We start from the raw sequence: 57671 nt of genomic DNA on the forward strand, positions 1-57671 counted from the left end.
CGTAAATACGTACCCACCTACCCATCGAAAATCATTACCCACACTGGAGGAATACAATGCCATCCGCATATGAAAACGCAGGAGTTAGCGTAGAAGCTGGCTATGAAGTTGTCCGTCGTATCCAGCAACATGTAGCTCGCACGGCCCGCCCAGGTGCTGGCGGAATTGGCGGTTTTGGAGGTCTTTTTGATCTGTCCATGCTCGGCTATGAGGAGCCTGTGCTCGTGTCTGGCACGGATGGTGTGGGCACGAAGTTGCTGGTAGCTAAGGCCGCAAACAAGCATGACTCCATCGGCATCGACTGCGTCGCCATGTGTGTGAATGACATCTTGGCTCAGGGCGCAGAACCACTCTTCTTCTTGGACTATATCGCCTGTGGTAAGAATGATCCGGTACTCCTCGAACAAGTTGTTAAAGGCGTCACGGATGGTTGCGTACAGGCGGGAGCAGCTCTGGTGGGCGGCGAAACGGCAGAAATGCCAGATATGTATGACGCAGACGAATATGATTTGGCCGGATTTACCGTTGGCGTGGTCGAGAAGAGCAATATTATCGACGGCTCTGCCATTCGCGAAGGCGATATTATGATTGGCCTGCCATCCTCAGGTGTTCATTCGAATGGTTTCTCTTTGGTGCGTAAGGCCCTGTTTAAGGATGGCGGCCTAAATGTGGACTCCCAACTGAAAGAATTGGGCGGTCGTAGCCTTGGCAACGTGCTGCTGGAGCCTACGCGCATTTATGCTCAGGCGCTCAAGCCTTTGTTTGCGAAGGGCAAGAACAGCAAGCAGATTATCAATGGCGTTGCACATATTACGGGTGGTGCTTTCGTAGAGAAAGTTCCACGTATCATTCCGGAAGGTCTTGCCGCGTCCTTCGACATCAATTCTTGGGATGTACCGCCTATTTTCCAGGTGCTGGAGAAGTACGGTAAGGTGGATCATAAGGAAATGTATAACATTTTCAATATGGGCATTGGCATGGTGCTCATTGTTTCCCCAGAAAATGTGTCTGAAGTCGAACGCATTCTTGATGACAATAATGAAAAGCACTACACCGTGGGTCGTATCGTGGTAGACAACGGCGAGCGTGTAGAACTTCACGATTAATTACCGCTGTGGTAAGGAGATAACAATATGACACGAGTTTTAGTAATTGGCTCGGGCGGTCGTGAACACGCTATCGCACACTCCCTTCTTTTAGGCGAACGCGTCAGCGAAGTATACTGTGCTCCAGGAAATCCTGGTATGAAGGCGGATGGCATTATTCCTGTGAATTTAAGCCAGAAAAACCACAGTGCGCTTATCGATTTTGTGTGTGATAAGGGTGTGGATTGGGTTTTCGTTGGGCCGGAAAATCCGCTCATCGAAGGTATGGTGGATGATTTCCAGGCTGCAGGTATTCCTGCTTTCGGTCCTAACCGTCAAGCCGCACAAATTGAAGGTTCCAAGACCTTTGCCAAGGAGCTGATGGAACGCCTGAATATTCCTACCGCGCGTTACGCTAGCTTCGATAATTATGATGCTTCTGTCACATATGTGCGCGAGCAGGGTACGCCTATCGTTATTAAAGCGGACGGACTGGCTGCCGGCAAGGGTGTCACCGTGGCAATGGATGAAGAAACCGCGCTCAGTGCTTTGGCAGATATCTTCCTGGATAATCGTTTTGGCGATGCCGGATCGCGTGTTGTTATCGAAGAATTCTTGGAAGGTCAGGAATTCTCCTTAATGAGCTTTGTGCGTGGCGAAGAGTTTTGGCCTATGCCTATTTCGCAGGATCACAAGCGTGCTTTTGACAACGATGAGGGTCCAAATACCGGTGGTATGGGGGCTTATTGTCCTGTTCCGCAGATTTCTCAAGAGGTGGTGGATGAGGCCATTGAAACGATCATCACGCCTATTACAGCCGGTATGGTTGCCGATGGCACACCGTTCCAAGGTATTTTGTACGCCGGTTTGATTGCAACGGCCGATGGCCCAAAGGTAATCGAATTTAATGCACGCTTTGGCGATCCGGAAACCCAGGTTGTTTTGCCTCAACTGACCAGCGATTTGGGAGCAGGTATTGAAGCCCTGCTCAAGGGCGAACAGCCAGAATTTACATGGGATACGCATCGCACAACCTTGGGCGTCGTGCTGGCCAGCGACGGCTACCCTACCGACACACAGACAGGTGCCCCAATCCACGAGCTGGACTGCAGCGCCACCGAGGAAACGAACGGCACGCATGTGTACTATGCAGGCGTGGCCACAGCCGAGGATAGCGATGAGATGGTGGCATCTTCGGGCCGCGTATTGCTGGTTCAGACCACCGCCGACAGTGTGCCTGATGCGCAGAAGATTATCTACGATATTTTAGATAATGCGGATACCACCGGGATGTTCTACCGCCACGACATTGGTAGCAAGGCCGTTATGTAATTCACTCATGACACTCTTGACATAGCTGTGGGGGCGAGGATGTACACATCATCCTCGCCCCCACAGCTATAAGACATTAATTATCCCAGCAATGGCTGGCTTCTAGGCTTTTCAGTAATTCCTCTGTATTCGAACCCAGCACCGTCACGTGGCCCATTTTGCGGTTGTGCTTCGATACGGCTTTTCCATAATCATGCACATGCCATTCAGGATGGTTTTTTGCCGCTTCAAACACGGAGTCGAGATGCTGCCCGAGCACATTTACCATGACTGCTGGGCTGAGCAGTCGAGGCTGAGGCAGTGCCCATCCGGCAATACCGAGTACGTGCAGGTCAAATTGATCGAAGTCGCACGCCTCAATGGTGTAATGTCCGGAATTATGTGGGCGTGGTGCTAGCTCGTTGACGATAACCGTACCATCCGCGCCGATAAACAGCTCAATGGCCAGCGTTCCAGCCAAATGGAAACCAGCAGCCAGCGTTTTGGCGAGTTCATGTGCCTGCTGATCTACGGTGCGATCAATGTCGCTCGGCTGCGCACCATAGGCGGGCGCTACGGTGGTATGCAAAATATTGTTCACATGCACATTTTTCACCACGGGGAAAGTGACGAAATCGCTACCATTTCCCGATACCAAGATCGAGGCCTCGTAGGCGAAGTCTACGAATGCTTCCACAATGCTCTGCTCGAAGTTTTCGCCCCACTCTTCGCGCACAGAGGCGACGTCCTGTGCCGAACGCAGTACCTTCTGACCGTGGCCATCATAGCCACCCTCTGCGGTTTTCAGCACGGCTGGAAGTCCTAGGACGTCCACGGCCTGCTCCAGCTCGGTCATGTTGGACACAGCCTGCCAGCGTGCAGTTTGAATGCCGTGCTTATTGATAAAAGTCTTCTCGGCAATGCGGTTTTGGGTCACACGCAGTAAATCCGTGCCCTGAGGGATGCGTACGAGAGAGCGGACGGAGTCCAAAGCATCCGCATCCACATTTTCAAACTCATAGGTTAGGATATCGCTTTTCTCCGCGATGCGCGCAATAGCAGCCTTATCGTCATACTCGGCCACAATCTGTTCATCACAAGCGCCGGCTGCGGGACAACCCTCGGTAGGATCGAGCACAAGGGTGTGAAAGCCCATATACCGTGCAGAAAGCGCCATCATCTGGCCAAGCTGACCGCCGCCAATAATGCCAATAGTTTGACCACGGTTCAGACGCGGTACGGCAAAAGACTGGTCTTCGGAAGTATTAGTTAAGCTTTGCATTAGACTCCTCCACCATATCCTTCAACTCATTGCGATAGTTATCCAAAACCTCTGCCAGCTGAGGATCCGAGGTAGACAGAATGCTGACGGCCAGCAGACCCGCATTTGTAGCGCCAGAATTGCCAATAGCCGTCGTGGCCACTGGAATACCACCCGGCATCTGCACGATGGAGAGCAAGGAATCCACACCGCTGAGAGCGCGAGATTTTACAGGCACGCCAATCACCGGAAGTGTGGTCTGAGCAGCCGTCATGCCCGGCAGATGAGCCGCGCCGCCAGCACCGGCGATAATGACCTTTATGCCCTTATCGCGAGCAGTGGTCGCGAACTCAGCCATAAGCTCCGGCGTGCGATGTGCTGAAATCACCTGCTTCACGTAAGCTACGCCGAATCGATCCAGTATCTCACAGGCGTGACTCATCGTATCCCAGTCACTACTCGATCCCATAATTACCGCTACTTGAGGTGAAATTTCAGCCATTATTCGTCCTTACATGGAGAGGTGTACTCCCCCTGATTTTACCGTTATGCCCAGAATTGCAAGGATTAAATCTCCGACTTACACACGGGCTCGCCGGCGTTTCCCCTATGTTGTACAATGTAATTCGCGCCCGCGTAGCTCAGTGGATAGAGCAGGTGACTTCTAATCTCCGTGTCGCAGGTTCGACTCCTGTCGTGGGCACAAAGACAAGATGCGGCTGTACCTCTACAAGCCGCATCTTTTTATTTGTACATCCTTATCGCGTTAACTGCGCAAAATCTCTCAACGTGGACTGAATCTTGAGGCGACGCTTATCTGTAAGATATCCCGCCAGCAGATTTCCGCCGATATAGAAGGCCACAGAGAAAATCAGCTGCACCACAACCGCGTAAGGTAGCACGGCGTCGAAGGCAGCGCCGGACAACCAACCGATGAGCAGTGTGACACCGCCCGGGATAAACAAAGCCACCAGCAAGAGTAGGAAAATAAAAGGAATGAGCATTTGCATCATCGTCCTACCCTGTGGGGTCTTCATCGGTTGTTCTGCGGTTGGTACTGGATACATCAGCACGGGCGAAAGCGTAGCAGAAGAGCCTATGCCGCAGAGCATCAGGCAGATTCCCACACTTTCGATAAAAGCCAAGAACATAAAATCGATATTATTTCTAAAAATAGCCAGTGTAACCACGGTGACTATCACCTGCATAACCAGTCCCAGACAGAGCTGAAAACTACTACGGGCAAACCAATCTACGCGGCCTTTAACGCCGGAGATCGTATGCAGGATAAAAGCAGGACCATCGTAGGCTAACATATTCACGCCCAAAAAACAGATGAAGTATCCGGACATCGGAATCGCCATAAGAATCATGTCCGGCTCGCCCGAAATAGCACTCTGCGCGCCAAAGATAACCACAAAGAGCAAGGGCAGGAAGAGCGAAATGCTGTAGCGAATATCACGCGTCCAACTCGTGGCAATGCGCGCAACAACCGCACTAAACCGCCCACGTACAAAGCCGGATGCAAACAGCCCTAAGCCATGCCCCTTCACGCGCGCATTCGTGATAACCGTACTGCCGAGCACAATATCGCGCTGCATGCACCAGTCGAAGCACCAGGCCATCAGCCACAGAGCACCCACATACAAGGCGCCACCCACGAGAAACATGATAGCGGTGTATGCGCCGGAAGCCGATAATGCCAGCGGCATGGCCACGAAATTCGCGAACGGCGTCCATTGCAAAAGCGTACCCAGCGCTTCTACGCCGCGGTAATCCACCTGCGCAGGATCCACACCTTCCGCACCAAAAAATGAACCCACAAGGCTCATCGATTGAGACATAATAATAATGACGATGACGAAAACGGTGCTGACGATATTGCGCGCTTTTTTACTGCGCACGATGACATTGGCAGCCGTTCCCACCGTAGAGAGCAACGTCGCCGAAAACACCACAGAAAGACCCGAGGATATCACCGCTATGGCCCAAATAAAAATCTTTGCCGGCAATCCGCCTACAAAATGCGCACCCAGCATGCCCGTAAAACCGAGGAGTGCCACGAATGTCGCCACACCACTAGGCGTCAAAATGCTAGACATGATGACCGCGTTGCGAATATCACGCCGACGCAGACCAAAGCGATACAGGTTTTTGGCGTTCACACCTTGCTGTCCAAAGGCAATCATCTGCGATATGCCCACAAAAATCACGGCGAAAGTCCACCCAATTGCGAGATACAGCGCGCTCAGCCGCGCACCCTCCTTAGTCGGTGGCACAACCAGCGTCAACGCCCACCCGGCTACCCACGCACCCGCGATGAAGCTGAGGGCAAACATACAAGAAATGACAAAACCGATGGCTTGCCAAGCCGATTTATTGACCGTTGACATCGTCAAGGCCATTCTCAGCTTAACTACCGTCCACACTGCTTTATTCATGGCTCTGCTCCCCACCTTGCAACCATTCGAGGCGAGCTGCATCGTGTCGGCCACCGACGAGTTCGATAAAGCGGTCTTCCAGTTCTTCGCCAGCAGACACTTCATCCAGTGTGCCGGCGGCTCGGACCGAGCCTTCAACGATAACCGCCACATGCGAGCACATTTTTTCTACTAAGCTCATCACGTGCGAAGAAATAATCACCGTACCACCTGTGGAGACGTATTCCTTCAAAATATCCTTCAAATTGGCAGAAGACACTGGGTCCACCGCTTCAAACGGCTCATCGAGGAAGAGGATACGCGGCGCATGTATCATAGCCACCGCCAAGCAAATCTTCTTTTTCATACCCGTCGAGTAATCGGAGACGATTTTTTTCGCCGCATCCTGCAGATCGAAAGCCGCGAGCAAATCTCCAGCTCGTTTTACGACTTCATCTTTCTCCATACCACGCAGCAACCCTGCATACACGAGGAGCTGAAAGCCGGTGAGACGGTCAAAGACCTCATCAGCCTGAGGCATAACGCCCATGCGGGCACGGCAGGTATCCAAGTTATCCCACACATCTGTGCCAAAAAGGCTAACCTTACCCGCCGTAGGCAAAAGCATGCCTGTACACATCTGCAAGGTCGTGGTTTTACCGGCGCCATTCGGTCCCACGAGTCCGTAGAAGGCACCTGCAGGAATTTCTAAATCGATAGCATTGACGGCTGTTTTTTGTCCGAAAGTTTTTGTCAGCCCTGACAAGGATAGTGCGGAAGTCATTTTTTACTCCTATTTTTCTTCTCTTAGGCACCATCTTACAGGGTGTCTCGCACCAGAGCCCCCATCTGGCAGAAGTATGAGAAAGGGGAAGCAGTGTATGCTTCCCCTCAGCGTTCAATCTTCTATGAAATTGTCATAATGAGAGCTTACAGCGACTCCACCGCCACGACTTCCACAGGAATATTACCTGCAGTAGCCTTGGAATAAGGGCAAATAGTATGAGCCAAATCGGCCAGCTCCTGGACCTGGCTCAGCTCTAATTCTGGGACGAAGACTTCGATTTTGGCGCTCAAATTCACTCCATTGTCATCGTCGACGAGGGTGACATTCGTACGTACCTTAGACTTCATAATGGTCATGCCATTGACGCGCTTCTGCTTGGCTGCCACCATCAAAGCGCTTTGGTAGCAGGCTCCCCAGCCGACTGCGAAGAGCTGCTCTGGATTGACGCCTTCGCCTGTGCCACCCATTTCTGCGGGAGCGGAAATATCGAATTCAGCTGAAGGATTTTCGGTGGTTGCGTGACCTGCTCGTCCTCCAGTAACTGTTGCTACTGCTGTATATGTAACCATTGCGCATACTCCTTTGCATTTGTGTGGTTGCCCTTTCTATTTTACGTCACAGTTCAAGCAACGAAAAGTATGAGCACTTCCCGTAAACGTGTGTAGAACCCTGTAATTTCAAGGTTTTCACGCAGATGCAATACGATGCGGAGATGAAAAATATGTAGGAAATCTCACATTCCTGCACTTGCAACGCTCACAACTAACGCAACGTACCAGCCAAACCGTCCGCACGCAGTTTTTCCAGCTCCGTGATGCGCTTCAAATAATCCAATTTCTGTGCCTCATCGGTGGCACGGTTCATATGCAGTCGTAGCTGAGCGATGCCGCGCATAATATCCGCATCCACCAGCCTACCCGCCATTTGCGTGGCAAACTCCACCTGAGCCGGGCTAGGCAGAGGAGCCCCACCCTGAGCCGCTCCTTGAGATTGGCGCGAAGAGGCGGTGGCATCGTCTTCTTGAGGAATGGGCAACTGCATGACGGCGAGATCGTCGATCACCGGCTTGAGCATCTCGCCGGCCGCCTTCGTCAGATTATGAATCCACAAACCGGCGGTGACATCGCGCCCTGGTAAACCACCGGCCACCACGATGGCGCGGAATAAATCCCGAAACACGGGAATGGAGAAGGTTGATTCGGTCATGCGCTCAAAAATTTGAGCATGCAGAGCCCACGGCATTTGGACGAGAATCGCCATCATCTGCTGCTCTGTGGCAAAGATCGCATCATCGACACGGTAGTAATTCTGATTCGACACATTGTAGCGCTCTAAAGCCTTGCGATCTTGAGCCGTTGTAAAATCTGGCTGATCGCGTCGGTTCACCTGTCCAAAGCTGTGTGGTTGAGCATAGGCATCCTCATTACGCACATGCTGGCTGCGTCTGCGCTGCTGAATGGTCGTGCGCATGGTGCGTATATCGATGCCGATGTCTCGGGCAGCATTGCGCGCATACTCGTCCAGCAAGGAGGGATCGCGTAATTGAGCGATAATCTGAGCCACGGCTTGCATAGCTCCCACACGCCCGGCCGTGTATTGCGTATCAAAACGAGAAATAATGGTGTGAATCACCCAGTCTACGAGCGGTTGCTTGGAATCCACCAGTTGGCGCACTGCTTCATCTCCGTACTGGATGCGCAAATCACAAGGGTCCAGATTATCGCGTGCAATGGCCACGAAGGTCTGCGAAAGAAAAGCATTATCCAGTTGGAAGGCACGTAAAGCCGCCTTCTGTCCTGCGGCATCGCCATCAAAGGTGAAGACCACCCCGGAGCCCTGCGTTGGGCCAACGAGACGGAAGCCATTCAAGGTGGAATCAGAAATAAGACGGCGGATAACCTTGGCATGCTCCATACCGAAAGCCGTACCACAGGTGGCCACAGCATTGGTAATGCCCGCCAAATGGCACGCCATTACATCCGTGTACCCTTCCACTACCACGACTTGATGCTTGTCTGCAATGGTATTTTTCGCTAAATCGATGCCATACAGTACACGATTTTTGTGATACAAAGCCGTATCGGGCGTATTGATATATTTGCCCGGGTTTGAGTCATCTTCGTAAAGTTTTCGCGCCCCAAAACCGATGACCTGACCCGTCGTGTCGCGAATAGGCCAGGTCACCCGTCCGCGGAAATAATCATAAGCGCCACCACGCTGATTTGCGCGCGCAAGTCCCGCCTCAATCATCTCCTGGTAGGTAAATCCCAGAGAAGACAGGTGACGCACTAGCTCATCCCAACCACGTGGCGCGTATCCGCAGCCAAAATGCTCGCAATCGGCCTGACTAAAATTGCGCCCATCCAGCAAGCGTCGAGCGGGCAAAGCCTCGGCACTCATCAATTGCGCCATAAAGAATTTTTGAGCCTGAGCTGTGGCTTCTAGCAAACGCGAGCGCGTCACCTTATGCGCGCCGTCTGAGTGCGCGGATTGTGACTGATCAAAATGCAGCTCGATATGGTAGCGGTCGGCTAAAAATTGGACCGCTTCGGGGAATTCTATGCCTTCGGAACGCTGAACGTATTCGAATACATCGCCGCCCAGCCCGCATCCGAAACATTTCCAGCGATTATTGACGGTACTGACATGGAAGCTGGGCGTTTTTTCATCATGGAAAGGACATAAGCCTTTATAAGCACTAGCTCCGGCATTTTGTAAATTGACTTTGGCGGAAACGATGTCATATAAATCTGCAGCTTCGCGAACTCTTTCGATGTCCTCCTTAATAATGCGTCCTGGCATCGCTCCCCCACACTGTCGCTCGAATATGTCCTTTAACTTTACCTCACGCGCCCGCCTGTTTGCCCACAGAATACCCGAGAAAATTTCGCACGGATATGCATACTTTTGAAATTTTTTCAAGCATATCCAGCTATGTTTCCTCAATATTTCTCATTTAATGAACACGAAACAAATTCTGTAACCTAATTAGGCTTTCATATAGACAATCTAACCGAACTTGCACAAGCATATTCGCAGAAGGTATTGCACTGGCAGCACTGGAAGGATGTCTATGACATATTTAAAAACCATCGAAGCTGATAATTCAACGTTTGAATATTACGATATTCGTGAAGCCTGCTCTGAAAAGGGCGTAGATGTTGCTCGTCTGCCCTACACCTTAAGAATTCTTCTTGAAAGTTTGCTCAGAAAAAGCGATGGAAGCTCCGATGCCCAAGCTGCTATCGATAATCTCATCCGTTACGATGCTTCGGCTCCTCAGGGAGAAATTCCCTTCAAGCCAAGCCGCATTGTTTTGCAAGACTTTACAGGCGTGCCTGTGGTAGTGGATTTGGCGTCTATGCGCGACGCCATTGTGGCACATGGTGGTAATGCCGAGGATATTAATCCGGAGATTCCTGTAGATCTCGTCATTGATCACAGCGTTCAGGTGGATGTATCCGGTTGTGCGGATGCTTTGCCGCTGAATATGCAGCGTGAATTTGAGCGCAATAATGAGCGTTATGAGTTTTTGAAGTGGGCGGAAGAGTCCTTTGATAATTATCGCGTTGTACCACCTGCTACGGGCATTATCCACCAGGTGAATATTGAGTTCTTGAGCGATGTCATCTTACATAAGGATGGCGTGGCCTATCCAGACTCCATGTTTGGTACGGATAGCCATACCACCATGATTAATGGCATCGGCGTGCTGGGCTGGGGCGTAGGTGGCATCGAGGCCGAGGCGGCTATGCTCGGCGAAGCCTCCTACTTCCCTGTGCCAGAGGTAATTGGCGTGCATTTAACGGGTGAGCTGCCGAAAACAGCCACGGCTACGGATTTGGCCTTGCGCATTACCAATCTGCTGCGTCAGGTCAATGTCGTGGGCAAATTCGTGGAGTACTTTGGTGACGGCTTGGCAAGCTTGGGTCTTGCCGACCGCGCAACGATTGCAAATATGGCGCCAGAGTATGGCGCAACCTGCGGCTACTTCCCTATCGATGATGAAACCCTACGCTACATGCAGCTGACAAACCGCAGCGAGTCCACTATTGCACTAGTGGACAGTTATGCGAAGGCCAATGCATTGTTCTACGATCCAGATCACGCGCCGGTGTACACCCACGTGGTAGAGCTGGATTTGAGCACGGTTATTCCAAGCATTTCCGGACCGAAGCGTCCGCAGGATTTGATTTCGCTCGCCGATGCCCAGCAAACCTTCCGTAAAAGCCTGACACGTGAAGCGGGCGTGCAGGGCTTTGGCTTGGGTAGCGATGAAATCAACAAAAAAGCTACGGTGCGCATCAATGACACAGATTATGAAGTAAAAACAGGTCATGTGGCCATCGCCGCTATCACCTCCTGTACCAACACCTCCAATCCGTACGTGCTGATGAGCGCAGGTTTGCTGGCGCGCAATGCCGTGAATAAGGGCTTGCAAGTAGAACCAACGGTAAAGACTTCACTCGCCCCGGGTAGCAAGGTCGTCACGGATTATTTGAGGAATTCTGGATTGCAAGCATATCTCGACCAGCTAGGCTTCCAAGTTGTGGGCTATGGCTGCACGACCTGTATCGGAAATTCCGGTCCACTCGGTCCAGAAATTTCACAGGTCATCCAGGATAACGATTTGCTCGTCAGCGCAGTGTTGTCGGGAAACAGAAACTTTGAAGGTCGCATTAATCCGCTGGTTAAGGCGAATTTCCTGGCTAGCCCCCCACTAGTTGTGGCGTATGCTTTGGCGGGCACCACGGATATCGACCTGACCCAGGACGCTTTGGGCACAGACCCAGGCGGCAATCCTGTGTATTTGCAAGATATTATGCCGGACCAGTCCGAAGTGGAGCAGTTTGTACAAAAATTTGTCACCCGTGAACTCTTCGAGGACGAGTACAGCCGCGTATTTGATGACAACCCTCAGTGGAATGCCATCGAAACAGTGTCCAGCGAAACCTACGCATGGAACGCATCCTCCACCTATATCCAAAATCCTCCATATTTCGAGCATCTCGAAGATCCAATTGGCGTGAAGCCGTTGAAGGATTTGCGCGTGCTTGCCAAGTTTGGTGATACCGTCACCACCGACCACATTTCACCGGCGGGTGCCATAGCACTCAATAGCCCAGCGGGTCAGTATTTGACCGAGCATAATGTGGCACATCGCGATTTCAATTCCTACGGCAGCCGCCGCGGAAATCACGAGGTGATGATGCGCGGAACCTTCGGAAATATTCGTATCAAGAACGAGCTCGCTCAAGGCAAGGTGGGCGGATACACCGCGTATGATTCGCAGATTATCCCTATTTACGATGCGGCTATGGCATACAAGGCTCAGGGTGTGGGCACCGTGGTTATCGCTGGTAAGGATTACGGCATGGGTTCGTCTCGCGATTGGGCGGCTAAGGGTGCCGGACTTTTAGGTGTGAAGGCGATTATTGCCGAAAGCTTCGAACGCATTCACCGTTCCAATCTGGTGATGATGGGTATTTTGCCTCTGCAATTCTTGGAGGGACAATCAGCGCAAAGCTTAGGCCTCAACGGCACGGAAAGCTTCGATATCGCACTGAGTGAGGATCCTCAGATTCACGACATCGTCGATGTCACGGCCACCCGCGACGACGCCACGATTCAATTCCAAGCACTCGTACGTTTTGATGCGAAGGCGGATATTGCTTACTACAAGAATGGCGGAATTCTGCCAATGGTTGTTCGTAAAAAGTTAGGAGCATAAATGACTAACTCGACTCCACAAACCACTCTCAAAGACAGCGGCCTCAAAGATACCGTGGCGTGTCAGACACGCATTAGTTCGATTATCGATGATCAACTGTCCTACGCCGGTTACAATATTTCCGAACTGATGGACAATAATGCCAGCTTTGAAGAGGTTATTTATCTGCTGTGGAATTTGCATTTGCCTACGCAGATTGAGCTGAATCATTTCGTCAAGGAATTGCGTGCCAACTACGAAATTTCCGATGCCGTCGAGCAATGCATTCTTATCCAGTCACGTCGTCATTTGCATCCGATGAGCGTGCTGCGTTCCACCGTCAGCCTTTTAGGCGTGTACAACGTGCAAGCCGAAGATACCTCTGTAGAGGCACGGTACGGTCAAAGCATCCAGCTGATGGCAAAAATTCCGACGATTATCGCCACCTTTACGCGGCTACGTCAGGGCTTGTCTCCTATTGCGCCGCGTCAAGATCTGGGTTTTGCAGCAAACTTCCTCTATATGCTCAACGGTAAAGAGCCTGAGCCTTTGCAGGAAGAGGCGTTAAACAAGGCTCTGATTTTGCATGCCGATCATGAGCTCAATGCTTCCACCTTTGCAGCTCGCGTCTGTGCATCCACCTTGAGCGATATCTACTCCTGTGTCACCACCGCCATCGGCACCTTGAAGGGACCTTTGCATGGTGGCGCGAACGAGCGTGTGTTTGAAATGCTCAAGGAAATTCGCGAGCAGGGCGATGTCTCCGGATATTTGCAGCGCAAGTTGAATTCTGAAGAAAAGATCATGGGCTTTGGTCATCGTGTGTACAAAACTCAAGATCCGCGCGAAAAATATCTGCGCGCTATGGCCGAGCAGCTGACCAAGGATACGGATGATGAGATTTACTATCAGCTGTCCTTGGAAATCGAAGATTATATGAAGCATACGAAGGGTTTGATCCCCAATGTGGACTTCTACTCCGCTACGGTGTATCACAGCTTGGGCATTGACCGTCATATTTTCACCTTGATTTTTGCAATGAGCCGCGTATCCGGATGGATTGCGCATATTCAAGAGCAGCAGAAAAATAATAAGCTCATTCGCCCACGCTCGCAGTATGTGGGTGCAACGGGACTAGAGTACATTCCTATTGGAAAGAGATAAGCATGACTTTAATTCGTATGGATGAGGGCAAACTGGTCGTTCCGAATGATCCAACCATTGGATACATCGAAGGTGACGGCATCGGCGCAGATATTTGGACCAGCGCTCAACGTGTGTTTGATGCCGCTGTACAAGTCGTCTCACAGGGCCAGCGCTCTGTGCAGTGGACGGAGCTATTGGCGGGCAAGAAGGCGCGTGCACAGGTGGGAACCAGCTTGCCGGAGGACACCATTACCGCTATTAAAAACAGCATGGTGGCCATTAAGGGGCCACTGGAAACGCCGGTAGGTGAAGGCATTCGCTCCTTGAATGTGGCATTGCGTCAGGAATTGGATTTGTTTGCGTGCGTACGCCCAGTACGTTATTTCCCGGGCATCGAAAGCCCTCTGAAGAATCCTGAAAAAACGGATATCACCATTTTTAGGGAAAATACGGAGGATATTTATGCGGGTATCGAATGGGAAGCGGACACGGATGAAGTGCGCACCGTTATCGGCTTTCTGCAGCACACCATGCATGTAACGAAGATTCGTTTCCCTCACAGCAGCAGCATTGGCATTAAGCCAATTTCTCGCGAAGGTAGCGAAAGATTAATTCGCAGTGCCATCGAGTATGCGCTGGATAAGGGCTTGCGTCACGTCACGTTGGTGCATAAAGGCAATATTCAGAAGTTTACGGAGGGCGGCTTCCGCAAGTGGGGTTACGAGCTGGCGGAGCGCGAATTTGCCGATGAATTAGCTAGTGGCAAGCTGGAGATAAACGATATCATCGCCGATAATTTCCTGCAGCAGATCCTGTTAAAGCCGGAACGCTTCGATGTGGTGGCTTTGACAAATCTCAATGGTGATTATGCGAGCGATGCTTTGGCGGCCCAGGTGGGTGGCATCGGCATTTCACCAGGTGCAAATATCAACTATCATACGGGTCACGCCATTTTCGAGGCGACCCACGGTACGGCCCCGGATATTGCAGGCAAGAATATAGCTAACCCCAGCTCTTTGTTGCTATCCGGGTGCATGATGTTTGACTATATCGGCTGGAAAGATGTGGCCGATGCCATCCGTACGGCCTTGGAAAAGACGTTCGCAGATGGTCAATTCACCACGGATCTCGCCGATGGCGTGCACGAGCCCTTGAGCACGACGGCTTTTGCTCAGGCGATTATTGCACATCTCTAAGCCCTTGCGTTCTATAAACTCCGTGCCCGGTGTGATGCTGAAAAACATCAGACCGGGCACCTGTTTATATATACAGCTTATTCGTTATTCGCAGGCGATAGCATGCAAACTCATGGCCGAATTATCCGTCAAGCTGGCCACCTGATCGATGGCGACACGCAGTTTTTCATCTTCTGAGCCCGCTTCCAGCCAATCTTGCACAAATTGCGGCTCTAGCAAAGCGCTTGGCTCGGTTTTCGAAGACATGAGCACCTCGACCAAATCCTCAATAATTTTGGTCTGTGTGTGGCGGAAGGACTCGTGCTCGCGCGGCTCCATGACGGAGTACACGGCGAGACCTTTTAAGAAGGTGATTTCATACGCCGTCTCTTCCGGCACCACTACGTTGGCACTATAGCGTGTCAAATTGCCAGAACCGTAGGTTTCACGTGTTTCACGCTCCACTGAGCTGGCAAAACGGCCAATCATTTTAGAGGTTATATTTTTCAGCTTTGCAAGCGAGCTGCGTGTGCCGTCAAAGGTGTGTGGCAGGAGCCGCGCCTCTTCCAGTCGATGATGCGCTTGGACCAGCTTGTCCGCATCCCATTTTTCACCATACCAATCATGGATACAAGCCACGGTAGAGTCGATCACATCTGCGGCATGCAAATCCTCTGTTTCTAAGGATTGCGCAACGATAGCATCCTCTAAATCGTGCACGGAGTAAGCGATATCATCCGATAAATCCATAATTTGCGTTTCCATAGGCTTAGCAAATTGAGGCGCATTATTGTCCTGCTTGAGCCACAAAAAAACGTCAATGTCTTCTTCATATACACAGAATTTATTACCCTTGGAACCATCGGGATGATGCAAGCCTTGCTCATGTGTCCACGGATACTTGGTGGCCGCATCCAAAGCGGCACGCGTGAGATTAATGCCGGCTGCGCGTCCATCTTCACGTATGACTTTTGGTTCCAGACGGGTCAGCAATCTAAAAGTTTGTGCGTTGCCTTCAAATCCGCCAATATTGCGAGAAATGTCCATAAGCACGGCTTCGCCGTTATGCCCAAACGGCGGATGTCCTAAATCATGCGCGAGGCAGGCGCAATCCACCACGTCGGGATTGCACCCAAAAATTTCGGCTATTTGGCGGCCAATTTGAGCCACTTCTAAAGAATGCGTCAAGCGGGTGCGTGCAAAATCATCCGTACCCGCTACGAGTACTTGGGTTTTGGATCCCAGTCGTCGCAAGGCAGAAGAATGCACTACGCGAGCACGGTCCCGTTCAAATGCTGTACGGTTTTTGGACTTCGAACTTTCTGGTGACCAACGTTCCTCATCGTAATGCGTATATCCTTCTTGCAACTGTGTCATGAAATAATTCTTTCCGGTACGACCGACTCTATCAATGCGATATCCTCAGGGCTGAAAAGCTCATACGCCCCGAAATACAAGCGTGGGATGCGATTGCGTAGGCAGGTAAAAATTTCGTAACTGATGGTATCGGCGCTCCGTGCCCAATCATCTGCCGTGGGTTCGCCGAAGACTTCACCTTTTCCAGGACCAAAAAGCTTGACGGTATCGCCCTCTTGGATGCCCATCTGTGCAGCCGAACCTTGCAAATCCAGCACGGACTGATCCATGCACACGCGGCCCGAAATATGCACCACCTTCGTGCTGCCATCTTGCAAACGAACCTGCACAGGGCCACCCCTATGCTGTGTGCGCTGAGAACCCAGAGGATTGAAGCCCGAAGCGCTGCGGTGGATACCATCGGCATATCCCACAGGCATGTCTGCGGTGCTCGTATCCTGCTCGGTAATGTAGGTGCGCCCATAGGAAATGCCATGCCCAGCAGGCAAATTCTTGATGGTGCCCAGCTGTGCTTGCATGGTCATGGCTGGCTTCAAGCCGAAATCCTCCGGCGTGCCCATGGCCTTGTCTGGCTCGTACCCATACAAACCAATGCCCGGGCGGACGAGTTCAAAATAAATTTCTGGACGTGTCAGGGTCGCGGCGGTATTCGCCAGATGCCGAATGCGCACCTTAATGCCCTCGTCGCGCAACAAATCCACCATGGTATTGAAATTGCGAATCTGCATTTCTGTAACGTCCCGCGCATCCTCGTCTTGAGGCGCATCCGCTACCGCCAGATGACTCATAGCTCCGACGACATCGATAGCTCCCTTGCGCATTTCCTGACGCAAAGCGCTAATGGCTTGAGGCAGCTCCTTAAGCGTAAAGCCATTGCGTCCAAAACCCGTTTCTAGCTGTACATGGACGCTTGCCTGCTTGCCTATTTCTGTAGCCGCCTCAGCCACGCGGTGAATATCTTGTACCGACCCGACCGCGATATCGATATCATGGTCGATTAACTGCGCAAACGGCGCAGTATGCGCAGAAAACATCCAAGCCAGCACGTGTGCTCTATCCGGCCCAATGCCAGCTTTGCGCAATGCCAAGGCCTCGCGCGCCTGTGCCGTGCCTAGCCAGGTAGCACCACCTGCTAAAGCCGCCAAAGCCGAAGGAATCAGTCCATGTCCATACGCATCGGCCTTCACTACACCCATAACAGCGGGTGTGGGCAGGTTTTTCTTCGCTGTTTCAGCCTGCGTGAACGCCACCATGTGTGCCATATTGGCAGCCAAAGCATCCAATTGCACGAGCACTTGAGCCGGATATTCCGCTAAAGCAGCGTGGTAACGGGCGCGAGCCTCGGGTGTACGAAATTCTGGAAGTTCTACAGCACTAAGAGCCATTCTTTACTAGTTTCTCTTGTCGGTATCGTTTATTGAATTCTAAGCAATCCAATAATTATCTGTGTGTCTCAATCTACTCGACAATCTTACGCTCAAACGCGTCGGAGCTAATACCCTGTTCCAAGATGAGCTTGCTCCACTCTTTCGCGGAGAACAAGGAATGATCCTTGTAATTGCCACAGGTTTCCTTCGTCGTGGCAGGCACATCTTCCCACGTAGCTTCATAGGCGATGAATTCCAAGGATTCTTTGACCGCACGCGCTACGTCCTCGGTGGAATGCTCACCCCACGCCAACAAATGGAAGCCTGTACGGCAGCCGAACGGTGAGCAATCGATATAGCCCGGAATGCGCTTGCGTAAGGTGACGGCGATGGTGTGCTCGATGGTGTGCAAACCAGCCGTTGGAATGGAATCCTCGTTTGGCTGAACCAGACGTACGTCATAGTTGGAAATCACATCGCCACGCTCACCGCTCTGTGTATCAATCAGACGCACATAGGGAGCCTTTACCGCTGTGTGATCGAGACTAAAGCTTTCTGGCATTACATCCTGAGTTGGTTCGGTCATATTCATCCTTAAGATTAAAAATTCTTCGCTCAATGTGCGCAATGCGGCTATTTTCTCGCATTACCGCACAGCTTTATTATATGTGAATGAACTAACCTCCTTGAGAAATTTTCTCATGGTTGTAAGCGCGTTCCATACACACTATGACGTGCAAAAGGGTGCTTCACACAACTGCTTGTATGAAGCACCCTTGGGAGGAGATGAAATCTGAGAAGTTATATTAATTACTCGTTGACAGTATAGCCTTGCTGCTTTGCATAGCTGATGAGATCATCCTGCCATGCCTTCACACCATCAGAGAGCTTTTGGTTACCCGTATAGGATGCGCCTACAAAGTCGCCGAACTTACCGCGAGCATAGACCTCGAATGGCAGGAAGGTGTAGCCGGAGCGTACGTTCTTAGCAGCTTTAGCCAACTCTTCGTTGAACTTCTGTCCGCCGAAGTACTCATGCGCATTGCCATCCGCATCCGTCAAAGACGTCTGGTTGAGGAAGCTCTCAGAAGCCAAAGTGTCATTATCAGCTGGGAATGCGCCACCCTCTACGCGAGTAGCAATACCATCCTTGTTGTGGCAAGCATACTCGATGTACTTGTATGCTGCTGCAACCTTGGCAGAGTCATCGCTCTTGATGATGGCGAAGGAGGAGCCACCGGACTCGGAGTTCACTGCAGAGCCGTCGGAGGTTGGCATCTGGGTTACACGCCACTTGCCGTCACCATCTGGAGCACCAGACAAGAGGTTGTATGGCATCCACGCACCAATGAGCAAAGAAGCAATAGAGCCATTGTTCAAGCCCTTATTCCAGTCATCAGTCCAGCCAGCCGTCTTCGTATCGATCAAATCTTCATCGATGAGCTTCTGCCAGAAGTCTTCAAACTCCTGGACCTTTTCATCCGAAGTCAGCTTGATGGAAACGCTCTTGCCATCAGCGGAGGTGGTAAATGGCTTTGCACCGTTCTGCCAAGTCATGGAATCGAAGAAGCCTGCATCGCCAGAATCGGAGGTGATATAAGAACCGGTTTCGCGAATCTTCTTCGCTGCCTCATAGAACTGATCCCAGGTTGTCACCTGCGTTGGATCGACGCCAGCCTTATCGAAGACTTCCTTGTTGTAGAACCACGCCATTGGGCCGGAATCCATAGGCAGACCATAAACACCGCCACTGATATTCACGGAAGACCAAGTACCTGGCGTGTAGAAGTCACTGTAATCCTTAGCACCCAAATCCGAAAGATCCTGCACATAACCACGGATGACGTACTCTGGCAGAGCATAATACTCAATCTGAGCAATATCTGGAGCACCAGAGCCTGCCTGCATGGCATTGCTCAAACCCGTGTACTCATCCTTTGAGGTGCCGGCATTGACGACATTTACGGTAATATCTGGATTTTCTTTCTCAAAACCTGCGACGGTGCGAGCCACGGTGGAATCCCAAGCCCAGACCGTCAGGGTGGTCTTCCCATCAGAGCTTGTACTGTTTGCGCTACCAGAGCTTGAACCGCATGCAGCTAAAGATCCTAGCATTGCTACTGAACCAAGGACAGCAAGTGCCTTTTGACCAATCTTCATATTGAGTCCTTTCTCAATCAAATCTTACGACAACGCTGATTTCTCCGCGATTTTTCACAACCAATCTTTATCGCGAATCAAACAGAGACGTCAGTGTCTGTTTTGCCGTATGTTTAAAACGATAGCACTTCTGCAATGTTTGCGCAAACATTGCAGGGTATTTTGTGCAAAAAATATTTTCTGTTATACGCAAGCGGCCGAGCATAAAGCCCGGCCACATACGAAGATATGTTGAGTTCTTTACTCCTTGACAGCACCCGCAGCCAAGCCAGACTGCCAGTACCTTTGCAAGCACAGGAAGGCAATAACCAAAGGAATAATCGTGATCAAAGAACCTGTAATGACCAAATTCTGAATAGGAATACCGCCGGAGGTCGCGGCCTGGCTCTTCCACTGATTCAAACCAATGGTCAGTGGATACCAGTTTGGATCTTTGATCATAATCATAGGCAGGAAGTAGTTATTCCACGTCGCCACAATGGTAAACAGTGAAGTAGTTACGATGCCTGGAGATAGCAGCGGCAAGGAAATCTTCCAGAAGGTGTACAGCTCGCTCGCACCATCCACACGCGCCGCTTCCAGTAATTCCGTAGGTACGGACTGCTCGGAGAAAATCCACATCAGATACAAGCCAAACGGCGAAATTAAGGATGGGATAATCATAGCCCAAGGCGTATTGGTCATGCCCAACTTTGCAAACAGCAAGAACTGTGGCACAGCCAGCGCGATGCCCGGTACGGAAATGGAACCAATAATCACCGCAAACACAGCCTTACGTCCCGGGAAGCGGAACTTAGCCAAGGCATATCCACCCATAATGGCCAGCAATGTGGCGCCACCCGCACCGACAACCACATAGAGCAAAGTATTGAGCAACCAGCGCGTAAAGATGCCATCGTTGTAAGTAAAGACTTTGGCAATATTGTCAAAGAAGGCGAAACTATGACCGAAGCCCAAACCAAAGGTGGAGCTGAAGTCTGCTTGTGTCTTCGTAGAATTAATCAGCAAATAGGCGAAAGGAAAAAGGCAGTAAATCGCAAAAATAGCGCTGAGCACAGTCAAAGTAATGCTTCTGCGTGGATTGCTCACATTGGCAAATCCTGCCTTCGCACTCCTCTTGCGCTCCGCTTTCTCGTCCGCCGCAATGCGCTTTTGACGCAGTTTTTCTGCTTTTCGTGCTGCTCGTTCTTGCTCACGAATACTCATCGTTGAATGTGTCATGATCTTCACCGCCCTACTTCATCTGGTCTTTCATACTACGTAGCTGCACCGCATAAGCGATAGCCATGGTGATAACCGCCATCACGATGGCCATAGCAGCCGCGTAATTACTTTGATTTCCAGAGAAGCTCAAATTGTAGGCATACATATTTGGTGTGTAATTGGTGGAAATGGCGTTGCCCGGCACCATATTCTGCAAAATCGATGGCTCATTAAACAGCTGGAAGCTACCGATAATGGAGAAGATAACCGTAATTGCCAGCGAGCCGCGCAGTTCCGGCAACTTAATAGCCTTCACAATGCCCCATTCGCTCGCTCCATCGATGGATGCTGCTTCATACAAGCTGTGAGGAATGGTGGAGAGCGAAGAATAGAAAATCAGCATGTTATAGCCGGTGTATTCCCAGGTCACAATATTTCCAATGGATGCAAGCAACATATTGGGCGCAAAGGCATCAAAACTCGTGCCAAATGCTTGGTTGAAGCTTCCCACCAGACCGTACTTAGCACCGTATGCAAAGCCCCAAATCAAGGTGGACACCACCGCAGGGACGGCATATGGCAAGAAGGTGCTGATGCGGAAAAACTTTGTGCCATGCAATTTCATGGAGTCCAAAGCCAAGGCCAGAGCCGCAGCCAAGAACAACATAATAGGCACCTGAACGACGGTAAACAAAGCTACGCGCATCACAGCGGTCCAAAATTGCTGATCTTGGAATAGTCGTGCGTAGTTGTCGAGTCCTACGAAAACATTGCCGCCAATGAGTCGCTGCTGGAAAAAGCTAATGTAAATCGCATAAAAAATAGGGATAATGAATACGAATGCGAAAACTACCGCAAAAGGCCACATAAATTTCCAGCCACGCCAATCCGCCTTGTGTTTATTCACACGTGGCTGCGCAGCTGCGGTGCTCGATGTCTGTGCACTCATCTAGCGCTCCTCTTCCTTGAGATTATTCCTAACATTGAAACCCACACAGTTTCCATAAAAACAACAACGTTCCCATTTTTTTTTGACCCTATTTCTAGGGAAACTCTGTAACTACGTGCATTTCTCTAATGTTTGCGTTATCATAATAACACCAGCTAGTACGTGATGCAACACGCGCTACGGAAATTGAATACAATATTGCACAAACCCTCGTGCAATAAAACGAGCACTAAGGAATTATTTCTTGGGGAAAGCAGGCAATGATGGCACGCAAATCCCCTGTTTCGTTACAGGATGTAGCTAAAGAGGCGGGTGTGTCTCCACAAACCGTGTCTCGCGTGGCCAATGGCAGCGACGCCGTTCGCCCCGATACGCGTATGCGTGTAGAGGCAGCCATGGAAAAATTGGGATATCGCCCAAATTATGCGGCACGCGCCTTGAAATATCGCCAGTTTAACAATATCGGCGTGGTGCTTTTTGACACCTCCACCTTTGGAAATTCTCGGATCCTCGATGGCATTTTTGCTACGGCTAATGAATTTAACTTTGCCACGACCATTGTCACCATGGTCAATCAGCGCGAGCAGACCCTGCAAGCCGCCATTGAGCATATGAAAAAATTGCCTGTCGATGGTGTCATTGTGGTTTTGGAGCGCAATATTATCGATTTCGATGAATTCGTGCCGCCTGCAGAATTGCCCGTCGTGCTCATTACAGACCAGATTTCACACAGCTGCCCTACCGTGGATGGCGATCAGTACGGCTGCTCCGTGCAGATTGTGGATTATCTCCTGTCTAAGGGACATAAGACCGTCTACCATATGGCAGGTCCGACCTATTCGCGTGCAGCGCACAGCCGTGAAGTTGGCTGGGCCGAAACGCTTAAAAAACATGGCGTAACGACATTGCCGCCACTGTATCGAGGCGATTGGCTGGCGGATAGCGGATATCAAGCAGGTCTGGCTTTGGCACATGAAAAGGATTGCACCGCCGTATACGCCGCCAACGATCAGATGGCGTATGGCATTGTACTTGGTCTCCAAGCCGCAGGAAAGCGCGTGCCAGAAGATGTCAGCGTGGTGGGCGTGGACGATTCTCTCGTCGGCATGGTGCCTCGACTGCAGCTGACCACGATGCGCATGCGTTTTGATCTCATTGGCCGTGAAGCTTTCTTGTATGTCAAGAAACTCGTCGCTGGGAAAAAGGTGGAATTAGGCAAGGGCAAGCTCATCCCTTCAGTCTTCGTAGAGCGCAATTCTGTGCGCGCTGTAGACGATGGTGTAGAAGATGCAGATGAGGCGTATGAGGCCGCACATTCGGTCGACGATGCGGAACCGGATTTTGTGCAAATTCCACCGAATTACCAGGCACAGCAGGCCGCGTAGCACCACATAAGGGATACATCTCCCCTACCGTGCTCTGTCCTACGGCTTGTGAAGCCGAACAAAAATTCATAAGTGCAATTGATATTTTTTAGCTCACTGTTGAGCATTTGCTGATACTCAGCTACAGACGAATAGGAGTACTATGGCATACCCATTACCGCAAATCCTTACTGCATCATCCCCAGACGAGCAATGGCTGTATGACGCCACAGTGTGCGCGGTCAACAGACTCGCACCACGCAGCGCCCATCATGTCTGGGAAAATGCGGATACCTCGTTGCGCCACAGCCTCGATGACCACAATGGCGCGTGGATGGCCAGCGTGACTACGCATAATCACGCGCTATTGGAGCGGATTAGCGAGTCCAGCCAAGCATCTAATGCGCGCGAAGTATTGCGCTCTTTGGGCTTCGGCATGTCGACCGCACGCGTGCCGGGGCATCTGCAAACGGATGGTTTGTTTGACCATCAATACGTCAACACGCAATATCCTTGGGACGGGCACGAGCAGCTCGATCCACCGGCCGTACCGAAACGCAATCATGTGGGCATTTATACGCGCGATTTTGCGCTGTCTGCTCGTGAAAAGAAGGCTTTGCACCGCAGCGGCGAGCGCGTAAGTTTAACCTTTGACGGGGCGGCCATCGCTATTTATGTGTGGCTCAACGGCGCCTTTATAGGGTATGCCGAAGATTCCTTCACGCCCAGCGAGTTTGATATCACGGAGCATCTGCGCGAGGATTCGAACACCTTGGTGGTGGCCTGCTATGAATTCAGCACAGCGCATTGGCTGGAGGACCAAGATTACTGGCGTTTGCATGGCTTGTTCCGTAGCGTACACATGGATGTGATTCCGGCTGCACATATTGCGCACATGCGCAGCATTGCGGATTTCGAGATACGCGGCGACAACGGCCTATTGGGCGGTTTTATTCAGCTGACTAATGCAAATGAGCAGCCTCTGACGGCCGTAGTCGATGTAGTGGATAGTAGCGAGCGCGTGGTGTTCACGCAAACGGAGCAATTTACGGCTACGCAAGCGAAAATGGCATTGTCGGGCAAGATTGCCCAAATTCAGCCATGGAGCGCTGAAGATCCTCAGCTGTATACGCTGCGTGTGCGCCTAGTAGATGCACAGGGTGCCACGCTGGAAACCGCAGAGCAGAAAATTGGATTCCGTCATTTTGAGCTGGATAGCACGGATCATGTGATGAAGCTCAATGGTCAGCGCATTGTTTTTAAAGGCGTGAATCGCCATGAATTTGGCTCGAACTGCGGGCGCGCTATCAGCGAGGCACAAATGCTGTGGGATATTCGATTCCTCAAGCAGCACAATATCAACGCCGTGCGCACCAGCCACTACCCGAACCAATCGCGATGGTATGAGCTGTGCGATGAGTACGGTATTTATCTCATCGATGAAACGAATCTCGAAACCCATGGCTCGTGGACGGATGCTCTGGGACAGGTGACAGCCGAGCGAGCTGTACCGGGTTCGAAGGAGATTTGGTTGAATGCCTGCATGGATCGTGTGCATTCCATGGTGGAGCGCGATTTTAACCATGCCAGTGTGCTCATTTGGTCTTTGGGCAACGAGTCCTATGGCGGTGAGGTCTTTGCACGCATGACGGATTATTTGCATGATGTGGACACGCGTCCGGTACATTATGAAGGCACAACGTGGGATCGCGCCTTTGATTATGTGACGGATATGGAGTCACGCATGTACGCGCATCCGGACGATATTGAAAAATATCTCAACGGCACCTCTGAATTAGGCGAAGCGCGCAAGCCTTATATTTCTTGCGAATACATGCATGCCATGGGCAATTCCTTGGGCGGCATGAAGCTGTATACCGACCTAGAGAAGTATGACTTGTATCAGGGTGGATTTATCTGGGATTATGGCGATCAAGCGTTGGAGCAGCAGCTGCCCGATGGCAGCACGCGGCTGACTTATGGTGGCGACTGGTTTGATCGCCCATCGGATTACGAGTTCAGCGGCGATGGCATTATTTTTGCCGATCGTAAGATTTCCGCTAAAGCGTGGGAAGCTAAGGCTCTCTACGCAAATGTGAAAATTACAGTGACGCAACAGGGTGCGCATATTGTCAACGACAATCTGTTTACATCGACCAGTGCATACACCTTCGTAGCAAAGGCGCTCGTCGATGGCGTTGAAGCATGGTCACGAGGCTATACCTTCGATGTGCCTGCCCTTAGTCAAGCGGATGTGGACATTGCTTGGCCAAGCGCGGAGCTTTTCACCGGCCATGAAGTGGTGTATGAATTGACACAGAATTTGGCTGAAAATACGGCGTGGGCTCCTGCCGGATTTGAACTGAGCTTTGGTCAGCGCGCACAGGCTTTGGACGGTGTTGCAGCTCCACAACTCAACGCGGAAAAGACCGAAATCGTGCAGGATATGTGGAATTGCGGATTACACACGCCGGAAGCGGAGGTTCTGCTCTCGCGTCAGCATGCCGGTCCTGTCAGTTTCAAACGTACCAGTCAGCGCGACGATATGATTATTCGCACGCCGCAATTGACCACCTGGCGTGCCTTAACGGATAATGACCGCGGGTATAAAGCTGGATTTAAGCATGCACAATGGTTGGCGGCTGGCCGTTTTGCTCAGATCGTAGGCGAAGATTTTACGGTCGATGACGAAGCAAAAACCTTGACAGGACGCTATACCTTTAAGCTTGCCACCCCTGCGGCCACCCCAGTAGAAGTCCTCTGGGAGGTGGATGCACACGCACGCATTCATCTGCATGCCACCTTCCCGGGCAGCACCGAGGAAAGCAGCAATCCACCGGCCTTCGGCCTCGAATGGATGCTTCCGGCCGAGTATAGCTTCACGCGTTTCTATGGATTGGGACCTGTGGAAAGTTATGCAGATCGCAAGAATGGCGTGAAGCTAGGCCTATGGTCGACAACGATTTTCGAGGATCTTCAGCCGTATCTTGTGCCACAAGAAAACGGTAATCACGAAGAAACACGTTTTGTGGAAATTACCAATCAATTCGGTCACGGCCTGCGCATCAGCGCCCATGACGGCGATGCTCACAACGCCTTTGCCTTTAGCGCTTTGCCGGTCAGCTCTGCCATGCTGGATGAGGCTACGCATATCGAGGAACTCCCCGCGCATACGCACACCTTCCTGCGTCTGCTGGCCGCTCAGCAAGGCGTGGGCGGTGACGATTCCTGGGGCTCTCCGGTGCATAAGGAATTCCAGATTGATGTCACGCAGCCTCTGACACTGGACGTCGACATCGAACTTATCTAGGTGCTCCACAGCAATCTTCTCTCCAATGGCGTGTTATTCACATCCGACATAATTGTGGATAACACGCCTTTTTTCTGCGTGATATTGCGCACATTGCTATCCAGAGCGAAATCTTTTGTGCAAGAATAGAAAGGGAAGGCGTTAAACCTCACAGCGACATCGTGTCAGCGCCCTGTCGCGACTTATCGTCAATCAGATTAAGGATAATCATGGCAATTTACACACTTCCAGAGCTACCTTACGATTATGCTGCTCTCGAGCCACATATTTCCGGTAAGATTATGGAGCTTCACCACGATAAGCATCATGCAAACTACGTAGCAGGTGCAAATGCAGCTCTTGAACGTCTTGAAGAAGCACGCGATAAGAACGATTTTGCAGCCATTAATTTGTGGGAAAAGAATCTCGCATTCAACCTCGGTGGTCATATCAACCACACCTTCTTCTGGAATAATTTGACACCAGAAGGCAAGGGACGCCCAGATGGTGAGTTCGGCGAAGAAATCACCAAGAATTTCGGCTCCTTCGAAAAGTTCCAGGCTCAGTTCACCGCTGCTGCTCTCGGCTTGCAGGGTTCTGGTTGGGCTGTACTCGCATGGGATGCGTTGGGCGACCGTTTAGTCACCTTCCAGCTTTACGATCAGCAGTCTAATGTCCCAGTCAACATCGTGCCACTGGTTATGCTGGACATGTGGGAGCATGCATTCTACCTCGACTATGTCAATGTCAAGGCAGATTACGTCAAGGCATGGTGGAATATCGTCAACTGGGATCATGCAGCAGAAACGTGGGCAAAGGCTAAGGCAAATACCAAGCTTATCTAGTTCTTATCTCGTTCTCGTATCGAGGCATAATAAGGCATAAAAAAGGTCAGCGCAAAAACGCTGACCTTTCTCTTTTAACCCTCTTCTTAACTCATATTACAGATGTTTTAGGCCGCTTGATTTCACACGGACCATTGCGCAGCGGCAATTAATCGGCGTGTGTACTCCTGCTGAGGCGATGCAAGAATCTCCTGCGTTTTTCCCTGCTCCACGATGACACCGTTGTGCAGCACAATAATCGTATCGGACAGTTGCTGAGCCACACCTAAATCATGCAACACGATCAGTGACGCATAGGCGCGCTCTTGCTGCAGCTGGTGTAGCGTGGAAATAATTTGCTGCTTGCCCAGCACATCCACCGCACTAACCGGCTCATCCGCCACAATCAAGTCTGGCTTGTCCATCAGCGCACGCGCAATGGCCACACGCTGAGCCTGACCGCCCGATATATCCCCCACATACTTATGGAGCACTTCGCGCGGCTCTAAACTCACGCTTGCCAAAGCTTGCTCGACTTCTTCTCGACTCGCCTCCGGCTTGCCTTCTTGGACAATCTGCTCCACAGTAAGACGCGGATTTAAGGAGGAGGACGGATTTTGGAAAATCAAACCTGTAGACTGCGCGTTTGCTACCTGCACCTGTCCTTGGCTCGGCGTGATAAAACCGAGCGCAATATTGAGAATGGTGGTTTTCCCAGATCCGGACTGACCTACCAAAGCCACGCGTTCGCCGGAATGGATGCTCAGCGAAATATTTTGCACTGCAGGCTGTGTCTCGCCACGGAAGGTGTGAGAAACACCTTGAAGTTTTACCAGTTCCATTATTTCACCTCTGCCTGTGACGATGTATCCACAGCAATTTCTCGCGCAGCCTGAACGAGCTGGACCGTGTACTCATGCTGAGGATGCTGGATAAGATTGGAGATGTCGCCGCTTTCTACGACCTCACCGTGGTGGATGACGTAGCAGCTTTGGGCAGCCCGGGAGATGACGCTAAAATCATGGCTGGCAAAGATGAGCGCAGCACGCTGAACTTGAGTGCGTTCCACGAGCATATCCACAATCTGCTGTTGCACCAAAGAATCCAACGCCGTGGTTGGCTCATCCGCTACCAGGAGCTGCGGATGGGAAATCAAAGCCTCCGCAATAGATACACGCTGAGCTTGCCCGCCGGAAAGTTCAGAAGGAAAACGCTTTTTCAGCTCCGCTTCCAATTCCACATGGCGCAAGGCGTCATCCACACGCTGCTGGCGTGCTTCAGTGGACAAATCGTAATGTAGCTTCAAGGGTAGCTCTACATTTTTAGCCACGGTAAGCACGGGATTTAACGCCGCCAGAGGGTTTTGAAAGACTGCAGACATATAGGTGCCGCGCAGTTGAGCGCGCTCAGCATCTGGCAATTGCGCGATGTCCACGTCGCCTACCAGAATCTGACCCGTCATGTGCATAGTTGAGGGCAAAATCCCCAAAATTGCCTTAATAATCAAGGATTTTCCGGAGCCGGAAGCACCGATCAGCCCCACTCTTTGTCCAGGCTCCACGGTCAGGTTCACGTTTGTGAGTAGTTGCTTCTTACCCACAAAAATATTTAAATCTTTTACTTCTACAGTCATTATCCCTGCCTTAACGCTGGATTTGTCACAGGATCAAAACTCTCACGCAACGCATCGCCAAAAAGATTGATCATCACGACAGCCACGGTGATGAGCAAGCCTGGCCACAGAGCGATGGTAGGATGCACAGTAATCATGCTGGCAGCCGTCGCCAAAGAGCTCCCCCACGAGGCGATATGCGCGGGCACACCAATGCCCAGATAGGTTAAACCGGATTCTGCCAGAATAGAAGTGGCAGCAGCCAAGGAAATATTGACCGTCACCGCCGGCATAATTTGAGGCAGGATATGGCGCATGAAAATGGTCCATTCACTGACGCCCTTGTAGCGTGCAAAGGTGACATACGAGGAGCGTGCCGCCGACACGGCGAGCGGACGCACGACGCGCATAAGATTCAAACTATAGGCGAAGGCGCAAGAGATGATTACACCTGCGATGGTAGCACCCATAGGTGCGGCGCACAGCAGCGCAATCACCACGATTGGAATGGAAATTAAGGCGTCAACAACCACCACGGTGGTATTGCGCACACCGACATTGTGATGCACAGTCAGCGCCACGCCTGCCACGCCCAGCACAAAAGTAATCACAGATACGAGAAGGACGATGAGTAACTCCGTAGCAGATCCTGCTAAAAGCCAGCTCGCAATATCCGCGCCCGCGCCATCTGTGCCCAAAATGTGCTGCGACGATGGCGAACTCCACACATTGTATCCATCGGTAAAGGTCAGCGCATACGGAGTCCAGACCAACGAAACGATGGCCACAATCACCCACAAAGCGCAGAACACGCCAGACACAATGCCATCCCAGCGGGAGAACATGCTTTTTAAGGATATAAAGAATTTCTGAGTGATACTCATGCTCGTGCCTCCTGCTGATTGGAATTCATTCCCTTAAGGCGAGGATCTAAGAATTGCTGAATAATATCGATAATCAAACCCACTATGAGGAAGAACGCAGCAAGCAGCAGCAGCTCCGTTTGCACTGCCGGCAAGTCACGCTGAGACACATCCGAGAGGAATAAGGTGGCGAGTCCTGGCAAATTAAACAGTGTTTCCACCGTCAGCACGCCCGTAATCATGGAGGCAAAGCTCACACCCGATACGGCCGCAATTTGAGGCGCCGCCAAACGCAGACCCGTGGTACGCACGGCCTGCGCATACGTCATGCCTGCCGCCATGCTCCAGGTCACGTAATCGGACTTTTCCACATCCAAAATAGCGGAGCGAATATAGCGCATCAGATGAGCCGCGGTAATAACGCCCACCGAAATAGCAGGCAAAACCAGCGAAGCTAGGGCCGTAATAAAGCTTTGACCCGACTCAAACACGCGCGTAGGAAAACCTTGAGAAGGTAGCAGATTCAGCACGCCATGCCCCTTACTTGCAAACAAAATCAAGAGCAAACCCGCCCACAAGGCTGGCACAGCGCCTACGATTTGCGACAGCGCACGCAAACTGGCGCGCACCCACGCATGTGAAGAGGTAATGGAATACACCGCCAAAGGCAAAGCTCCCACTAGGGCGATAATCATGCTCATAACAATCAGAGGGAAGGTCAACGCCGCCCTGCTCGCCAGACGCACGCTCATAGCCTGGCCGCTGAGTGTGGACACACCCAGATTACCTGTGAGAATATTTCCCAGCCATTCGCCGTACTGCACAATCAGTGGCTTATCCAAGCCTAATTGCGCACGAATATCCTGATACTTACTCATCGTGGCGTTAGTACCGGCGATCACCGATGCCACATCCCCTGGTAGCACACGCAGCGCCAAGAAAATCACCACGGAGACAATCCACAACATGAGGATGAATAATCCCGTGCGACGCACAATATACATCAGAGAAGATTGCTTTTTCATTTAAATGGACACCTCCCACAGTGGCATAACGACTTGGTTCATATTCAGTGGGAAACCTTCCACATTCTTATCCCAAGCGGTTACCACTCGGAAGTTAAAAAGCCAATCGGCTGCGGCATCTTCGCTGACGATGCGAGCCGCTTGAGCCAGCAGCTTATCGCGCTCCGTATCCGTGCGCGCTTGCATGGCCTGAGCGTACAGTTGCTGGACCTCGGCATTGTCATAACCGTAGTAATAATCCGGCATCGCCCACTGGGCAAAATCATGGCTTTCATTGTGATCAACCAAAGAAATATCGTAATCATGATTCTTGTACACACCCGAGAGCCACGAAGCGAACTCTGTGCGTTCCACCGTAAGATTGATGCCAATCTTTTCTAATTGGCTACGCAGTTGTTGCCCAATTTCTGCGGGATAAATATTGGCGTAAGTCAGGCGCAGATTCAACGGATTGTCCGTGCTATAGCCGGCTTCCTTCATCAACTGGGTGGCCTTATCCAAATCCGTTGGATACAAATCCGTCAGATCTTCATAGCCCGGATCCAGGCTTGGAATTGGTCCGCCCAAGGCCGCATCCGTGCCGCCGCGCGAGGCAATAATGGCCTCGTTATCGATGGCATAACGGATGGCTTGACGAATGCGCTTGTCTGTGAGCACGCCCGTTTTGTTGTTGAATGCCAGCACGTATTTATCCGTACCATCGCCGGCCTTCACATTAAAGCGTGTATCGTCTTGGATAGCAGAAATAAGCTGCGCACTAATTGGTGCGATAACTTGCACGTCACCGGAAATTAACGCATTTAAGGAGGCTTGAGCATCTGCATAGTAGATAATTTTTACCGTCTGCAGCTGAGCCTTGTGTGCGCCCCAGTAATCATCGCGAGCCGTTAGCGTGGCAGAAACACTTGGTGTATACGCGCTCAGCACGAATGGTCCCGAACCCACAGCCTGCGTCTTGGCATCGTACTGTGCATCCTTGTCAAAGACCAAACCCGGGCGGCCGGACAGTGTCCAGAGCAACTCCGAGAAAGGTGCGCTCAAATTCAGTACCACGGTGTAATCATCCGGGGCAGAAACGGACTGGTAATTGGTCATTTCCGAGTAGCCCTGAAGCTGCTGCTCCATCATGGTGGTAATCGACCAAACCACATCCTGAGCATTCAGCGCATCTCCATTGCTGAAGGTCACATTGCGATTGATGTGGAAGGTGTACTGCGTACGAGCATCATTGACTTCCCAGGACTGAGCAATGCCCGCCGACACGGTGTTGTCAGAATTACGGCTCAGCAGTGGCTCATACACATTGCCCACGAGCAGCTGATCCAAAGACGTGCCTGCTGTGGAGCGGATGTCCAAATTCGTCGGTGCCAACTGCAGGCCAATCGAAATTTGACCATTTGCCGAGCTACCTCCCCAGGTGGCGTATCCAGCGGTAATGCCCACCAGCGACAGGATAACGGCCAGCAGCGCCGCAATCATGCTCCACCACACGCGTTGATGTTGTTTTTTCGATGACTGAGCGTTCAGCTCATCATCTAAACTGTAAGCGGGCAGCACAATATGCCCACGTTGATCTTTCTTCACTTTTCTCCCTTTAAGTCCCCGCGGATACACCGTCGTTGCTTGTAGAGTTGTTTCTTGTAACGTGCTGGTTGTTCAGTATACTAAGCTCTAACTACATCTGCGCGCTTGGGAGGTTTTTATGCTTATTGCGGTGGATATCGGAAATACAAATATTGTGCTGGGTTTTATGCAGGATGCGCAGATTACGCATATGTACCGTCTGACCACGTCGAATGTGCGTACCAGCGATGAGTACGGCATTCATTTACTGCAATTTCTGTCACTCAGCGGGTACACGGTCGAAGATGTGGAGGATGTGATCGTCTGCTCCGTAGTGCCGAGTGTGATGCATTCGTTTAAGTCCTCGATTGAAAAATTCCTCAATAAAAGCCCTCTGGTCGTCGGCCCGGGCATGAAAACGGGTGTGGCCGTGCGCATCGACGACCCTAAATCTTTGGGTGCAGACTGCCTAGTCGATTGCGTGGCTGCCTATCATTTGTACTCTTCGCCGTGTCTTGTCATCGATATGGGCACAGCCACCACTTATAATTACGTAGATGCCAAGGGTGGCATTACCATGGGCGTAGTGCAGACCGGTTTACAGACCTCAGCAAAGGCCCTGGCGGGAAATACGGCGCAACTGCCAGAGGTGGAGATTGAGCGACCTACCACTGTCATGGCAAAAAATACGATTACCGCTATTCAAACGGGTTTGTATTACGGCTTCTTAGGTGGCATTGAGCGCTTTGTGGAGCAGTTTAGAAAAGAACTGGGCACAGATTTCAAGGTTATCGCCACCGGTGGTTTGGGACACGTCATCGAAAACGACACGGACTGCATCGATGTCTACGATCCGCATTTGATTTTTAAGGGATTGCAGATCATTTACGATAAAAACAAGGCATAATCTCTTGCGCTGTCTGTGGCGTGCTTCAAGGGCGTAGGCAAACTGAGCTTACGCCCTTTTTCATTCACGGTGAGGCTTAATTCACCGTCAAGGGATACCGTGACTCAAATGTCATAGGCTGTTTCGTATACGGATCCCTGAATTCCAGCCTTCTCGCCACTAATTGCAAAGGCGCGGAAAAATCGTCGAAATTGCGCTTGCGCATGGTGGGATAAAAATCATCGCCTTTAATGGGCAATCCTAAAGAATTCATATGCACGCGCAGCTGATGCGTTTTGCCGGTGCGCGGATGCAAGGTGTAGGCTCGGTAGCCTGCGCGCACAAATGCTGGGTCCTGTGTGGCAGATAACTCGATAATCGTTTCCGCATTGACGAGACCCGGCTCCTCAAAGGCTTGCAAAATATGATGCACTTTCACAATGCGTGAGCGTCTTTCCACAGGAAATGGCACACTGGAGCCAAACCTCGAGAGTGAACGCGTCGTACCGCGCTTCGGTGTGCGGATGGGTTTCATAGGTGCGAGACATTCATACACTTTTGTGGCCTGCTTGTTTTGAAAGAGCAGCTGGTATCTACCTCGTGCAGACTTATCGCGTACGAAGACGACGATGCCGGCCGTGAGGCGGTCGAGTCTATGCGCAGGCACGATATCTTCTTCGCCGTAACTTTCCCGCAAGCGCATTAGCGCCGTGGAGCGATACCACATGCCCCGCGGCATGGTCGGCAGAAAATGTGGCTTGTCCACGACGATAATGTGTTCATCTTCGTAGATGACCGGGAGCTCAAACGGGATGTCCGGTTCGTCGGTGACATACGCATGCGGACGTTGGATACGATGATTGCGATGGCGTCGTCTAGACAATCAAACCTCTTCACAAGTAGCTATGTTCTGGATATCTGCGAATTCTTAGATTATCACTACTGCTGGGTATAAAAATTCAGCTCGGCCATGGCTTGTGGAATTTTCTGCACCATATCCAGCAAGCGGACATGATGAGGAAGCTCAGAGGCAGCCGGCGTGTTTACATCTGGTACCGGAACTTGCCTACCTTCCCCCAGTAAAGCTTTCCAGAATGCGTCCGTATCCCGAGCAGCCAAGCCTGCGCTTAGCGAGTGGACACAAACTGCACCCGCTGCGACGTGTACCGGAGACGCCATCCCATCACATAGAGCATGATGATTCAGAGCAAAAAGAGCGCCCATAATCCCTGCTAAGCAGTCCCCGGTGCCTGCGGTGGCCAGCCAATGCGTGGCTGGTGGGCATTCGACAAGTTCACCGGAATACGAGGCAATCAGCGTGCGTGCGCCTTTGAGCACCACCGTGCAGTGCAGTTTTTCAGCGAGATAGAGTGCCACCTCTGCCCGATGAACCTCGATATACGTCCGGTCTACGGTGAGCCCCAGCACTGTGCACAAGCGTCCCGCCTCACCCGTATGCGGGGTGAGAATGCAACGCTGTCTCGTGGTATCGTCGATAGTCAGCGTGGCAAAACTTTCTAATGCGCCCGCATCCACCACCATATACGGCTGTGACGTGTGTAGTGCCACATGTGTATCTGTGCGCGTTCCAGCACGTGTGAGCACCGTACGAATCTCCTGACTGCGCGGGTCATCATCGCTATAAATGCCCGCAAAACCCGAGCCCAACACCCACGCGTCTACACCGTCGTCTGCCGATGCGGAAAAAACAACTTCCGGAAACAGTCCGAGCAGTGTACGCACGCTGGCTTCGGGTCCGTTGTAGCGGACGTAACCCACACCCGCTGAGGATGCTGCGGATACGGATAAAATGCCTGCTCCTGGGTACTGCTCAGAGCCCGTAATGAGACCCACAACTCCGCGTGTATATTTGGAATCCTCCGCCCCCGGTTGCGGAAAAACTCCGCTTATCTGCCGGGCGGTTAAAGGTGCAGCTGTGGTCATGGCTATCCATCGATTCTACAGGTATGTATGCTTACATACACAAGGCATGAAATATATAACTCATCATAGTCGTTTGCACACGCAAAAGGCAGGCATACACAAGGCAGTCCTGCCGCAGAAGGAAGGGGCTCCCTCTCCTGCGGCAGGACTGCCTGTAGAAATGGATGGAAAAACGCGTTACTCTACGGTTACCGATTTTGCCAGATTGCGTGGCTTATCCACGTCCAAGCCCTTGAGCTTAGCCATATCCATAGCAAAGAGCTGCATCGGAATGACATCCACCAAAGGACTCATGAGGGTTGGGCATTCTGGCCTCCAGAAGACCACGTCCGCATAATCGCGCACGTCCTCATCACCCTCTTCTGCCACAGCGATGGTATACGCCCCGCGAGCGCGCACCTCTTCGATGGCAGAAATCACCTTGGCGTGCAGCACATTGCGCCCACGCGCAGGGGGCACAATGACCACGACCGGTTCGCCGGAATCCACCAACGCAATCGGACCATGCTTAAGCTCGCCGGCTGCAAAGCCTTCAGTAAAGGTGTATGCAATTTCCTTGAGCTTTAATGCGCCTTCCATAGCCACTGGGTAGCCTACGTGGCGGCCCAGGAAGAGGAAGGATTGAGCGTTTATCATCTCCTGCGCTGCTTTTTCAATCGTCTCGCTCTGGGTATCGATGACCTGCTGAATCTTCTCTGGCATAGCACGCAAATCATCCACGATGCCACGAATTTCATCGCGGTACATGGTGCCCTTCACCTGAGCTAGGTACAGGCCAATTAGATACGCTGCTGTAATTTGAGCCACGAATGCCTTAGTGGATGCCACCGCGATTTCCGGACCGGCATGTGTGTACAGCACGGCATCGGATTCGCGTGGAATGGTCGAGCCCTGAGTATTGCAAATAGCCAGCACGCGTGAACCTTGCTCACGGGCATGACGCAAGGCCATCAAAGTATCCATGGTTTCGCCAGACTGTGAAATAGCTACCACCAAGGTGCGCGAGGTGAGAATCGGGTCACGATAACGGAATTCGTGAGCCAGCTCCACCTCTACCGGAATGCGCACCCAGTGCTCGATGGCATACTTAGCCACCATGCCTGCATACGCCGCCGTACCACAAGCAATGACGATAATCTTGTCGATAGATTTGAAGACATCCTCTTCAATGCGCACTTCATCGAGGTTCAAATCACCCTCGAGATTAAAACGTCCCAACAAGGTATCTGCTACCGCATGTGGCTGCTCGTGGATTTCCTTATTCATAAAGGAATCCCAGCCGCCCTTTTCCGAAGCAGAGGCATCCCAGTCTACGGTAAAAGGACGCAACTCTACAGCATTGCCATAGAAATCGGTCACCGTCACAGAATCCGGTGTAATTTCCACAGCCTCATCTTGGCCGAGTTCCAAGGCCTTGCGTGTGTATGCTACGAAGGCCGCCACGTCGGAGCCGAGGAAGTTTTCGCCCTCGCCCAAGCCGACCACCAGTGGCGAGTCGTGACGCGCCCCTACCACCACATGTGGCTGACGGCAGTCTGTGGCAAGAATAGTGAAGGTACCCTCCAGACGACGTGCCAAGCGACGCAAAGCCTCGAAAATATTCGGCGTCCCCGTTGTTTGAATAACATCTTCGGCAATTTTGCCCAAAAGTTTGGCCGCCACTTCGGTATCTGTAGCAGACTCAAAAGTGTAGCCCTCGGCCAGCAATTCCTGCTTAATCTGAGGAGCGTTTTCGATAATGCCATTGTGAATAATGGCAATTTTCTCATCCTTGCTCAGATGAGGATGAGAATTGGCATCGCTTGGAGCACCGTTGGTCGCCCAACGCGTATGTCCAATGCCTGCTGTGGCATCAGGCAGCGGATGCTCGGCAATGTCGTTGACGAGATTTTCTAAACGGCCTTCTTTTTTCCGAAAAGCCACTGTATCCATACCCGGCGCGCTGAGTGCCACACCCGCCGAATCATAACCGCGATATTCCAAGCGGTTCAAGCCTTGTAAGCAAACTTCTAATGGTTTTCCACATGCACCATTTCGGCATGTATATCCTACAATTCCACACATAAAGGTTAATTGTATAAGATTAACCGTGCATTTGTCTCCTAGAGAAGTTCTTGTGTGCTATCTATTTACAATGCTCTTACGCATGAAAAATGCTGGCGGTTTCGATTAAAACCACCAGCATAGATGCGATAAATACCCGTTGCCTTACAAAACCGCAGTCAGGAAGTCTCTAAACCTATCCGTTTGAGGATGATCGATGATGTCTGAGGTACCCGATTCTACGACGACGCCGCCATCCATAAACACGATTTGATCGGCCACTTCCTTCGCAAAGCCAATTTCGTGAGTCACGATAACCATGGTCATGCCTTCGTCTGCAAGCTTGCGCATGACGGACAGCACCTCGCCCACCAGCTCCGGATCCAGCGCGGAGGTAGGCTCATCGAAAAGCATAATATCCGGATGCATGGCAATCGCTCGAGCAATGGCCACGCGCTGCTGCTGACCGCCGGAGAGCTGGGATGGGTAGTAATCCACACGCTCGGACATGCCCACCATGTCGAGGAAGGCACGCGCTTCCCTCTCTGCCTGTGCACGTTTCATACCCGCCACATGCACCGGTGCTTCCATCACATTTTCGAGCACGGTCATATGAGGGAAAAGATTAAATTTCTGGAAAACCATGCCAATATGCGAACGCTGACGTGCGATTTCTTTATCAGACAAGGTTTGCAGCATTTTTTGTCCACCGCGTTCGACGTACTTGTAGCCAATCATTTCGCCATCGACGTCGATTTCGCCGCCGGTAATGCTTTCCAGCTGGTTGATCATGCGCAGCAGGGTCGATTTACCGGAACCCGAAGGACCTAAAATCACCGTAACCGTGCCGTTTTCTACCTCGAGATTCACACCCTTGAGCACGTGGAGATCGCCGTATTCCTTGTGCACATCTTTGACCACGATTTGTGGTGTGTGCGAGTTGTTCTGTGCAGGTGTATTAGGCATTGAGACCTCCCCAGAAGGCTTCGTTTTGCTTTTTCACATCGTACTGAGTTTCGCCAGTCGTTTTACCGCTCTTGCCCGGAGAATGTGCTCCGACCACCGGCTGCTCGTCAAATCCCTTACCGAAGTATTTCTCCAAGTAAGACTGACCTACCATCAGCACTGACGTGATGACCAGATACCAGATAGCTGCCACAATGAGCAACGGAATAGGTTCGTATATGCGATTGGCAATGTTATTGGACATATATTGCAATTCAAACGTAAAAGGCACCGCAAGCACCAGCGAGGTGGTTTTGAGCAAACCGATGGCCTCGTTGCCCGTTGGAGGCACAATAATGCGCATGGCCTGAGGCAAAATAATGCGACGCATAATCATGCTGTGCTTCATACCCAACGCCTTAGCAGCCTCTTCCTGACCACGATCGACTGCTTCCAAACCAGCGCGCACGATTTCTGCCAAATACGCAGCTTCATTCAGCGCCAAACCCAAAATGGCCGCCTTGCCGGCTGTGATGACATCCTGCGTATCCCAAGACCACACGCCCAGAGAAATCTTAGGAATGAGCACGGAAATCAAGCCCCAGAAGGTCAGCTGCGTGTACACAGGCGTGCCACGGAAGAACCAGATGAAGAACCAACTAACCCAACGCAATACTACATTGGTGCTTTTGCGCATCACGGCCAAGCCCACAGCCAGCACGATGGCGATAGCCATGGATACCACGGTGAGTATCAAGGTCCAGCGCACGCCCGTTAAAATATGCTCATTAAACAGGTATTTCCACACGGTGGGCCATGCAAAATTCTCATTGGTTACCACGCCACGGATAATCCATATGGCTAGTAGTAAAACGATAATGCCCGCAATAATCGGCCCCGGTTTACGCACGGGCAGTGCTTTAATGCGATTCGGTATGTCCTGTGCCATGTCTGTTTCCACCCCTACTGTCTCGTTCTCTTATCTCAGTTTCTCAGCTCTCAACGTCTTCTCACAGCTATGTAACGCATCATCCATCCACTTTCGGATTGATAACGGCTTCCTTTATAGCGCCGTCTTCCACGCCCCATGCCTTCAGAATGCGCATATACACACCCGAATCAATGAGCTTTTGCACAGCACCCTGCACAGCCTTGGCCGTAGCTTCATCTTTTTTGTTGATGACAATGCCTTGAGGTGCCACGTCGTACGGTTCGCCTAACAGTTCCAACTTATCCTTGGTCTGCTTCACCGCATACGCGGAAACAGGCGTATCCGAATACATCACATCCGAACGTCCCGTAATCAGCGCCGTCGTCGCTTGGGTTTGCTGATCGTAGACTTGCAAATCGATGGCCGCTTTGCCCTCTTTTACGCACTGCGCAGATGAATCTTCTAATGCGGTTTCTTCAGCCGTACCCACCTGCACGGAGGCACGCACACCGCACAAATTATCCGGATCGATATTTTTCGGATTGCCCTTGCGCACCGCATAGCTCATACCCGCGGCATAATGCTGAACGAAGGTTACCGTTTTCTCGCGCTCGGCAGTAATGGTGAAGCCGGAAATACCCACGTCAAATTTGCTCCCCACCGAAGGGATAATGGTGCTAAAGCTGGAATTAATCACCTTTACTTCCAGCCCCAGCACCTTGCCCACGGCTTTAATAATGTCAATGTCAAAGCCGATAACCGTTTCATTATCCTCACCTGTAAATTCGGCAGGCGCCCAGCTGGCATTGCTGCCCACCGTCAGCACGCCATCATGTGCCACTTCTTCGGATACCATGGCGGCAAGTTGGTCGTCCTTGCTCACGTCGCTGAGATCAATATTGGCCTGAGCGTCGTCCAAACCATCGCTGGTGCCACAGGCCGCTAAACCGGCCAACAGTGCAAGGCTCGCAAAAGCGGCGATGAGCCCTTTACATGCGCGCATGCCGTGTGTCCATCGCGTTATTTGTGGCATTTTCTCTTCCTCTTCTGCGTCAATTCCTTATTCTCCGCCGTTTCTTCGGCATTCTTCGTCGTATATGCTCGTACGTTCAGCGTGTGAACGACAAGCTAGCCCAAATTATGCAAACGCATTGCGCGCATTGCTTCACGCTTATCCTGAGCCTCTTTCAAAGCCTGACGCTTATCGTACTCACGCTTACCCTTGGCCAATGCGATTTCGACCTTTGCACGGCCATCTTTGAAATACAAGCTCAATGGCACAATCGTATAACCTTTTGCTTGTAAGGCTCGAGCATATTTCTCAATCTGAACCGCGTGCAGCAGTAGCTTGCGCTTCCTTTTCGGCGCATGATTCGTCCAGGTGCCATTGAGATACTCCGGTATGTGTGCTCCCTCGAGCCACATTTCGTTATGCTTATCAATGGAAATATAGGATTCCGTCAAGCTCGCACGTCCCTGGCGCAGGCTTTTCACCTCGGTGCCGGTGAGTACGAGGCCCGCTTCTAACGTGTCTTCGATGGTGTAATCGTGGCGAGCACGACGATTTTGTGCAATAACGCCATTGCTGGGGTCTTTTGTCTTTGCCGCCATAATTGTCCTTTCTTGCGTTTCTTCAGTCTACACTCAAAAACGCGCCACCATGGAGGTGACGCGTTGAGAATACTAAAGAATTAAAGAATCTTAGTCTTTATATGTTTCTGTAATCTTTAATAATGTACGTACTGGTAGGCGTTCACATTTCCAATCGTGCGCCATCCTGCCTGTCCGTTGTAACCCGATCCGGACTCAGAAATCAGGATAGTTCCGTTGGAATTCACTCGCTCCACAACGGCGACGTGACCATAAGTGCGGTCCGCACCTGCCTGACCTGGCTGGAAGACAACGACTGCGCCCACGTGTGGAGTGTTGTTGACCACGTAGCCGAGGCGACGTGCGGAGTTTGCCCAGTCCATACCGTTACCCATATAGGAGCCGACTGGAAGGCCTAAAGCCGTACGACGGTTGTATGCATACCACGTGCACTGGCTCCATGGATATGCACCACCCAAAACGCCGGTGCGCCCGGTGGAGTGACCGTAGCAAGTGGTGTCCGTAGAACCACAGTTGCCCGGCACGGAGTAGTCACCCGAGTACTGAGCAGAGTAGCTCGTATCTGCGGCCTGACTGGAGGAAGAACCGGTGTACTGGGAGGTAGCAGAATTACGACGCTGTGCAGCGGCCTGAGCGGCTGCCTGTGCGGCAAGCTGGCGGTTGTACTCTTCCACCTGAGCCTGAGCCTGCACGATGGCTGCAGCTTCTTGTGCTTCTGCGGTCTGCAAGTCGGCCTGCTGAGCCGTCAAGTCCTTGGACTTTTGATCGGCCTGCGCACGCAACTCGCCCAAAGAAGCGACCTTTGCGTCGGCATCTGCAGAGGCTTGCTGTGCTGCTGCGGATTCATTATCTGCCTGAGTTTTTAAGTCTGAAATGCGCTGCTCGATAGCAACCAAGCGATCCGCACGGTTCTTGCCGGTGCTCAGTTCTGTAGCAGAATCGGAGGCTGTTTTGGCCTCAACACGGCTAACGGCTGCATCGGACTGCATGGATTGGATGAAATCATCGGTGCTCTTAGAACCCGTGACAACGCTCATCGTCTTGGATGCATTGGAGCCGTGGAAGCTGCTACGTGCCATGGCTGCGACCTTATCCTTGGCATCATCATTGCTAGACTGAGCGTTTTCCAATTGCTGCTCCAGCGTGGTCTTATCGCTTTGTGCAGCGGTCAAACGGTCTGCGGCTTCCTGCGCGCGTTGAGCTGCGGCAGAGGCGGCATCCTGAGCTTCGGAAGCGGCGGTTTCTGCGGCAGGAATTTGATTGTTGACCAAATCATCCAGATCGGTAATCAATTGCGCGAGTTCTTGGTTCACTCCGGCCAGCTGAGCCTTGAGCTGAGCCTGCTGCTGCTGATGCTGAGCCAATGTCTGATATGGGGTGACAGCATAAGCATCCGTTGCTGGCGAAATGTACCACGAAACGATGCTTCCCGAGATGAGTGAAAGGGCGACGGTTCCTGCTGCAATCGCCATTTTCAGCGATTTACGCAGGCTTTTCGTTGTTGCTTTCATATTAAATCCTTCATCCTACGGTTCTTAAACCGCATTTCTACACTATTTCTACACTAATACATGTTGTACAGAGGGTCAAGAAATTAAGCGTGCAAGTACTTCCTCAAGGACACAGAGGATGCAATGACCGACAAGAGAATGGCACCCACAATAATGCCGGGTGCAAGCCACAATACGCTTGTCATATCAATGAACGACATCCATGTCACAGACTTGGCCAACCAATCCGTGACAAACACCTTAATAATGCCCATCAGCGTGCCGATCGCTATGAGCGAACCAATCAGTGAGGCCATCACACCTTCCAAGATAAACGGCAGACGAATTGCCCAGTTGGAAGCACCCACATAGCGCATGATTTCCGTTTCTTTGCGACGGCTGGCAGCGCTCATGCGTATGGTCGTACCGGTCAGCAGCACAGCGACCACCACCATAACAATCGCCAAGGCGCTAAAGACAACCGTACCGCGGTTGAGCACCGCAAAGACGGGTTCAAAAATTTCTCGCTGATCTTCGACCTGCTCTACACCCTTCGTGCCGCTCAAGGCCTCAGACACGAGCTGATACTTATTGGCATCCTGTAGTTTCAAGCGCAACGATGCCTGCATATCTGCGGCTGTGAGGGTACGGCCGTTGTAAACGCCACCTGGGTACTGCTTGACGAAGGTGTTATTGAAGAAGTCTTCCTTGCTCACGTACGTAATGCTGGAAACAACACCCGAAAGTTCATTTTGGATCTTGGCTTCGATGTCGGACACCTCACCATCCGTAGGCGATACGCCGGAGGCGCAGTTTGCGGACGTGCTCGTGCCATCTGGGCAGAGCCACACGACTACCTCGACTTGGTCATACCAGTCGCCCTTGGCTTTTTGCACCTGCGTTTGCAGCAGCGCTGCGGCGCCGATGAACACGAAGGAAATAAAGGTGACGAGCATGACGGAAATAATCATGGCGCCGTTGCGCTTAAAATTCGTCCAAGCTTGGGAAAGGATAAAACGCAAACGCATTCTTACTCACCATCCTTTACGGAAGTCTTCTTCTCATTGGCTGCAGTTTCCTCGGCAGGCGTTCCGATTTCACCGTTGTCTTGAACGGCTGGCTTCTGGCTATCAGACACCAAGAAGGCTGGTGGCGCTGGAGGAGCAGGAGGAGCTACTTCGGAAGTGCCTTCTGCGGATTGTTCAGCGGTATCTGTCGGTGTGTGTGGTTCGCCGTCTTCTGCGCTCACAGGAGGGACCAGACCCGTACCCCATGTCAAGGTTTCCTCCGCAGGTGCGAATGCTTCGCCATAGCGCCCGGTGCGGCCCGAATGCACATTGCGTGCTAGACGTGCCACGCTTTCAGAGAGTTCGTCTTGGCTTGTGAGGGCGCTATCCTCCTGTGGTGGGCGGAATTTGTCCAGGTCCACCGTGTGCTCCACCATGCCTTCAGCCACATCGGCACCCTGCACTACGCTCGTCACCTCGTGCACGGATTTCACGGCCTGCTCGAGACGGGATTTATTCGCCACATCCTCATCTGGGAAGTACAACGCGGAATCGTATTTACCATTTTCTTCATCGCGCACAATGCGTCCGTTATGCAGCTCAATCACGCGCTTGCGCATGGAATTCACAATTTCCTCGTTATGCGTAGCCATCACAATCGTCGTGCCTGTGCGATTAATAGCCTCCAGCACCTCCATAATGCCCACAGAGGTCGTAGGATCCAAGTTTCCTGTAGGCTCGTCGGCCAAAATAATGGCAGGATGGTTTGCATATGCGCGCGCAATGGCCACACGCTGCGCCTCACCACCGGACAGCTCGTGCGGCATGCGGTCCTCTTTACCGGTCAATCCCACGGCTTCCAGCACTTGTGGCACGATGGACTTAATGGTGGAGCGCCTAGTACCAATGACTTCCAATGCAAAGGCTACATTCTCCCACACAGTCATGTTTTCTAGCAGTTTATAATCCTGAAAGACAAAGCCAATGCCGCGGCGATAATGCGGCACGCGACGATGCGAAATACGGCGCAAATCATTGCCCGCTACGCGAATTTCGCCTTCGCTAATTTCCTCTTCCCGAAGAAGCAGGCTCAGCAAGGTGGACTTACCCGCACCGCTGGCACCCACTAGGAATACAAAGTCGCCACGATCGATGTGGAGGTTAATATCCTCTAGGGCAGGCCGCGATGCGCGGTCATATACCTTGCTCACATTCACAAGATCTATCAGAGCCATATGTCCTTCTCCGTAATCTTTTCTTTCATTACAAGTCGTATGTATTTTTCCCAGAAATTCCTCAGCAGACTCACAGCCCGCTAAAGCCCAGGAAATCGCATGCTTTCCAAGATTCAAGCTTAGTATGTCAAGCTTAACGAAAGCCTTCGAATGTTTCAGCGGATGAACATGCGCATAGCGTGCACAAGCCCGAAATTAGCGGTTTTTGAGGCACATTTCCGGTTCTTTTTAATTTTTCGAATTTTCCGTGAGATATGTCACACGTAGCACGTGCAAGGCGAGACCGCACCTAGCTGTTCATCACCTCAGTTCTCCTATCCTTCACTGTTCATCGCCTCGCGACGCTGCTGATGACGCCAGCGAATGCCCGCATCAATAAAAGCATCTAAATCGCCATCAAATACGCCTTGTGTATCCGAGGTCTCATAACCCGTGCGCAAATCCTTCACCATCTGATACGGGTGCAGCACATACGAACGCATTTGATCGCCCCAGCTGGCCTTAATATCACCCGCGAGTTCCTTACGCGTTTTCGCTTCTTCCTCATGCTTCATCACCAACAGGCGCGATTGCAAAATGCTCATCGCTGCGGCACGGTTTTGAATCTGGCTGCGCTCATCCTGCATGGTAATCACGATGCCCGTAGGAATATGCGTTAAACGCACAGCCGAGTATGTGGTGTTGACACCCTGTCCGCCCGGACCGGAGGACATATAGGTATCGATGCGAATATCACTGTCCGGGATGTCGATGTGGTCCGTAGGCTCCACCAAAGGAATGACCTCCACCGCGGCAAAGCTCGTCTGTCTGCGTGACTGATTATCAAAAGGCGAAATGCGCACGAGGCGATGCGTGCCACCCTCTACAGAGAGCTTGCCGTAAGCATACTCGCCTTCGACCTGGAAGGTAGCGGATTTAATACCCGCTTCTTCGGCGTACGAGGTGTCGAGCACCTTCGCCTTGAAGCCCGCCCGCTCGGCATAGCGCAAATACATGCGCAAAAGCATTTGTGCCCAGTCGGCAGCATCGACGCCACCGGCACCGGAACGAATCGTCACCACCGCTGTGCGATCGTCGTACTCACCATCGAGCAGGGTTTGAATTTCCATGGTTTCGATGGTTTTGCGCGTCTGCGTCAGCTCGCTTTTCGCCTCTGTCATAGAGTCTTCGTCGTTTTCTTCAGATCCGAGCTCATACAAGGTTTCAATATCTTCGAGATGCTGGGAAATCTCCTCGAATTTACGCAATTGTGCTTGACTGGCAGACAGCTGAGACGTGATTTTTTGTGCGTTTTCTGGGTCATCCCACAAGGTAGGTTCGCTTGCTTGCCTTTCTAAGTCTGCAATGCGAGTGCGCAAACGGTTCAGGTCTACAGCTTCGGCAATAGTGTCATATTTTGCCTGTGCTTCGCTTAAATCTTGTGAAAAGTCATAATCAGCCACGTTTACACACCTTACGCTGATATCTGTATGAATGGGCGTAAATAGGACAGGACTTAACAACCTACGCACATTTACGTTAAACTTGGGGCTGTATATGTCGGTTTGCAAAGGCTTATGCTGTGTGTTCGCCGATATTTTCGTGAGTACATGCAATGCACTCGACAGCATTGCAGAATTGAGGAATGATGACTTCACAACGCGCTGCTTGGGGATGGGGATTAGCTTCCATCGATGAGGCTGGAACGATTTTGGATGTGTGGTATCCCACGCTTCAGGTGGGATCTTTAGATGAGGTACCTTCCGAAGCTCGCCGTGAAAACCATAATTTTGGTGCGCTCGTACACGAGGATGCGGATGCACGTGGCGTGCGCCGCACAGCTGTGTTCACCATTTCCAAGCTGGATGAGGCTATTGAAAATTCTGCGGATGCGTATCTGCGCTTGCATTTGCTATCTCAGCGTTTGGCTCTGCCTAATTCCTTGAATCTGGAAGGCATTTTTGGCGCTTTGGCTAATGTTGTATGGACGAATTATGGTCCTTTTGCTGTAGAAAACTTTGGTCTGCGCAAGATGGATGTACTAGCGGATGCTCGCAGCACCGGACACATGGCGGCTGATGTCAATGTGCTGTCCATCGATAAGTTCCCACGCATGGTGGATTATGTAGTACCTCAAGGCGTGCGCATCGGCAATGCAGACCGTATCCGCTTGGGTGCGCACTTGGCGGAGGGCACCACTGTCATGCACGAGGGCTTCGTGAATTTCAATGCGGGCACATTGGGTGTGTCCATGGTCGAAGGCCGTATTTCTCAAGGTGTGGTCGTGGGTGATGGTTCCGATATCGGTGGTGGAGCTTCCATTATGGGCACTTTGAGCGGCGGCGGCAAGCACCGCGTATCCATTGGCAAGCATTCTTTGCTGGGTGCCAACGCGGGCATTGGCATTTCTTTGGGCGATAATTGCGTGGTGGAGGCGGGACTTTATGTTACTGCTGGCACGAAAATCAGCCTGTATGACAAGGAACGCGTAGCATCCGGACAGGCCCTGGATGTGGTGAAGGGTGCGGATTTGAGCGGCAAGGATAATATCTTGTTTATCCGCAATTCTGTCAGTGGCGCAATTGAAGCCCGTTCACGCACGGCTGGCAAGCTGGGTATCGAGCTCAACGCAGACTTACATAAGAATTAATTAAGGTTTCGCTATCACAAGCGGCGGCTGCTTGCCTACGAAACAGCCGCCGCTTGTAATATATCCAGTCTATAACTACTCACCATCGCGAGCAGTGAGAATAATTGGCTCACCATCGGTAATAGCAATGGTGTGCTCCGTATGCGCACCTCGAGAACCATCCGCAGAACGTAAGGTCCAGCCATCCTTCTCGTCCTGGATAATCTCGTCCGTGGTCGCAAGGAACCATGGCTCGATAGCAATGACCAAGCCTGGACGCAAACGATAACCGTGATGTGCGCGACCGTTATTTGGCACGTGAGGATCGCCATGCATAATGTGTCCTACACCGTGACCACCAAATTCCAGATTCACCTCATACCCGTAGCTAGCAGCCACATCACCAATAGCAGCAGAAATATCACCTAAGCGATTTCCTGCTCTCGCCTGGTCTATACCCGCAGCAAGAGCTTCTTCGGTGCTCTTAATCAGACGCAAATCTTCTTGGCGCGCATCGCCCACCACGAAGCTGATAGCGGAATCACCTACCCAACCATCCACGTTAATCGCTAAATCGAGGGATACAAGATCGCCATTTTTCAGGTTGTAATCATATGGCACACCATGCAAGACGGCATCGTTCACAGAGGTGCAAATATAATGTGCGAATGGACCTGTACCGAAATCTGGAGCATAATCCACATAGCAGGATGCGGCACCTGCGCGATTTTCGATGGCATGCTTAACAAAATTGTCAATTTCCAGAAGATTTGTGCCCACCTTGGTCATTTTTTTTAGGTCGGACAAAATCTGACCAACAAACTTGCCTGCTGGTCGCATTTGTTGTATTTCTTGTGGCGTCTTCAGTTCAATCATGCTTACAGGATACGCTCACGCCAGAACACCTAAATAAAGCTTTTCAAACCGATGAGCACCAACACAATGCCACCAGTGACTTCCGCTGGCTTCTGCCATTTTTCCCCTGCAGCCTTGCCTAATTTCAAACCGACAAAAACAAAAAATGCGGTAATCAGCGAAACCACAATCACGGTCAGCACATACGGCAAGCTATGTGACAATCCCAAGCTCGAGCCAACTGCCACGGCATCGATACTGCAGGCGAAAGCCAAGGGAACCAGTGTTTTCCAAGTCAGCGGCGGGATGGACAGCAAGGATTCTTCTTCACTTTCCTCACGCAGGGCCGCGCGAATCATGACACCACCCACAACTGCAAGTAGAGTGAAGGAAATCCACGGACCAATGCCGTTAATAACCATCGCCAAGGAATCGCCTAACACAAAGCCCAAGGAGAGCATGGCGGCATGAATCACCGTAAACCATACCACTGCTTTGGTGTAATCCTTCGCCTTCAAGGAGCCGTGCATGCGTGCACCGATAGACATAGAAACGGAAAGCGCATCAATGGCAAGCGTCGCTCCTAATACGATGACAGCAATCCATACTGCACCTAAACTTGCCATGTATTTCGCCTCCCCATCTGCGCTCTGCATATGTGTGTATGCACGCACTATCGTCAAAATTTCTTAGACCTTAATCTACCGCGCATTTGCGGGAAAAGCGGAGAAATCAGCTGTATCGTTATAGTTTCGAGGGGTCGAACTTTGCTGTGCGCTAAGTGCGTGAAATACTACAGTCTCTGGGCTGTTAGGAGTTAAAAGCAATGGTGCATTTCACTCATGCACACACATGCTTGCGCACAACGCGCCTGCGTACGAAAAGCTCACACCGATGAAAGAACCGATGAAAGATATGTCACAATATAAGTCACTTTCAGCGAAAACTTCCACAGAACTTTTGTATTGCGATAGGATTGTATTTATGACATTTATGACTCTTTTTTCCGTGCAAAAGTATTCACGCATACGCACAATTGACGCGTTGAGTTCCGGAATTGACGTTCAATCACTGTCCATGACAGTTCCAGCTCGTTCTGATTTTTTCCGCCACGTCAATGGTGAATGGATAAACTCCTACGTTTTGCCGGATGATAAGGCACGCTTTGGTTCCTTCGATAAACTCAGCGAGGATGCTGAAGCACATATTCATGATATTTTGGAGAATTCTCCAGAAACATCACCCAAGTCTTCAGCACTCTATCGCTCGTTTATGGATACGAAGGCCATCGAGAAGGCAGGTATCAACCCCATCCGTGAGGATCTCAACCGTATTGACGAAGTAACCACAAAGCTTGGATTGACGCAGACTTTGGGCGTTCTCGACGCTACTGGCGGCCCTTCGCTCTTTTCACAAGCTGTATTTGCCAATCCTGGCGATCCCACGCATCATACGGTGCATATTTTCCAAGCTGGACTAGGTCTTCCGGACGAGGCGTATTATCGCGAAGAAAACCATAAGCCTGTCGTGGAAAAATACACGGACATGGTGGCACAGCTCCTCCACCTTGCGGGCTATGGCAAGGATGAGAAGCACAGCGCGCGCATGGCGCGTAAGTTTGTGGACGTGGAACGTCACATTGCATCACATCATTGGGATGTAGTCTCCTCTCGCGATAGTGATAAAACCTATAATCCTCGCAGTTTTGATCAGTTTGCCTCCTTACTCAATAATTTCAATCTGGAAGCATGGGTGGATGCGTGGCAAGAAACATACAATAATTCCGATTCTGCTCTCGAGCAGCCATTGTCCCTCCGCTCGGCATTAAGCCATGTCATTATTTATCAGCCTAGCTATGTCGAGGGCGTGGATCAGTTCTGGCATGCAGCGGATATCGAGGATTTGAAGCTGTGGGCTCGCGTGCATATTCTCATTCAGTGGGCCAGCTTCTTGCCCGAAGCATTCGAGCAAACCAAGTTTGATTTCTATGGCAAGGTTTTGCGCGGCACGCCTACTCAGCGTGACCGCTGGCGTAGAGCCGTAGGTCTCGTCGATGGCATTTCTGGCGAAGAAGTTGGTCAAGAGTACGTAAAGCGTTACTTCCCTGCCTCTTCCAAAGAACGCATGAGCGAGCTCGTAGATAATCTCATTAAGGCATACGAAGTCTCCATTTCATCCAGCGCATGGTTGGGTAAGGAAACCCAAGCGAAGGCTTTGGATAAGCTGTCCAAATTTACCCCAATGATCGGCTACCCAGACACATGGCGCAATTATGCTGCCTTGGATATCCGTAGCGAGTATAGCCTGATTCATAATTTGCGCAATGCAAGCTTGTATGAAACTGCGTATCAGCTCTCTAAGGCCGGTCAGCTTGTAGACAAGCGCGAGTGGCTGATGACACCTCAAACAGTGAATGCCTACTACGAACCGACTACGAATGTCATCGTATTTCCGGCGGCCATTTTGCAGCCTCCTTTCTTCAACGCTCAAGCAGATGATGCGGCAAATTACGGTGGTATCGGTGCTGTTATTGGCCATGAAATCGGTCATGGATTCGATGACCAAGGTAGCAAGTATGACGGCGATGGCAATTTGAAGGACTGGTGGACCTCTCAGGATCGTCAAAGCTTCGAAAAACTGACGAGCGCGTTGATTGACCAGTACAATCAGTTCACGCCTCAATCCGTGGCACAAAAGTACAAGGATGAGGGCAAGGAAGATCAGATGCCACACGTCAACGGCGCCTTTACCATTGGTGAAAACATTGGCGACCTCGGTGGTGTCAACATTTCCTTAAAGGCCTATGCGTTGTCGCTGGGTGCACAGGATGACTCTGCAGAGAGTATGAATGCAGCCCTAGCTTCTGCACCTGTTATCGATGGTTTTACAGGTTTGCAGCGCTTCTTCCTGTCCTACGCTTCTATCTGGCGTAGCGTGAACCGCGTGGAGTTAGCAGAGCAGTATCTGCAAATCGATCCACACTCGCCAGCAGAATTCAGAGTCAATGGCATTGTGCGCAATGTCGACAGCTTCTACACCGCTTTCGACATTCAGCCGCAAGATCCTATGTACTTAGATCCTCAGCAGCGCGTACATATTTGGTAAGCCTCAGTATCTGTGAGTTTATCCCTCGGCTTTCACGGTCGAGGGATTTTCATGTTCTGATGGTCGGTTTACATCTCCTCCACTGCAGGATTTTCGGACATGGTCTGCTCTGAGTCTTGTGATAATTGCGCATCCGATGGTGTAGAATCGCCGGTCGTACTCGTTTGTGATGATGAGGAAGAAGCCGTCTCATCTTTGCTGAAAGCGCTACGGCCCATGCTGAGGTCGTGCCCGATGCTGATGGCTTCCACCGTGGGAAGATTATGCGTGACGCCGTCTTTTTCCCAGGAATCGATAGTCAGCGTGCCGACGACGATGACGGGATCGCCTACAGAAAGCGAGTGCAACGCATTCTGTGCGAGAGAGCGGAAGGCTTTGACCTGCACCCATGTGGTGTCAGCAGACTTCCATTGATTGTCTTTGGTACTGAAATAGCGCCGCGTAGAGCCCACTCGGAAATTGCAAACCGGGGTTTCAGAATTTTTATTCCACTGACGCGGGGCTGTGCCTACATATCCAGAAATTACAACCTGTGCTGTGTGTGTCATCTTTATCCTTACTCGTGGAGTGGTGTGGTAGTGTTTTTATTCTTCCAAAATCGACTACACAACAGGAAACGAAAACGCGGTTGTGAACGAATGTGGATAACACGCCACAGGTAAAAATTGTCTGTGAGGTACCCCAGAAATTGGGCATAGAAAAAGGAGCCGCACATGCGACTCCTTCATCGACCGAAAAGCTTTTACATCAAAGCCTTTACACTGTTTTTCAGAAGCTCTGCAGCCTCAGCAATTGGCACAATCTGAGTATCCGAACCATCGCGATGACGGATTTCGATTGTTCCATTTGCCACGGTATCGCGACCCGATACGGCAATCAAAGGCATACCCAGCAGCTCGGAATCCTTGAACTTAATGCCCGGAGATACCTTTGGACGGTCGTCGTAAATCACCTCAATGCCCATTTCAGCCAGCTGCTCCACCAGCTTTTCTGCGGTGTCGAAGGCCATCTGATCGCGGCCCGTTGCAATGACGTGCACCTGGGCTGGAGCCACTTCTGCAGGCCACATTAAGCCGTTTTCATCATTGTGGTATTCCGCAATGCAGCTCATGACACGAGACACACCAATGCCGTAGGATCCCATCCATACAGGCACGGCCTTACCGTTTTCGTTCAACACATTCAGGCCCAAAGCCTCAGAATACTTCAATCCCAGCTGGAAGACCTGTCCGATTTCTACACCTCGCTCGAGGCTCAAAGGTCCCGATCCGTCTGGGCTCATATCGCCTGAGCGTACTTCCACAGCTTCCACAAAACCATCGGCTTCGAAGTCTCGTCCGTACACGGCATGGAAAACGTGCGTTTCTGGCTTGTCCGCACCGGTAATCCACTCCGATCCGCGCGCAATATGTGCATCGAGCAAATACTTAATGCGGCTCTTGCCCTCCTCATCCGTGTTTTGAGGTCCCAAAACACCCGGCCCGATGTAGCCCTTGACCAGTTCAGGGAACTTCGCCAAATCCTCCGGAGTAGCTTCCTCAATTTCGGCCGGTGTGAAGCTGGCTTCCAAACGCTTCATATCCACCTGACGGTCACCTGGCACTCCGATGGCCACGATTTCACGCTCACCCGTTGGATGCATGACGGCAATCATGAGATTCTTCAACGTATCCGAAGCCTCATAAGTGCGACCATCCGTGCGTGGATGCAACGCATTTGCCTGATCCACCAAGCTTTCGATGGTTGGAGAGTCCGGCGTTGGCAAAGCCACCATGTCTTCGGTTTCGCTGAAATCAATATCCTCAGGCTTGACGGTGGTCAACGCCTCCACATTCCACGAGGTACCAGAAGGCGCAAGCGCGAAAGTATCCTCACCGATAGGCAAAGGAGCCAAGAATTCCTCGGATGCAAAGCCGCCCATTGGACCAGACATGGCGTGAACCATAACGTAATCCACCTTGAGACGCTTAAAAATGCGCTCATAAGCATCGCGCTGGATTTCGTAGGACTTCTTCAAATCCTCTTCGCTCATATCGAAGGAGTATGCATCCTGCATAATGAATTCGCGGCCACGAATCATACCGGCACGAGGACGGAACTCATCACGATACTTGGATTCAATCTGATACAAGGTTACAGGCAAGTCCTTGTACGAGGAGTACATGTCCTTCACCATCAAAGTAAACATTTCCTCAGCCGTTGGCACGAGCAAATATTCCGCATCATGTCGATCCTTGACACGGAAAATATTGTCGCCGTATTCTTCCCAGCGATGAGTGGCCTCATAAGGATCTTTCGGAAGCAGCACAGGGAAATCGACTTCTTGAGCACCCGTAACGGCTAATTCTTCACGAATAACATTTTCAATCTTGCGCAGAACCTTCAAACCCAAAGGTAGCCAAGAATACAAGCCTGGCCCCACTTTGCGGATATAGCCTGCGCGGATAAGCAATTTTGCAGAGGTAACATCTGCATCAGCTGGATCATCACGCAAGGTGCGCAAAAACAGCTGTGACATACGTAAAACTTGTGAGCTCATAAATCCCAAGATTATTAGCGCTACCCGACTTTGAGAAGGAGACTCGAGCCGCGCTTCAGTGCCGCGCTTTAGAGCCAGAACCTCATATAAAGTTCTTTAGAACAAGGCTCCCTGTGCAAACTCGTCATCCACACCGTCTGCACCCATTTCCTGCAGCTGCACCGCTTCCAGCACACTCGGTAAACCGTCTTTCTCCAGTATCCGCGCAGTTGTCGCCGATTCTATGCGCAACTGGCCGTCTAAACTGACGGCGAGCGGAGAAACCAAAAACGCCTTTTCATTCAAACCGGTCAGATACAAGCCCTCCAAACCCTGCACACGTGACATGGCCACATACCCCATGCCTGAGGCGAAGGTCCGGCTCAAATCCATCACAGCCCTATCCAAGGTCATGCCCTGAGATTTATGTATCGTAATCCCCCACGCACACCGCAACGGCACCTGCGTCACAGCCGCTAAAACCACATCCGCATCCGTAATTTCCCAGCGTTGCGGCTCCATCGTCACCGTATTACCATTGTCAAATTCGACAATCGGCCAGCCGCCCTTGTTTTCGGCAGTAAAAGACACCACCCGCCCCAGAGAACCATTGACAAACTGCTTATCGGTATCATTGCGCACGGCCATCACGCTTGCACCCACCTTGAGCACAAGATTTTCCGGCGCTAGCATGCTCTTTTTCAGTCGCTCCACGAGCTGTTTGTTCCCCACAGCGCTCGCCTCAAAGTTATGCTCGACATTATCAATCAACGCTAAACGCTTGCGATTCAAAGCATCGGCCTGTGCATTCGTAGGGAAAAGATGCGTCACAACCTCCGTATTGTTGGGCTGCACGCCCATGCGCGAAGCTATGACGTTGAAGTCATTCTGACTGACCTCTCCGTGACGTATCGAGGTGAGCACGCTGAGCAGCTGCCCATCATCTTGACGGTGCTGCTCGGTTAAATAGCACGCGATGGGCTGCAAGGCTTCCCATGCAAAGGATTCGGTGATGAAACCTTCCATGTTTTTGCCTTGCGCAGCATAGCGCGCATGCATACGCAGGGTTTCCTCACTCAGACCGAGCAGATCAGAATTTCTGGAGGACACAGACACCGGCGGCAGTTGGAAAAAGTCCCCCGACAGTACCACCTGCATGCCCCCAAAAGGCAAATTATTTTTGCGCGCACGTCTGCAAATCTCATCCACGAGATCGAAAAGCCACGCATGAATCATAGAAACCTCATCGATAACGAGGATATCCGTTTTGACAAGAGCCTTTTTACGGCGCATCAGAATGTTTTTCATGCGCTGCTCATTGAGATACGTAAAAACACCCACACCACTGTAGGAATGGATGGTTTGACCATTAATATGCGTGGACGCGATGCCTGTAGACGCCGTCACCGCTACTGTTTTGCCCTTTTTACGCGCCTGCTGGATAAATTCATTGAGCACGTAGGTTTTTCCGGCACCCGGCGCACCTGTGAGGTACACCGATGCGCCGGAAGACAGAATTTCTAAGGCTTGTGACTGGAGCATGAAGAGGTGCCGCTTGTTTCGCTGGTAACTGAGCCGATAGGATGCGTTTTAATAATCTGCTTTTTCAGGCGTGCTTTCGCTCGTTAAAGCATTGCCTTCTTCTTCGTAGGTGCGCAAAAGGCTTGTTTTTTCAATCAATTCTGCGCCCTGCTGAGCCGCCCGTGCGGAAGGAAAGTCTTTTACAAACATCATTTCACGGTAATAGCGCAGTTCGTCAATAGACTCGATAATATCTGCGAGCGCGCGATGTCCGCCGTGCTTGGCTGGCTTATTTTCGTACACAGCTGGATACCAGCGACGGCTGAGTTCCTTTAGCGTGCTGACGTCGATAATGCGGTAGTGAAGATTGCTCATCAAGTGTGGCATGAATTTATCGAGGAATTTCTTATCTGAATGAATGGAATTTCCTGCCAAATGTGCCTTTCCGGCGCCTGGAGCAGGCAGGAATTTCTGTACGTACTCGATGACTTGCTTTTCCGCCTCTTCCAAGCTCAGACCCTTGTCCCACTCCTCGATGAGACCGGAGCTGGTGTGCATATTGCGCACAAAATCGTTCATATGGTCGATGGCCGCTTGGCTTGGCTTGATGACCAAGTCGATGCCTTCATCCAAGACTTTCATATTGAAATCTGTAGGAACAACGGATACCTCGCATAGTTCGTCTGCTTCGATATCTAATCCTGTCATTTCACAATCGATCCAAATCATGCGTGATTCTTCTGCGCTTAATGACATTTCCTGAGCCATTATTCCTCCCGATAACACTCGTGTGTAGGGCAATCCACACACATTTATGCTCTTTAGATTACTCGCATGCATGAATAGGCATCCGAAACAGCGCCGCGTGTGCATAGGAACACATATACTTGTTTTTGTAAAGTAAATGCAACTTAATGGAGAGTGCAATGTCCACAGAAACTACAACAGATAATGCAAACCTCTGGTGGCAAAATGCCGTGGTTTATCAAATTTATCCGCGTTCATTTGCTGATACGACCGGCAATGGTTTAGGCGATATTCCGGGCATTACCGCGCATATGGATTATTTGGGCGAACTGGGTATCGATGCAATTTGGCTTTCGCCTTTCTATCCTTCCGCCTTGGCAGATGGCGGATATGATGTAGATGATTACCGCAATGTTGATCCTCGCCTGGGCACCATGAATGATTTCGACGACATGGTCGCGGCCGCTCACCAGCACGGTATCAAAGTAATCGTGGACATCGTACCTAATCACAGCTCCAATCGTCACGAGTATTTCAAGGCTGCCCTGAAGGCTGGCAAGGGCTCTCCTGAACGCGATCGTTATATCTTCCGCGATGGCCGTGGCGAGCATGGCGAACTGCCTCCAAACGATTGGGAGTCCATTTTTGGCGGTTCCGCATGGGAGCAGGTCGAGGATGGTCAGTGGTATTTGCATATGTTTGCGCCGGAACAGCCAGATTGGAATTGGGATAATCCAGATGTCCATGAGGAATTTATCACCACCTTGCGTTTCTGGTGCGATCATGGCACGGACGGCTTCCGCGTGGATGTGGCGCATGCGTTGAAGAAGGATATGAATTCCCCAGAGCTCGATGAGGTCTCCCCACGCGATAGTGCAGACCGTACCGACGGCTCTCATCCGTTGTTTGACCGCGATGAAGTGCATGAGATTTACCACGAATGGCGCAAGGTCTTCAATGAGTACAATCCTCCACGCTTCGCCGTGGCCGAGGCGTGGGTCAATCCAGAGCGTCAGTATCTGTATGCCAGCCCGGATGATTTGGGACAGATTTTCAACTTTGCCTTCGCGACCAAGCTCTGGGCGCGCAATAATTTCCACGAGGCCATCGAAGCAGGTCTGGAAACGACCGAACGTTCCGGCTCCACGGCCACCTGGGTGTTGAGCAATCACGATTTGATCCGCCATGCTACCCGATTTGCCCTGCCACAGATTCCTGCACCAAATCAGCATCAAATCGCGGTGGACTGGGTACTGCGCGATGGCGGAACCTATGAAGAAAAGCGCGAATTGGGCACCAAGCGATCTCGCGCAGCGTTGCTCTTGGAAATGGCTTTGCCGGGCTCCGCATACGTCTATCAGGGCGAAGAATTGGGCCTTTTCGAGGTGGCAGATATCCCATGGGATGAACTGGAAGATCCAAGCGCATTCTCCAGTGAAAATGCAGGAAAAACCAAGGGACGCGACGGCTGCCGCGTGCCACTGCCATGGGTGGGCGCAGACGAGAAGGGCTCTTTCGGCTTCTCCCCGGAGAATGCCAGCGAAAAGCCTCATCTTCCTCAGCCAGCGTGGTTCAAGGACTTTGCTGCCGACGTGGAGGCCGCCGATGAAGATTCCATGCTGAATTTGTATCGTACGGCGTTGAAGCTGCGTCACGAGCTGCAGGCTAGCGATCACCGCGTCGAATGGCTAGACGAGGATCAGGAAAGCGACGTCTTGGACGGAGCAGATGGCA

At 51.4% G+C, this 57671-nt stretch carries 47 protein-coding genes and 1 tRNA gene (2 of these 48 running past the window's edge); 14 read left to right on the forward strand and 34 right to left on the reverse strand.

Annotated features, from left to right (window positions below; genetic code table 11):
* The 3 genes in view from purF to purD are tightly spaced (at most 51 nt apart) and all read left to right on the forward strand, a layout consistent with a single transcriptional unit that may run on beyond the window.
* On the forward strand, positions 1 to 5 hold the 3' portion of the coding sequence (gene purF, locus D570_RS0104130; protein ID WP_018143137.1) for an amidophosphoribosyltransferase. Its footprint begins 1525 nt before the window's first position; only the last 5 of its 1530 coding nucleotides appear in the window; the start codon falls outside the window, past its left edge; it ends in the stop codon at positions 3 to 5.
* A 51-nt stretch (positions 6 to 56) separates the two neighbouring features.
* Entirely contained in the window at positions 57 to 1106 is a 1050-nt protein-coding gene (purM, locus tag D570_RS0104135) for a phosphoribosylformylglycinamidine cyclo-ligase (RefSeq protein WP_018143138.1), read from the forward strand.
* Positions 1107 to 1133: 27 nt separating this feature from the next.
* Positions 1134 to 2417: a phosphoribosylamine--glycine ligase gene (purD, locus tag D570_RS0104140; RefSeq protein ID WP_018143139.1), complete on the forward strand. Its 1284-nt coding sequence runs from the start codon at positions 1134 to 1136 to the stop codon at positions 2415 to 2417.
* Positions 2418 to 2493: 76 nt separating this feature from the next.
* On the opposite strand, the gene purK is transcribed toward purD, so the two are convergent.
* Positions 2494 to 3678, reverse strand: coding sequence for a 5-(carboxyamino)imidazole ribonucleotide synthase (gene purK, locus D570_RS0104145; protein ID WP_018143140.1), 1185 nt, complete (start codon positions 3676 to 3678; stop codon positions 2494 to 2496).
* Positions 3662 to 4159: a 5-(carboxyamino)imidazole ribonucleotide mutase gene (purE, locus tag D570_RS0104150; protein WP_018143141.1), complete on the reverse strand. Its 498-nt coding sequence runs from the start codon at positions 4157 to 4159 to the stop codon at positions 3662 to 3664. Before purE ends, purK begins: the two co-directional genes overlap by 17 nt.
* A 128-nt stretch (positions 4160 to 4287) precedes the next feature.
* Here purE and D570_RS0104155 point away from each other — a divergent pair.
* Positions 4288 to 4360, forward strand: a tRNA-Arg gene (locus D570_RS0104155).
* A 55-nt stretch (positions 4361 to 4415) separates the two neighbouring features.
* On the opposite strand, the gene D570_RS0104160 is transcribed toward D570_RS0104155, so the two are convergent.
* The 4 genes from D570_RS0104160 to dnaG all read right to left on the reverse strand — a co-directional run bounded on the left by D570_RS0104160 (position 4416) and on the right by dnaG (position 9666).
* Positions 4416 to 6098, reverse strand: coding sequence for a hypothetical protein (locus D570_RS0104160; RefSeq protein WP_018143142.1), 1683 nt, complete (start codon positions 6096 to 6098; stop codon positions 4416 to 4418).
* A complete protein-coding gene (locus D570_RS08475; RefSeq protein ID WP_018143143.1) occupies positions 6091 to 6861 on the reverse strand; it encodes an ABC transporter ATP-binding protein in 771 nt (256 codons plus the stop codon). Before D570_RS08475 ends, D570_RS0104160 begins: the two co-directional genes overlap by 8 nt.
* Positions 6862 to 7007: 146 nt before the next feature.
* Positions 7008 to 7433 carry an Ohr family peroxiredoxin gene (locus tag D570_RS0104170; RefSeq protein WP_018143144.1) on the reverse strand — a complete coding sequence of 142 codons (426 nt, stop codon included), beginning with the start codon at positions 7431 to 7433 and terminating at the stop codon, positions 7008 to 7010.
* A 193-nt stretch (positions 7434 to 7626) separates the two neighbouring features.
* Positions 7627 to 9666, reverse strand: coding sequence for a DNA primase (gene dnaG, locus D570_RS0104175; RefSeq protein ID WP_018143145.1), 2040 nt, complete (start codon positions 9664 to 9666; stop codon positions 7627 to 7629).
* Positions 9667 to 9937: 271 nt separating this feature from the next.
* Here dnaG and acnA point away from each other — a divergent pair, with 271 nt between their 5' ends.
* The 3 genes from acnA to icd are packed head-to-tail and all read left to right on the forward strand — an operon-like array spanning position 9938 to position 14916.
* Positions 9938 to 12595 (forward strand): aconitate hydratase AcnA, encoded by a 2658-nt coding sequence (gene acnA, locus D570_RS0104180; RefSeq protein WP_018143146.1) that lies wholly within the window; start codon positions 9938 to 9940, stop codon positions 12593 to 12595.
* The gene (locus D570_RS0104185; protein WP_018143147.1) at positions 12596 to 13738 is read left to right on the forward strand and encodes a citrate synthase; all 1143 of its coding nucleotides are present in this window, start codon (positions 12596 to 12598) and stop codon (positions 13736 to 13738) included.
* Between the two features lie 2 nt (positions 13739 to 13740).
* Entirely contained in the window at positions 13741 to 14916 is a 1176-nt protein-coding gene (gene icd / locus D570_RS0104190) for an NADP-dependent isocitrate dehydrogenase (protein WP_018143148.1), read from the forward strand.
* Between the two features lie 84 nt (positions 14917 to 15000).
* Here icd and D570_RS0104195 read toward each other — a convergent pair whose 3' ends face one another.
* The 6 genes from D570_RS0104195 to D570_RS0104225 all read right to left on the reverse strand — a co-directional run bounded on the left by D570_RS0104195 (position 15001) and on the right by D570_RS0104225 (position 21951).
* The gene (locus D570_RS0104195; protein WP_018143149.1) at positions 15001 to 16272 is read right to left on the reverse strand and encodes a deoxyguanosinetriphosphate triphosphohydrolase; all 1272 of its coding nucleotides are present in this window, start codon (positions 16270 to 16272) and stop codon (positions 15001 to 15003) included.
* Complete coding sequence (gene alr / locus D570_RS0104200) at positions 16269 to 17657, reverse strand: alanine racemase (RefSeq protein WP_018143150.1); 1389 nt, start codon at positions 17655 to 17657, stop codon at positions 16269 to 16271. The genes D570_RS0104195 and alr overlap by 4 nt, the downstream gene beginning before the upstream one ends.
* Positions 17658 to 17730: 73 nt before the next feature.
* Positions 17731 to 18225 carry an S-ribosylhomocysteine lyase gene (locus tag D570_RS0104205; protein WP_018143151.1) on the reverse strand — a complete coding sequence of 165 codons (495 nt, stop codon included), beginning with the start codon at positions 18223 to 18225 and terminating at the stop codon, positions 17731 to 17733.
* A 224-nt stretch (positions 18226 to 18449) separates the two neighbouring features.
* Positions 18450 to 19799: an ABC transporter substrate-binding protein gene (locus D570_RS0104210; protein ID WP_018143152.1), complete on the reverse strand. Its 1350-nt coding sequence runs from the start codon at positions 19797 to 19799 to the stop codon at positions 18450 to 18452.
* 240 nt (positions 19800 to 20039) lie between these two features.
* Positions 20040 to 21020 (reverse strand): carbohydrate ABC transporter permease, encoded by a 981-nt coding sequence (locus D570_RS0104220; protein WP_026181863.1) that lies wholly within the window; start codon positions 21018 to 21020, stop codon positions 20040 to 20042.
* A 13-nt stretch (positions 21021 to 21033) separates the two neighbouring features.
* Positions 21034 to 21951, reverse strand: a complete 918-nt coding sequence (locus D570_RS0104225) for a carbohydrate ABC transporter permease (protein WP_018143155.1) — start codon at positions 21949 to 21951, stop codon at positions 21034 to 21036.
* A gap of 263 nt (positions 21952 to 22214) precedes the next feature.
* Between D570_RS0104225 and D570_RS0104230 the strand changes: the two genes are divergently transcribed.
* The 3 genes from D570_RS0104230 (at position 22215) to D570_RS0104240 (ending at position 27449) form a co-directional block, all read left to right on the forward strand.
* The gene (locus D570_RS0104230) at positions 22215 to 23336 is read left to right on the forward strand and encodes a LacI family DNA-binding transcriptional regulator (protein ID WP_083907404.1); all 1122 of its coding nucleotides are present in this window, start codon (positions 22215 to 22217) and stop codon (positions 23334 to 23336) included.
* A 142-nt stretch (positions 23337 to 23478) separates the two neighbouring features.
* The gene (locus D570_RS0104235) at positions 23479 to 26625 is read left to right on the forward strand and encodes a glycoside hydrolase family 2 TIM barrel-domain containing protein (RefSeq protein WP_018143157.1); all 3147 of its coding nucleotides are present in this window, start codon (positions 23479 to 23481) and stop codon (positions 26623 to 26625) included.
* Between the two features lie 209 nt (positions 26626 to 26834).
* Positions 26835 to 27449, forward strand: a complete 615-nt coding sequence (locus D570_RS0104240; RefSeq protein WP_018143158.1) for a superoxide dismutase — start codon at positions 26835 to 26837, stop codon at positions 27447 to 27449.
* A 122-nt stretch (positions 27450 to 27571) separates the two neighbouring features.
* Here the strand turns inward: D570_RS0104240 and D570_RS0104245 are convergent, their stop codons facing one another.
* The 5 genes from D570_RS0104245 to D570_RS08480 are packed head-to-tail and all read right to left on the reverse strand — an operon-like array spanning position 27572 to position 32512.
* A complete protein-coding gene (locus D570_RS0104245; RefSeq protein ID WP_018143159.1) occupies positions 27572 to 28270 on the reverse strand; it encodes an ABC transporter ATP-binding protein in 699 nt (232 codons plus the stop codon).
* Positions 28270 to 29061 (reverse strand): ATP-binding cassette domain-containing protein, encoded by a 792-nt coding sequence (locus tag D570_RS0104250; protein WP_018143160.1) that lies wholly within the window; start codon positions 29059 to 29061, stop codon positions 28270 to 28272. Before D570_RS0104250 ends, D570_RS0104245 begins: the two co-directional genes overlap by 1 nt.
* Positions 29061 to 29924, reverse strand: coding sequence for an ABC transporter permease (locus D570_RS0104255; RefSeq protein ID WP_018143161.1), 864 nt, complete (start codon positions 29922 to 29924; stop codon positions 29061 to 29063). Before D570_RS0104255 ends, D570_RS0104250 begins: the two co-directional genes overlap by 1 nt.
* Positions 29921 to 30928, reverse strand: a complete 1008-nt coding sequence (locus D570_RS0104260; protein WP_018143162.1) for an ABC transporter permease — start codon at positions 30926 to 30928, stop codon at positions 29921 to 29923. The genes D570_RS0104255 and D570_RS0104260 overlap by 4 nt, the downstream gene beginning before the upstream one ends.
* On the reverse strand, positions 30929 to 32512 hold the full coding sequence (locus tag D570_RS08480; RefSeq protein WP_018143163.1) for an ABC transporter substrate-binding protein: 1584 nt from the start codon (positions 32510 to 32512) through the stop codon (positions 30929 to 30931).
* 118 nt (positions 32513 to 32630) lie between these two features.
* Here D570_RS08480 and D570_RS0104270 point away from each other — a divergent pair, with 118 nt between their 5' ends.
* Positions 32631 to 33398 carry a type III pantothenate kinase gene (locus D570_RS0104270; RefSeq protein WP_018143164.1) on the forward strand — a complete coding sequence of 256 codons (768 nt, stop codon included), beginning with the start codon at positions 32631 to 32633 and terminating at the stop codon, positions 33396 to 33398.
* A 76-nt stretch (positions 33399 to 33474) separates the two neighbouring features.
* Here the strand turns inward: D570_RS0104270 and D570_RS0104275 are convergent, their stop codons facing one another.
* The 11 genes from D570_RS0104275 to prfB form a co-directional block, all read right to left on the reverse strand.
* Positions 33475 to 34230: a pseudouridine synthase gene (locus D570_RS0104275; protein ID WP_026181867.1), complete on the reverse strand. Its 756-nt coding sequence runs from the start codon at positions 34228 to 34230 to the stop codon at positions 33475 to 33477.
* Positions 34231 to 34316: 86 nt separating this feature from the next.
* Positions 34317 to 35321 (reverse strand): ADP-dependent NAD(P)H-hydrate dehydratase, encoded by a 1005-nt coding sequence (locus D570_RS0104280; protein WP_018143166.1) that lies wholly within the window; start codon positions 35319 to 35321, stop codon positions 34317 to 34319.
* Positions 35322 to 35498: 177 nt separating this feature from the next.
* On the reverse strand, positions 35499 to 37385 hold the full coding sequence (gene glmS, locus D570_RS0104285) for a glutamine--fructose-6-phosphate transaminase (isomerizing) (RefSeq protein ID WP_026181869.1): 1887 nt from the start codon (positions 37383 to 37385) through the stop codon (positions 35499 to 35501).
* Positions 37386 to 37529: 144 nt separating this feature from the next.
* Positions 37530 to 38330, reverse strand: coding sequence for an amino acid ABC transporter ATP-binding protein (locus D570_RS0104290; RefSeq protein WP_018143168.1), 801 nt, complete (start codon positions 38328 to 38330; stop codon positions 37530 to 37532).
* On the reverse strand, positions 38323 to 39258 hold the full coding sequence (locus D570_RS0104295) for an amino acid ABC transporter permease (RefSeq protein WP_018143169.1): 936 nt from the start codon (positions 39256 to 39258) through the stop codon (positions 38323 to 38325). The genes D570_RS0104290 and D570_RS0104295 overlap by 8 nt, the downstream gene beginning before the upstream one ends.
* Before the next feature lie 79 nt (positions 39259 to 39337).
* Positions 39338 to 40273 carry an ABC transporter substrate-binding protein gene (locus D570_RS0104300; protein WP_018143170.1) on the reverse strand — a complete coding sequence of 312 codons (936 nt, stop codon included), beginning with the start codon at positions 40271 to 40273 and terminating at the stop codon, positions 39338 to 39340.
* Between the two features lie 95 nt (positions 40274 to 40368).
* Positions 40369 to 40851 carry an SsrA-binding protein SmpB gene (smpB, locus tag D570_RS0104305; RefSeq protein ID WP_018143171.1) on the reverse strand — a complete coding sequence of 161 codons (483 nt, stop codon included), beginning with the start codon at positions 40849 to 40851 and terminating at the stop codon, positions 40369 to 40371.
* Between the two features lie 116 nt (positions 40852 to 40967).
* The gene (locus tag D570_RS0104310; protein ID WP_018143172.1) at positions 40968 to 42362 is read right to left on the reverse strand and encodes a CHAP domain-containing protein; all 1395 of its coding nucleotides are present in this window, start codon (positions 42360 to 42362) and stop codon (positions 40968 to 40970) included.
* An 83-nt stretch (positions 42363 to 42445) separates the two neighbouring features.
* The gene (gene ftsX, locus D570_RS0104315; protein WP_018143173.1) at positions 42446 to 43369 is read right to left on the reverse strand and encodes a permease-like cell division protein FtsX; all 924 of its coding nucleotides are present in this window, start codon (positions 43367 to 43369) and stop codon (positions 42446 to 42448) included.
* A 2-nt stretch (positions 43370 to 43371) separates the two neighbouring features.
* Positions 43372 to 44583, reverse strand: coding sequence for a cell division ATP-binding protein FtsE (gene ftsE, locus D570_RS0104320; protein ID WP_018143174.1), 1212 nt, complete (start codon positions 44581 to 44583; stop codon positions 43372 to 43374).
* A 314-nt stretch (positions 44584 to 44897) separates the two neighbouring features.
* Positions 44898 to 46025 (reverse strand): peptide chain release factor 2, encoded by a 1128-nt coding sequence (gene prfB, locus D570_RS0104325; protein ID WP_018143175.1) that lies wholly within the window; start codon positions 46023 to 46025, stop codon positions 44898 to 44900.
* Between the two features lie 185 nt (positions 46026 to 46210).
* Here prfB and dapD point away from each other — a divergent pair, with 185 nt between their 5' ends.
* Positions 46211 to 47212, forward strand: coding sequence for a 2,3,4,5-tetrahydropyridine-2,6-dicarboxylate N-succinyltransferase (dapD, locus tag D570_RS0104330; RefSeq protein ID WP_018143176.1), 1002 nt, complete (start codon positions 46211 to 46213; stop codon positions 47210 to 47212).
* Positions 47213 to 47287: 75 nt separating this feature from the next.
* Here dapD and map read toward each other — a convergent pair whose 3' ends face one another.
* Together map and D570_RS0104340 are read right to left on the reverse strand one after the other, a co-directional pair.
* Positions 47288 to 48067 carry a type I methionyl aminopeptidase gene (gene map / locus D570_RS0104335; protein ID WP_026181872.1) on the reverse strand — a complete coding sequence of 260 codons (780 nt, stop codon included), beginning with the start codon at positions 48065 to 48067 and terminating at the stop codon, positions 47288 to 47290.
* A 29-nt stretch (positions 48068 to 48096) separates the two neighbouring features.
* The gene (locus D570_RS0104340; RefSeq protein ID WP_169331220.1) at positions 48097 to 48672 is read right to left on the reverse strand and encodes a manganese efflux pump MntP; all 576 of its coding nucleotides are present in this window, start codon (positions 48670 to 48672) and stop codon (positions 48097 to 48099) included.
* A 358-nt stretch (positions 48673 to 49030) separates the two neighbouring features.
* Between D570_RS0104340 and D570_RS0104345 the strand changes: the two genes are divergently transcribed.
* Positions 49031 to 51151 carry a M13 family metallopeptidase gene (locus tag D570_RS0104345; RefSeq protein ID WP_018143179.1) on the forward strand — a complete coding sequence of 707 codons (2121 nt, stop codon included), beginning with the start codon at positions 49031 to 49033 and terminating at the stop codon, positions 51149 to 51151.
* Between the two features lie 68 nt (positions 51152 to 51219).
* Here D570_RS0104345 and D570_RS08485 read toward each other — a convergent pair whose 3' ends face one another.
* The 4 genes from D570_RS08485 to orn form a co-directional block, all read right to left on the reverse strand.
* Positions 51220 to 51699, reverse strand: coding sequence for a single-stranded DNA-binding protein (locus D570_RS08485; protein ID WP_018143180.1), 480 nt, complete (start codon positions 51697 to 51699; stop codon positions 51220 to 51222).
* Between the two features lie 194 nt (positions 51700 to 51893).
* Complete coding sequence (locus tag D570_RS0104355; RefSeq protein ID WP_026181875.1) at positions 51894 to 53690, reverse strand: proline--tRNA ligase; 1797 nt, start codon at positions 53688 to 53690, stop codon at positions 51894 to 51896.
* A gap of 96 nt (positions 53691 to 53786) precedes the next feature.
* Positions 53787 to 55211, reverse strand: a complete 1425-nt coding sequence (locus tag D570_RS0104360) for a PIF1 family DEAD/DEAH box helicase (RefSeq protein ID WP_018143182.1) — start codon at positions 55209 to 55211, stop codon at positions 53787 to 53789.
* Between the two features lie 48 nt (positions 55212 to 55259).
* On the reverse strand, positions 55260 to 55958 hold the full coding sequence (orn, locus tag D570_RS0104365; protein WP_018143183.1) for an oligoribonuclease: 699 nt from the start codon (positions 55956 to 55958) through the stop codon (positions 55260 to 55262).
* A 158-nt stretch (positions 55959 to 56116) separates the two neighbouring features.
* Here orn and D570_RS0104370 point away from each other — a divergent pair, with 158 nt between their 5' ends.
* Positions 56117 to 57671, forward strand: partial view of a glycoside hydrolase family 13 protein gene (locus tag D570_RS0104370; protein WP_018143184.1) — the 5' portion only. It continues 170 nt past the right edge of the window; 1555 of the gene's 1725 nt are visible here — the first part of the coding sequence; its start codon is at positions 56117 to 56119; its stop codon lies beyond the right edge, outside the window.

This window comes from Alloscardovia criceti DSM 17774 (assembly GCF_000376885.1).
Taxonomy (GTDB): domain Bacteria; phylum Actinomycetota; class Actinomycetes; order Actinomycetales; family Bifidobacteriaceae; genus Alloscardovia; species Alloscardovia criceti.

What these genes read in the sequence shown, in the direction of transcription:
- purM (WP_018143138.1), top strand. Translation starts at nt 57, where the DNA reads ATGCCATCCGCATATGAAAACGCAGGAGTTAGCGTAGAAGCTGGCTAT.
- purD (WP_018143139.1), top strand. Translation starts at nt 1,134, where the DNA reads ATGACACGAGTTTTAGTAATTGGCTCGGGCGGTCGTGAACACGCTATC.
- purK (WP_018143140.1), bottom strand. Translation starts at nt 3,678, where the DNA reads ATGCAAAGCTTAACTAATACTTCCGAAGACCAGTCTTTTGCCGTACCG.
- purE (WP_018143141.1), bottom strand. Translation starts at nt 4,159, where the DNA reads ATGGCTGAAATTTCACCTCAAGTAGCGGTAATTATGGGATCGAGTAGT.
- D570_RS0104160 (WP_018143142.1), bottom strand. Translation starts at nt 6,098, where the DNA reads ATGAATAAAGCAGTGTGGACGGTAGTTAAGCTGAGAATGGCCTTGACG.
- D570_RS08475 (WP_018143143.1), bottom strand. Translation starts at nt 6,861, where the DNA reads ATGACTTCCGCACTATCCTTGTCAGGGCTGACAAAAACTTTCGGACAA.
- D570_RS0104170 (WP_018143144.1), bottom strand. Translation starts at nt 7,433, where the DNA reads ATGGTTACATATACAGCAGTAGCAACAGTTACTGGAGGACGAGCAGGT.
- dnaG (WP_018143145.1), bottom strand. Translation starts at nt 9,666, where the DNA reads ATGCCAGGACGCATTATTAAGGAGGACATCGAAAGAGTTCGCGAAGCT.
- acnA (WP_018143146.1), top strand. Translation starts at nt 9,938, where the DNA reads ATGACATATTTAAAAACCATCGAAGCTGATAATTCAACGTTTGAATAT.
- D570_RS0104185 (WP_018143147.1), top strand. Translation starts at nt 12,596, where the DNA reads ATGACTAACTCGACTCCACAAACCACTCTCAAAGACAGCGGCCTCAAA.
- icd (WP_018143148.1), top strand. Translation starts at nt 13,741, where the DNA reads ATGACTTTAATTCGTATGGATGAGGGCAAACTGGTCGTTCCGAATGAT.
- D570_RS0104195 (WP_018143149.1), bottom strand. Translation starts at nt 16,272, where the DNA reads ATGACACAGTTGCAAGAAGGATATACGCATTACGATGAGGAACGTTGG.
- alr (WP_018143150.1), bottom strand. Translation starts at nt 17,657, where the DNA reads ATGGCTCTTAGTGCTGTAGAACTTCCAGAATTTCGTACACCCGAGGCT.
- D570_RS0104205 (WP_018143151.1), bottom strand. Translation starts at nt 18,225, where the DNA reads ATGACCGAACCAACTCAGGATGTAATGCCAGAAAGCTTTAGTCTCGAT.
- D570_RS0104210 (WP_018143152.1), bottom strand. Translation starts at nt 19,799, where the DNA reads ATGAAGATTGGTCAAAAGGCACTTGCTGTCCTTGGTTCAGTAGCAATG.
- D570_RS0104220 (WP_026181863.1), bottom strand. Translation starts at nt 21,020, where the DNA reads ATGACACATTCAACGATGAGTATTCGTGAGCAAGAACGAGCAGCACGA.
- D570_RS0104225 (WP_018143155.1), bottom strand. Translation starts at nt 21,951, where the DNA reads ATGAGTGCACAGACATCGAGCACCGCAGCTGCGCAGCCACGTGTGAAT.
- D570_RS0104230 (WP_083907404.1), top strand. Translation starts at nt 22,215, where the DNA reads ATGGCACGCAAATCCCCTGTTTCGTTACAGGATGTAGCTAAAGAGGCG.
- D570_RS0104235 (WP_018143157.1), top strand. Translation starts at nt 23,479, where the DNA reads ATGGCATACCCATTACCGCAAATCCTTACTGCATCATCCCCAGACGAG.
- D570_RS0104240 (WP_018143158.1), top strand. Translation starts at nt 26,835, where the DNA reads ATGGCAATTTACACACTTCCAGAGCTACCTTACGATTATGCTGCTCTC.
- D570_RS0104245 (WP_018143159.1), bottom strand. Translation starts at nt 28,270, where the DNA reads ATGGAACTGGTAAAACTTCAAGGTGTTTCTCACACCTTCCGTGGCGAG.
- D570_RS0104250 (WP_018143160.1), bottom strand. Translation starts at nt 29,061, where the DNA reads ATGACTGTAGAAGTAAAAGATTTAAATATTTTTGTGGGTAAGAAGCAA.
- D570_RS0104255 (WP_018143161.1), bottom strand. Translation starts at nt 29,924, where the DNA reads ATGAGTATCACTCAGAAATTCTTTATATCCTTAAAAAGCATGTTCTCC.
- D570_RS0104260 (WP_018143162.1), bottom strand. Translation starts at nt 30,928, where the DNA reads ATGAAAAAGCAATCTTCTCTGATGTATATTGTGCGTCGCACGGGATTA.
- D570_RS0104270 (WP_018143164.1), top strand. Translation starts at nt 32,631, where the DNA reads ATGCTTATTGCGGTGGATATCGGAAATACAAATATTGTGCTGGGTTTT.
- D570_RS0104280 (WP_018143166.1), bottom strand. Translation starts at nt 35,321, where the DNA reads ATGACCACAGCTGCACCTTTAACCGCCCGGCAGATAAGCGGAGTTTTT.
- glmS (WP_026181869.1), bottom strand. Translation starts at nt 37,385, where the DNA reads ATGTGTGGAATTGTAGGATATACATGCCGAAATGGTGCATGTGGAAAA.
- D570_RS0104290 (WP_018143168.1), bottom strand. Translation starts at nt 38,330, where the DNA reads ATGCCTAATACACCTGCACAGAACAACTCGCACACACCACAAATCGTG.
- D570_RS0104295 (WP_018143169.1), bottom strand. Translation starts at nt 39,258, where the DNA reads ATGGCACAGGACATACCGAATCGCATTAAAGCACTGCCCGTGCGTAAA.
- D570_RS0104300 (WP_018143170.1), bottom strand. Translation starts at nt 40,273, where the DNA reads ATGCCACAAATAACGCGATGGACACACGGCATGCGCGCATGTAAAGGG.
- smpB (WP_018143171.1), bottom strand. Translation starts at nt 40,851, where the DNA reads ATGGCGGCAAAGACAAAAGACCCCAGCAATGGCGTTATTGCACAAAAT.
- D570_RS0104310 (WP_018143172.1), bottom strand. Translation starts at nt 42,362, where the DNA reads ATGAAAGCAACAACGAAAAGCCTGCGTAAATCGCTGAAAATGGCGATT.
- ftsX (WP_018143173.1), bottom strand. Translation starts at nt 43,369, where the DNA reads ATGCGTTTGCGTTTTATCCTTTCCCAAGCTTGGACGAATTTTAAGCGC.
- ftsE (WP_018143174.1), bottom strand. Translation starts at nt 44,583, where the DNA reads ATGGCTCTGATAGATCTTGTGAATGTGAGCAAGGTATATGACCGCGCA.
- dapD (WP_018143176.1), top strand. Translation starts at nt 46,211, where the DNA reads ATGACTTCACAACGCGCTGCTTGGGGATGGGGATTAGCTTCCATCGAT.
- map (WP_026181872.1), bottom strand. Translation starts at nt 48,067, where the DNA reads ATGATTGAACTGAAGACGCCACAAGAAATACAACAAATGCGACCAGCA.
- D570_RS0104340 (WP_169331220.1), bottom strand. Translation starts at nt 48,672, where the DNA reads ATGGCAAGTTTAGGTGCAGTATGGATTGCTGTCATCGTATTAGGAGCG.
- D570_RS0104345 (WP_018143179.1), top strand. Translation starts at nt 49,031, where the DNA reads ATGACATTTATGACTCTTTTTTCCGTGCAAAAGTATTCACGCATACGC.
- D570_RS08485 (WP_018143180.1), bottom strand. Translation starts at nt 51,699, where the DNA reads ATGACACACACAGCACAGGTTGTAATTTCTGGATATGTAGGCACAGCC.
- D570_RS0104355 (WP_026181875.1), bottom strand. Translation starts at nt 53,690, where the DNA reads ATGAGCTCACAAGTTTTACGTATGTCACAGCTGTTTTTGCGCACCTTG.
- D570_RS0104360 (WP_018143182.1), bottom strand. Translation starts at nt 55,211, where the DNA reads ATGCTCCAGTCACAAGCCTTAGAAATTCTGTCTTCCGGCGCATCGGTG.
- orn (WP_018143183.1), bottom strand. Translation starts at nt 55,958, where the DNA reads ATGGCTCAGGAAATGTCATTAAGCGCAGAAGAATCACGCATGATTTGG.